The 55,744-nt window shown below is 63.4% G+C and carries 41 protein-coding genes (1 of these 41 only partly in view); 29 read left to right on the top strand and 12 right to left on the bottom strand.

What is annotated here, in order from left to right:
- From G3N59_RS05180 to G3N59_RS05165, 4 genes are all read left to right on the top strand, one after another.
- A partial coding sequence (locus G3N59_RS05180; protein ID WP_205981471.1) for a YadA-like family protein occupies positions 1–4,120 on the top strand: 4,120 nt, incomplete at its 5' end.
- 53 nt (positions 4,121–4,173) lie between these two features.
- Entirely contained in the window at positions 4,174–5,121 is a 948-nt protein-coding gene (locus G3N59_RS05175; RefSeq protein WP_241023183.1) for an OmpA family protein, read from the top strand.
- A gap of 313 nt (positions 5,122–5,434) precedes the next feature.
- Positions 5,435–6,214 (top strand): glycosyltransferase family 2 protein, encoded by a 780-nt coding sequence (locus G3N59_RS05170; protein WP_205981470.1) that lies wholly within the window; start codon positions 5,435–5,437, stop codon positions 6,212–6,214.
- Positions 6,215–6,352: 138 nt separating this feature from the next.
- Positions 6,353–6,793: a nuclear transport factor 2 family protein gene (locus G3N59_RS05165; protein ID WP_205981469.1), complete on the top strand. Its 441-nt coding sequence runs from the start codon at positions 6,353–6,355 to the stop codon at positions 6,791–6,793.
- A 15-nt stretch (positions 6,794–6,808) separates the two neighbouring features.
- Here the strand turns inward: G3N59_RS05165 and G3N59_RS05160 are convergent, their stop codons facing one another.
- The 4 genes from G3N59_RS05160 to thiL are packed head-to-tail and all read right to left on the bottom strand — an operon-like array spanning position 6,809 to position 9,481.
- The gene (locus tag G3N59_RS05160) at positions 6,809–7,348 is read right to left on the bottom strand and encodes a cupin domain-containing protein (protein ID WP_205981468.1); all 540 of its coding nucleotides are present in this window, start codon (positions 7,346–7,348) and stop codon (positions 6,809–6,811) included.
- 39 nt (positions 7,349–7,387) lie between these two features.
- A complete protein-coding gene (locus tag G3N59_RS05155; RefSeq protein WP_205981467.1) occupies positions 7,388–7,888 on the bottom strand; it encodes a CinA family protein in 501 nt (166 codons plus the stop codon).
- A 44-nt stretch (positions 7,889–7,932) separates the two neighbouring features.
- The gene (locus tag G3N59_RS05150; RefSeq protein WP_205981466.1) at positions 7,933–8,502 is read right to left on the bottom strand and encodes a phosphatidylglycerophosphatase A; all 570 of its coding nucleotides are present in this window, start codon (positions 8,500–8,502) and stop codon (positions 7,933–7,935) included.
- Positions 8,492–9,481, bottom strand: coding sequence for a thiamine-phosphate kinase (gene thiL, locus G3N59_RS05145; RefSeq protein ID WP_205981465.1), 990 nt, complete (start codon positions 9,479–9,481; stop codon positions 8,492–8,494). The genes G3N59_RS05150 and thiL overlap by 11 nt, the downstream gene beginning before the upstream one ends.
- 181 nt (positions 9,482–9,662) lie before the next feature.
- Here thiL and G3N59_RS05140 point away from each other — a divergent pair, with 181 nt between their 5' ends.
- The 3 genes from G3N59_RS05140 to G3N59_RS05130 all read left to right on the top strand — a co-directional run bounded on the left by G3N59_RS05140 (position 9,663) and on the right by G3N59_RS05130 (position 13,295).
- Positions 9,663–11,957 carry an NADP-dependent malic enzyme gene (locus G3N59_RS05140; protein WP_205981464.1) on the top strand — a complete coding sequence of 765 codons (2,295 nt, stop codon included), beginning with the start codon at positions 9,663–9,665 and terminating at the stop codon, positions 11,955–11,957.
- A gap of 401 nt (positions 11,958–12,358) precedes the next feature.
- Entirely contained in the window at positions 12,359–12,721 is a 363-nt protein-coding gene (locus G3N59_RS05135; protein ID WP_346777852.1) for a ribonuclease, read from the top strand.
- Positions 12,722–12,737: 16 nt separating this feature from the next.
- A complete protein-coding gene (locus G3N59_RS05130; RefSeq protein ID WP_205981462.1) occupies positions 12,738–13,295 on the top strand; it encodes a barstar family protein in 558 nt (185 codons plus the stop codon).
- 178 nt (positions 13,296–13,473) lie between these two features.
- Here the strand turns inward: G3N59_RS05130 and G3N59_RS05125 are convergent, their stop codons facing one another.
- The 3 genes from G3N59_RS05125 to speE all read right to left on the bottom strand — a co-directional run bounded on the left by G3N59_RS05125 (position 13,474) and on the right by speE (position 15,633).
- Complete coding sequence (locus G3N59_RS05125) at positions 13,474–14,214, bottom strand: 16S rRNA (uracil(1498)-N(3))-methyltransferase (RefSeq protein WP_205981461.1); 741 nt, start codon at positions 14,212–14,214, stop codon at positions 13,474–13,476.
- A gap of 19 nt (positions 14,215–14,233) precedes the next feature.
- On the bottom strand, positions 14,234–14,647 hold the full coding sequence (locus G3N59_RS05120) for a VOC family protein (protein WP_205981460.1): 414 nt from the start codon (positions 14,645–14,647) through the stop codon (positions 14,234–14,236).
- A 107-nt stretch (positions 14,648–14,754) separates the two neighbouring features.
- Entirely contained in the window at positions 14,755–15,633 is an 879-nt protein-coding gene (gene speE / locus G3N59_RS05115) for a polyamine aminopropyltransferase (RefSeq protein WP_205981459.1), read from the bottom strand.
- 433 nt (positions 15,634–16,066) lie between these two features.
- Between speE and tkt the strand changes: the two genes are divergently transcribed.
- The gene (gene tkt / locus G3N59_RS05110) at positions 16,067–18,109 is read left to right on the top strand and encodes a transketolase (RefSeq protein ID WP_205981458.1); all 2,043 of its coding nucleotides are present in this window, start codon (positions 16,067–16,069) and stop codon (positions 18,107–18,109) included.
- 131 nt (positions 18,110–18,240) lie between these two features.
- Positions 18,241–19,251, top strand: a complete 1,011-nt coding sequence (gap, locus tag G3N59_RS05105; RefSeq protein WP_205981457.1) for a type I glyceraldehyde-3-phosphate dehydrogenase — start codon at positions 18,241–18,243, stop codon at positions 19,249–19,251.
- Positions 19,252–19,355: 104 nt separating this feature from the next.
- Here gap and fur read toward each other — a convergent pair whose 3' ends face one another.
- Positions 19,356–19,784 (bottom strand): ferric iron uptake transcriptional regulator, encoded by a 429-nt coding sequence (fur, locus tag G3N59_RS05100; RefSeq protein ID WP_205981456.1) that lies wholly within the window; start codon positions 19,782–19,784, stop codon positions 19,356–19,358.
- 154 nt (positions 19,785–19,938) lie between these two features.
- Here fur and G3N59_RS05095 point away from each other — a divergent pair, with 154 nt between their 5' ends.
- The 9 genes from G3N59_RS05095 to G3N59_RS05055 all read left to right on the top strand — a co-directional run bounded on the left by G3N59_RS05095 (position 19,939) and on the right by G3N59_RS05055 (position 30,040).
- Positions 19,939–20,841 carry an outer membrane protein assembly factor BamE gene (locus G3N59_RS05095; RefSeq protein WP_241023182.1) on the top strand — a complete coding sequence of 301 codons (903 nt, stop codon included), beginning with the start codon at positions 19,939–19,941 and terminating at the stop codon, positions 20,839–20,841.
- 309 nt (positions 20,842–21,150) lie between these two features.
- Entirely contained in the window at positions 21,151–21,948 is a 798-nt protein-coding gene (dapB, locus tag G3N59_RS05090) for a 4-hydroxy-tetrahydrodipicolinate reductase (RefSeq protein WP_205981454.1), read from the top strand.
- 129 nt (positions 21,949–22,077) lie between these two features.
- Positions 22,078–22,800 carry a MotA/TolQ/ExbB proton channel family protein gene (locus G3N59_RS05085; protein ID WP_205981453.1) on the top strand — a complete coding sequence of 241 codons (723 nt, stop codon included), beginning with the start codon at positions 22,078–22,080 and terminating at the stop codon, positions 22,798–22,800.
- A 28-nt stretch (positions 22,801–22,828) separates the two neighbouring features.
- Positions 22,829–23,266, top strand: coding sequence for a biopolymer transporter ExbD (locus G3N59_RS05080; RefSeq protein ID WP_205981452.1), 438 nt, complete (start codon positions 22,829–22,831; stop codon positions 23,264–23,266).
- A 267-nt stretch (positions 23,267–23,533) separates the two neighbouring features.
- The gene (gene leuS, locus G3N59_RS05075; protein WP_205981451.1) at positions 23,534–26,128 is read left to right on the top strand and encodes a leucine--tRNA ligase; all 2,595 of its coding nucleotides are present in this window, start codon (positions 23,534–23,536) and stop codon (positions 26,126–26,128) included.
- 91 nt (positions 26,129–26,219) lie between these two features.
- Entirely contained in the window at positions 26,220–26,771 is a 552-nt protein-coding gene (gene lptE / locus G3N59_RS05070) for an LPS assembly lipoprotein LptE (RefSeq protein ID WP_205981450.1), read from the top strand.
- Between the two features lie 33 nt (positions 26,772–26,804).
- Complete coding sequence (gene holA, locus G3N59_RS05065) at positions 26,805–28,037, top strand: DNA polymerase III subunit delta (RefSeq protein WP_205981449.1); 1,233 nt, start codon at positions 26,805–26,807, stop codon at positions 28,035–28,037.
- 232 nt (positions 28,038–28,269) lie between these two features.
- Complete coding sequence (locus G3N59_RS05060; RefSeq protein ID WP_205981448.1) at positions 28,270–29,541, top strand: glutamate-5-semialdehyde dehydrogenase; 1,272 nt, start codon at positions 28,270–28,272, stop codon at positions 29,539–29,541.
- Positions 29,542–29,617: 76 nt separating this feature from the next.
- The gene (locus G3N59_RS05055; protein ID WP_205981447.1) at positions 29,618–30,040 is read left to right on the top strand and encodes a CopD family protein; all 423 of its coding nucleotides are present in this window, start codon (positions 29,618–29,620) and stop codon (positions 30,038–30,040) included.
- Between the two features lie 68 nt (positions 30,041–30,108).
- On the opposite strand, the gene G3N59_RS05050 is transcribed toward G3N59_RS05055, so the two are convergent.
- Positions 30,109–30,561, bottom strand: coding sequence for a nuclear transport factor 2 family protein (locus G3N59_RS05050; RefSeq protein WP_205981446.1), 453 nt, complete (start codon positions 30,559–30,561; stop codon positions 30,109–30,111).
- 1,448 nt (positions 30,562–32,009) lie between these two features.
- Between G3N59_RS05050 and G3N59_RS05045 the strand changes: the two genes are divergently transcribed.
- The gene (locus G3N59_RS05045; protein WP_346777849.1) at positions 32,010–41,042 is read left to right on the top strand and encodes a YadA-like family protein; all 9,033 of its coding nucleotides are present in this window, start codon (positions 32,010–32,012) and stop codon (positions 41,040–41,042) included.
- Positions 41,043–41,207: 165 nt separating this feature from the next.
- On the opposite strand, the gene G3N59_RS05040 is transcribed toward G3N59_RS05045, so the two are convergent.
- The gene (locus tag G3N59_RS05040; protein ID WP_205981444.1) at positions 41,208–42,065 is read right to left on the bottom strand and encodes a MurR/RpiR family transcriptional regulator; all 858 of its coding nucleotides are present in this window, start codon (positions 42,063–42,065) and stop codon (positions 41,208–41,210) included.
- Between the two features lie 277 nt (positions 42,066–42,342).
- Between G3N59_RS05040 and edd the strand changes: the two genes are divergently transcribed.
- The 4 genes from edd to G3N59_RS05020 all read left to right on the top strand — a co-directional run bounded on the left by edd (position 42,343) and on the right by G3N59_RS05020 (position 47,225).
- Positions 42,343–44,238: a phosphogluconate dehydratase gene (gene edd / locus G3N59_RS05035; RefSeq protein ID WP_205981443.1), complete on the top strand. Its 1,896-nt coding sequence runs from the start codon at positions 42,343–42,345 to the stop codon at positions 44,236–44,238.
- A gap of 23 nt (positions 44,239–44,261) precedes the next feature.
- Positions 44,262–44,903: a bifunctional 4-hydroxy-2-oxoglutarate aldolase/2-dehydro-3-deoxy-phosphogluconate aldolase gene (gene eda / locus G3N59_RS05030; protein ID WP_205981442.1), complete on the top strand. Its 642-nt coding sequence runs from the start codon at positions 44,262–44,264 to the stop codon at positions 44,901–44,903.
- A gap of 390 nt (positions 44,904–45,293) precedes the next feature.
- Positions 45,294–46,655 (top strand): GntP family permease, encoded by a 1,362-nt coding sequence (locus G3N59_RS05025; protein ID WP_205981441.1) that lies wholly within the window; start codon positions 45,294–45,296, stop codon positions 46,653–46,655.
- A gap of 66 nt (positions 46,656–46,721) precedes the next feature.
- A complete protein-coding gene (locus tag G3N59_RS05020; protein ID WP_205981440.1) occupies positions 46,722–47,225 on the top strand; it encodes a gluconokinase in 504 nt (167 codons plus the stop codon).
- 98 nt (positions 47,226–47,323) lie between these two features.
- On the opposite strand, the gene purB is transcribed toward G3N59_RS05020, so the two are convergent.
- On the bottom strand, positions 47,324–48,712 hold the full coding sequence (gene purB, locus G3N59_RS05015) for an adenylosuccinate lyase (protein ID WP_205981439.1): 1,389 nt from the start codon (positions 48,710–48,712) through the stop codon (positions 47,324–47,326).
- A 224-nt stretch (positions 48,713–48,936) separates the two neighbouring features.
- On the opposite strand from purB, the gene G3N59_RS05010 reads away from it, so the two are divergent.
- Together G3N59_RS05010 and G3N59_RS05005 are read left to right on the top strand one after the other, a co-directional pair.
- Positions 48,937–50,748, top strand: coding sequence for a tetratricopeptide repeat protein (locus G3N59_RS05010; protein ID WP_205981438.1), 1,812 nt, complete (start codon positions 48,937–48,939; stop codon positions 50,746–50,748).
- Positions 50,749–50,837: 89 nt separating this feature from the next.
- Complete coding sequence (locus G3N59_RS05005; protein WP_205981437.1) at positions 50,838–51,788, top strand: LysR family transcriptional regulator; 951 nt, start codon at positions 50,838–50,840, stop codon at positions 51,786–51,788.
- Positions 51,789–51,813: 25 nt separating this feature from the next.
- Here the strand turns inward: G3N59_RS05005 and G3N59_RS05000 are convergent, their stop codons facing one another.
- A complete protein-coding gene (locus tag G3N59_RS05000; protein ID WP_205981436.1) occupies positions 51,814–52,116 on the bottom strand; it encodes a hypothetical protein in 303 nt (100 codons plus the stop codon).
- On the opposite strand from G3N59_RS05000, the gene G3N59_RS04995 reads away from it, so the two are divergent.
- The 4 genes from G3N59_RS04995 to gltK all read left to right on the top strand — a co-directional run.
- Positions 52,115–53,413, top strand: a complete 1,299-nt coding sequence (locus G3N59_RS04995) for a Glu/Leu/Phe/Val dehydrogenase (RefSeq protein WP_205981435.1) — start codon at positions 52,115–52,117, stop codon at positions 53,411–53,413. The genes G3N59_RS05000 and G3N59_RS04995 overlap by 2 nt on opposite strands.
- Positions 53,414–53,701: 288 nt before the next feature.
- Positions 53,702–54,595: a glutamate/aspartate ABC transporter substrate-binding protein gene (locus G3N59_RS04990; protein ID WP_205981434.1), complete on the top strand. Its 894-nt coding sequence runs from the start codon at positions 53,702–53,704 to the stop codon at positions 54,593–54,595.
- A gap of 81 nt (positions 54,596–54,676) precedes the next feature.
- The gene (locus G3N59_RS04985; RefSeq protein ID WP_205981433.1) at positions 54,677–55,417 is read left to right on the top strand and encodes an amino acid ABC transporter permease; all 741 of its coding nucleotides are present in this window, start codon (positions 54,677–54,679) and stop codon (positions 55,415–55,417) included.
- Positions 55,417–55,744 carry the beginning of a glutamate/aspartate ABC transporter permease GltK gene (gene gltK / locus G3N59_RS04980; protein WP_205981432.1) on the top strand. 350 nt of this gene lie beyond the right edge of the window, so the window shows 328 of its 678 coding nt (coding positions 1–328); its start codon is at positions 55,417–55,419; its stop codon lies off the right edge, out of view. Before G3N59_RS04985 ends, gltK begins: the two co-directional genes overlap by 1 nt.

Here is a 55,744-nt window from a genome sequence, read left to right as displayed (position 1 = left end):
CGGTTCGCAGCTCAACGCGACCAACACGAACGTGTCGAACATCGCAGGTTCGGTAACGACCCTGGCAGGTGACGTCACGAACATCGCTGGCAACATCACGTCGATCAACGGTCAGATCACCAACATCAGCGGCAAGATCGCCGATGCGGTTCTGTACGACACGTCGGCACATAACTCGGTGACGCTGGGTGGTGTGGGTGCTTCGGTTGCTGTTGCGCTGCATAACGTGGCAAATGGCGTGCTGAGCGCCACGAGCCTCGACGCGGTGAACGGTTCGCAGCTGAACGCGACCAACGCGAACGTCTCGACGCTGTCGGGCACGGTGACGAACATCGCGGGCAACATCACGTCGATCAACGGTCAGATCACCAACATCAACGGCAAGATCGCTGATGCAGTTCTGTACGACACGTCGGCGCATAACTCGGTGACGCTGGGCGGTGTGGGTTCGTCGATTCCGGTCGCACTGCATAACGTGGCAAACGGCGTGCTGAGCGCCACGAGCCTCGACGCAGTGAACGGTTCGCAGCTCAACGCGACCAACGTGAACGTCTCGAACATCGCAGGTTCGGTAACGACCCTGGCAGGTGATGTTTCGAACATCGCTGGCAACATCACCAACATCAACGGCAAGATCGTTGACGCGGTTCTGTACGACACGTCGGCACATAACTCGGTGACGCTGGGTGGTGTGGGTTCGTCGATGCCGGTCGCACTGCATAACGTGGCAAACGGCGTGCTGAGCGCCACGAGCCTCGACGCAGTGAACGGTTCGCAGCTCAACGCGACCAACACGAACGTGTCGAACATCGCAGGTTCGGTAACGACCCTGGCAGGTGACGTCACGAACATCGCTGGCAACATCACGTCGATCAACGGTCAGATCACCAACATCGCCGGCAAGATCGCCGATGCGGTTGTGTACGACACGTCGGCACATAACTCGGTGACGCTGGGTGGTGTGGGTTCGTCGATGCCGGTCGCACTGCATAACGTGGCAAACGGCGCGCTGAGCGCAACTAGCCTCGACGCGGTGAACGGTTCGCAGCTCAACGCGACCAACGTGAACGTCTCGAACGTCGCAGGTTCGGTAACGACCCTGGCAGGTGATGTTTCGAACATCGCGGGCAACATCACGACGATCAACGGTCAGATCACCAACATCAGCGGCAAGATCGCCGATGCAGTTCTGTACGACACGTCGGCACATAACTCGGTGACGCTGGGTGGTGTGGGTTCGTCGATGCCGGTTGCCCTGCATAACGTGGCAAACGGCGTGCTGAGCGCCACGAGCCTCGACGCAGTGAATGGTTCGCAACTCAACGCGACCAATGCGAACGTCTCGACGCTCTCGGGCACGGTGACGAACATCGCTGGCGACATCACGTCGATCAACGGTCAGATCACCAACATCGCCGGCAAGGTCGCCGATGCGGTTGTGTACGACACGTCGGCACACAACTCGGTGACGCTGGGTGGTGTGGGTTCGTCGATGCCGGTCGCACTGCATAACGTGGCAAACGGCGTGCTGAGCGCAACGAGCCTCGATGCAGTGAACGGTTCGCAGCTCAACGCGACCAACGTGAACGTGTCGAACATCGCAGGTTCGGTAACGACCCTGGCAGGTGATGTTTCGAACATCGCTGGCAACATCACGAACATCAATGGCCAACTGGCCGATGCCGTGGCGTATGACACGTCGGCGCATGATTCGGTGACGCTGGGCGGTAAGGGTGCAACGGCTCCGGTCGCACTGCACAACGTGGCAAACGGTCTGGTCAACGCATCGAGCTTCGACGCGGTGAACGGTTCGCAGTTGTACAACACGGCAGGCTCGATGGCCGATGCGCTGGGCGGCGGTTCGACGGTGAACAGCAACGGTTCGATTTCGGCTCCGACGTATGTTGTGGGTGGCAAGACCTTCAACAACGTGGGCAGCGCGATCACGAACATCGATGGCTCGATCACCAACATCACCAACCAGATCAACAACGGTGAGATCGGCCTGGTGCAGCAAGACCAGACGACGCGCAACATCACCGTCGCGAAGGACACGGATGGCACGATCGTGGACTTCACGGGCACGGCAGGCACGCGTGTTCTGACGGGTGTGTCGAACGGTGCGGTCAACGCATCGAGCGTGGATGCAGTGAACGGTTCGCAGCTGTACAACACGGCAAGCTCGATCGCTAACGTGATCGGCGGCGGCTCGACGGTGAATGGCGACGGTTCGATCTCGAACCCGACCTACGTCATCAACGGCGGCAATACGACGGTCACCAGCATTGCCGGTGCGATCACCAACATCGATGGCCGTGTGACGCAGAACACGAGCGACATCACGAACCTGCAAGGCGATATCACCAATATCACCGGTCAGCTCGCGGATGCCGTGGTGTATGACACGTCGGCGCATGATTCGGTGACGCTGGGCGGTAAGGGTGCAACGGCTCCGGTCGCGCTGCATAACGTGGCAAACGGTCTGGTCAACGCATCGAGCTTCGACGCGGTGAACGGTTCGCAGCTGTACAACACGGCAAGCTCGATCGCTAACGTGATCGGCGGCGGCTCGACGGTGAGCGGCGACGGTTCGATCTCGAACCCGACCTACGTCATCAACGGCGGCAGCTCGACGGTCACCAGCATTGCCGGTGCGATCACCAACATCGATGGCCGCGTGACGCAGAACACGAACGACATCACGAACCTGCAAGGCGATATCACCAATATCACCGGTCAGCTCGCGGATTCGGTTGTGTACGACACGTCGGCGCATGATTCGGTGACGCTGGGTGGCACGGGTGCAACGGCTCCGGTCGCACTGCACAACGTGGCAAACGGTCTGGTCAACGCATCGAGCTTCGACGCGGTGAACGGTTCGCAGCTGTACGGCACGGCAAGCTCGATGGCCGATGCGCTGGGCGGTGGATCGACGGTGAACAGCAACGGTTCGATTTCGGCTCCGACGTATGTTGTGGGTGGCAAGACCTTCAACAACGTGGGTAGCGCGATCACGAACATCGATGGCTCGATCACCAACATCACCAACCAGATCAACAACGGTGAGATCGGCCTGGTGCAGCAAGCCACGCCGACGAGCACGGTGACGGTCGCAGCAGCTACGGGTGGTGCAACGGTGGACTTCACGGGCACGGCAGGCACGCGTGTTCTGACGGGTCTGTCGAACGGTGCACTCTCGGCCACGAGCACCGACGCAGTGAACGGCTCGCAGCTGTACAACCTGAGCCAGGATATCGCCACGCAGGTTGCTGGCCAGATCAACGCGGTGACGTATGACTCGTCGGCGCATGATTCGGTCACGCTGGGCGGTACGGGTTCGACCGGTGCGGTCGCGATCCACAACGTGGCAGCCGGTACGGCGGACTCGGATGCGGTGAACGTTGGCCAGATGAACGCGGCAATCGCGAACATCACCAACATCGCCGGCGGTAGCGATCCGATGTTCACCGCCAACGGCGATCGCAGCACCGAAGCGGCAAACGCATCGGGTACGCATGCGACCGCAGGCGGCGCGAACTCGGTGGCAAGCGGCGACAATTCGTCGGCGTTTGGCGCGGGTTCGAACGCAAGCGGCAGCAAGTCGACGGCGATCGGTTCGGGTGCTTCGGCAACCGCGGAAGGCGCAGTTGCGCTGGGCGCAGGTTCGGTGGCGGATCGTGACAACACGGTGTCGGTGGGCTCGGCGGGTAACGAACGCCAGGTCACCAACGTCAAGGCTGGCACGCAAGGCACCGACGCGGTCAACCTTGACCAGTTGAACGACGCGATCGCAATGCAGCAGTCCAACACTGCGACCCAGGTGCAGCAAGGCGTGCAGCAAGCCAACGCGTACACCAACCAGCAGATCAGCGTGGTTCGTCGTCAGATGAACTCGCTGGGTGCTGCGGCGATGGCAGCAACGTCGCTGATCCCGAACGCACGGGCGGAAGGCAACTTCCAGATGACCGTCGCGGCGGGTACGTACGGTGGCGAAAGCGCCCTGGCGCTGGGTGCGAACTGGTACGTGAGCGATCGCGTGCTGCTGAACGCCCACGTTGCCCGCGCAACGGGTAACGGTGCCGGTACCGGTGCATCGGTTGGCGCGACGATCGGCTTCTGATCGTCCGTGAACCAGGCCCGCCACGGGAAACCGTGGCGGGCACGGAGAATCCCATGAAAAAAACCTTGATATGCGGTGCATTGTTCGCCGCGCTGGCCAGCGCTCACGCGTTCGCCAGCGTGGGCGGCGATGCGCAGGCGCTGATGCCTGTCGCACAAAAAATTGCCAATCCGTATCAGCGCGGACTGGCCGAAGGCTGGCTCGAGATCGCCGATCGTCAGGACAGCCACGTACTCGTGTCGAAGGTGTACAACGACGCGGCGGCACGTGCGCTGAACAACGGTCGTCATTTCATCGACGGTAGCGTGCCCTTCCAGCCGATCTACGGCCAGAAGAACTGGCCGCCGGCCGAAACGCGTGACAAGTGGGTGAAGGCGCTGCAGGAAATCGAGCGCACCAACCAGCGCGCTTCGCAGTCGCCGTGCCGTGGTGAAGATGCGGGACGTCTGTCCGCACTCACCGACGAAGCCTGGAAGGAGCAGGACGAAACGCACGGCACGCATTGGGTGCACGGCTGGGAGTCGATCGAACGCGCACAGAAGCTCGCGCAGACGGTCAGCAAGCAGCTCGATCAGTGCGTGCCGCCGCCGCCCGTTCCGGTGCCGGCGCCTGTGGTGAAGGTCTCGCCGCTCGCGAAGCCGGTTTCGCTATCCGCCGATGCGCTGTTTGATTTCGACAGCGCCGTGCTCAAGCCGGAAGGCCAGCGCATGGTGGGCGCACTGGCCCAGCAGATCCGCGATTCCGGTGTGAAGCTGAAGGTGCTGCGCATCGACGGCTACACGGACCGCTTCGGCTCGGTCGCGCACAACAGCAAGCTGTCGCTGCAACGTGCGCAAGCGGTCGAGAAGGCGTTCCAGGAAGAGGGCATTGCGCCGGAACGTTTCGAAACCTACGGCCGCGGTGCGGTCGAGGCGGTGAAGGTCTGTCCGGGTGCGAAGGCCACGCCTGCCGTGGTGGCGTGTCTCGCGCCTAACCGGCGCGTCAAGATCTCTGCGCAATAAGTAGGGAAATAAGCATAGAAGCAGTAGAGAAAAACGGGCCAGCCTGTAGGGAGCGCGGGCCCGGATGCGATCTCCTGGCGTTGTTCAATGCCAACGGAGATCGCATGAAGTAGTAGGGCGTTTGATGGCGTGTCTTCGGACACGCCTTTTTTTTTAACGATGTTTGCGTCGATAGCGGTCACGCTCATCGACACATTCGAACTATGACGAATGAAGCGGACGTTTCTTCTCCTCATAATTGGCCGGGTGCTAGTCATCGTCCAATGAAGGGTCCGCCATGCGTTCACTGACATCAGCCGTTTCATCGGCCGCCGTGCTGCCGATGTCCGTCGTCATCCCGTGTTTCAATGCCGAGCACACACTCGCGCGCGCCCTCGACAGTTGCGTCAGGCAGCCCGAGGCCGCGCAGATCATCGTGGTGGATGACGGCTCGTGCGATGGTTCAGCCGAACTCGTGCGCCGTTATGCACACCAGTCCCCGCAGATCGAACTGTTGCCCATGCCGCTGAATGGCGGCGCCGCTCGCGCGCGGAATTGGGGTGCCATGCACGCGGCGCATCCCGTGCTGGCTTTCCTCGATGCCGACGATGAATATCTGCCTGGGGCGCTCGGCGCGGCGGCCGCCTATCTTGTCGAGCATCCGCGCCAGAAATCGATCCGGCTCGACATGGACTTCGATGGTTTTCCCGCCGAGATCGTTTCTCATCCGCAATTCCCGGAGCTGGCCGCGGCGCTGAGCAACACGGTGCCGAGCTGCCTTGTGATTCGCCGCGCCGTGTTCGCGGCGCTCGGCGGCTTTCCGCTCGATGACCTGTTCCGGCGCGTCGGCGGCGAGGACGGTGCGCTGGCGCTTGCCCTGTTGCGCCTGTTTGGCAATCCGCGACTAAGCGATTGCAAGCGCGTGCGCATGCACTATCACCGGTCGATTCACGCCGAACGATTTTTTCGCATATCGATGGGCATGCAGGCGGTGACCGACGAGGCCATTGCGGCGCCCCGCGATGCGTCGCTGCGCTTCCTCGAACGCGCCCGCGCGGCGATGCGCGAACTGCGCGAGTCCGGCTGGGACATGGAGGCGAGCGGCAGCCATTGAAAGCGCCGATCGAACTTCTTCGAAATTCAGGATGCCGATGTAATTTGCGATACGTGGGCCAGTATGATTCGTGACTCTTGCAGTGCGGGCCGCAGCAGGTTTGCCCGCAACGATACTTTGAATGTTTAAGGTAGAAAAATGAAACACCGGTTTTCAAAACTCATCGCCGCTTGCCTGTTCTGCGGCGCGGCGCTGGTATCGACCGCTCACGCGGATGTGGCGTCGGATCGGGCTCAGGTTGAACGCATCGAGCAAACCTGGCTGGCTTCGGGCATGTCGAACGACCCGCGTATAGTCGATGCAATCCTGCATCCCGATTTCCTGCTGGTGACGGACACGGGCAGCATCCAGGAAAAGAGCGACGTGGTCATGGGCCACAAGCCTGGGCAGAGCATGCAGCAACGATTCACGTCGATGGCGATCCGCATTTATGGCGATACGGCGATCGTCAATGGCGTGTGCGAGTATCAGCTCTCGCCCAAAGCGCCGCTTCAGCACTCGACCTTCACCGATGTATTCGTCCGTGGCGGCCCGATGGGCTGGCAAGCCGTTTCGTCGCAAGGCACGCCGCAGCGCTAGGCGGGTGCGCAGGCCTTAGTCTTTTTTCGCGGCAACCGTCGCGCGTTTGCCGAGCAGTTCGATCAGCGCGCGATGCAGCGGAAATTGCTCGATGAGCGCGTCCACGTCGGCGATCTCGAACTCGCTGAACTCGAAGCCGGGCGCGACGGTGCAGCCCACCAGCGCGTAAGTCGACGGATCGCAGCAGCGCGCCGCGAACCAGTGTCCCGCCGGCACGACCGCCTGAAACACCGTCCCCGGATGATCGAGCGCGTGGCCGAGCTTGCGCGTGGAGAGCACGCCGCGTTCGTCGATCGAATGAATCTCGATGGGCGAGCCCGCGTAGAAGTGCCAGAGTTCGTCGGAGCGGATGCGGTGCCACGCCGAATACGCGCCTTGCGCGAGCAGGAAGTAGATGGCCGTCGAGGCCGCGCGCGTGCCTTCGCCGGGCGTCGCGCCTTCGCGTTGCACGAAGGTGTCGGCGCGATAAGTTTCGCTGTAGTAGCCGCCTTCGGGGTGCGGTTCGAGCCCGAAGCGGCGGATCAGTTCTTCGACCTCGTTGTGTGCCACGGCCATAGCGCGCGTCTCCTCAATGAGCCCGGCCTGGCCGGGCGCTCAACGTTCCTGTTCGTCGATCAGCGCAAGCAGCCCGCGCAGTGCGTGCGCGGCAGCCTGCACGCGGATCTGTTCGCGGTCGCCCTTGAAGACCAGCGTTTCGACGCTCGTATGCAGCCGGTTGCTCCAGCCGAACGACACCATGCCGACCGGTTTTTCCGGCGTGCCGCCACCCGGACCGGCGATGCCGGTGATGGCGAGCGAAACTTGTGCCCGGCTGTTGCGCAGCGCGCCTTCGGCCATCGCGCGCGCGACCGGCTCGCTCACTGCGCCGTGTTTCTCGATCAGTTCGGCCGGCACGCCGATCATCTCGGTCTTGGCCTGATTCGAATAGGTGACGAAACCGCGCTCGAACCAGCCGCTGCTGCCCGAGATATCGGTGACGGCGGTGGCGACCATGCCGCCCGTGCAGGATTCGGCGGTCGCGAGCATGAGACGCCCGTCGCGCAGCTTGTTGCCGACGCGGATAGCGAGTTGATGAACGACGGAATCGGTAGGCATTGCGGGCAATCCGGTGGGTAGCGCGGTGAAGTGCGCAGATGGCGTTAAACCGACATGCGCCAGAGCGCGATGACGAGCAGCGTAAAGAAAGCGGCGACCATATCGTCGAGCATGATGCCGAGGCCGCTCTTGAAGCGCCGGTCGAAGTAGCGGATCGGCGGCGGCTTCACCATGTCGAAGAAGCGGAAGACGATGAAGGCCCACAATCTGCCTTCGATGCCCACGGGCGTGATCATCAGCAGCACGAGCCAGAACGCGACGATCTCGTCCCAGACGATGGCGGACGGGTCGCTCACGCCCATCTTCTTCGCCGTGAACCCCGTGATGCCGATGCCCGCAAAAAAACCCACGATGATCAGCAGACCCCAGTCGGTCACCGTGATGTAGCGGTTGAGCACTTCGAACGCGGCCCACGCGAACAGCGTGCCGGCCGTGCCGGGCGCAAGCCGCGAGAGCCCCGCGCCGAAGCCCAGCGAAATGATGTGAAACGGATGCGAAAGCATGAAGGACGCATCGGCGCGACGCGGGCCGCCCTGGCGCGGGCCGTTGCTCTGGGCCGGTGCGCCGGTCGTCGCGAGTTCGTTGGCGGGCGAGGGCGTGGGGTCAGTCTGCATGGAAGTGGTCGAAACCCTGCAACGTCAGGTTGAGTGCCGTGCCCGCTGCATCGCGCCAGGCGATCGTGGGTGCGGCGCGAGGCGAAGTCGGGGCACTCATTGTACCGATGCGTGTGACACGAATACCGGCCTGTTGCGCGGCCGCCTCGACGGCTGCGCGCTGCGCGGGCGCCGCCGTGAAACAGAGTTCGTAATCGTCGCCGCCCGCGAGCGCGCACTGCAACTGGGTGTCGCGCGGCAGACGCGCGAGCGCGGGCGAGACCGGCAGGCTGTCCACGTCGATGGTCGCGGCAAGCTTCGAGCGCTCCAGAATGTGGCGCAGATCGCCGGCCACGCCGTCCGAAATGTCGAGCGCCGCGCTCGCCACGCCACGCAGCGCAAGGCCCAGCTCGACGCGCGGCTGCGGGTATTCGAGCGCGCGGCGGAACACGGCGGCATCGGCGTCGCTGACCTGCCATTCGTTGCGCAACACGCCCAGACCCGCGCGTGCGTCGCCGGGCGTGCCGGAGACCCAGATGTCGTCGCCCGGCTGGGCGGTATCGCGCCGAAGCGCGACGTCCTGCCGGACCGAACCGAACACGGTGACGCACAGATTGAGCGGCCCGGCCGTGGTGTCGCCGCCGATCAGCTCGCAGTCGAAGCGGTCGGCCAGTTCGAACAGGCCTGCGCTGAAGGCGGCCAGCCAGTCTTCCTGCGGCCTGGGCAGCGCGAACGCCAGCGTGAAGCCAATCGGCCGCGCGCCCATCGCGGCCAGATCCGACAGGTTCACGGCCAGCGTCTTATGACCCAGCGCGTGCGGATCGACATCGGGGAAAAAGTGACGGCCTTCGACCAGCATGTCGGTCGAGACGGCCAGCATCTCGCCGGCGGCGGGCGCGATCAGCGCGCAGTCGTCGCCGATGCCGAGCGCCGCGCGCCGCGTGTTGGTGCGCGCGCGTTGCGCGAAGTAACGATCGATCAGGGAAAACTCGGAAAGCATGACGAAAGGTGACGATGGCAATGCGGTGGCGATGAATTCGTGTGCGGTGTTCCCCGCAATCCGGTCGCGGCTGTTGCACCCGAACTGAAAGGAATGCCTGTGAGTATTGGCGCTACAATCGGTTCGGTCCGCGTTCGAGTTGTCATTCTAATCCGCACTCACCTCCCATCTCCCGCCTCCCATGTCGAATTCCGCTACGAACAAGCTGCGCGAAGCCGCCCTCGATTACCACGAGTTCCCGACGCCCGGGAAGATCGCCATCGCGCCGACCAAGCAGATGATCAACCAGCGCGATCTGTCGCTGGCCTACTCGCCGGGCGTGGCGTTCGCGTGCGAGGCCATCGTCGAGAACCCGCTCAACGCCGCGCGCTTCACGGCGCGTAGCAACCTGGTGGGCGTCGTGACGAACGGCACGGCCGTGCTGGGTCTGGGCAATATCGGGCCGCTGGCCTCGAAGCCGGTGATGGAAGGCAAGGCGGTGCTGTTCAAGAAGTTCGCCGGCATCGACGTGTTCGATATCGAGCTGAACGAGTCGGACCCGCACAAGCTGGTCGACGTGATCGCCGCGCTCGAACCCACCTTCGGCGGTATCAATCTGGAAGACATCAAGGCGCCCGAGTGCTTTATCGTCGAACGCGAAGCGCGCAAGCGCATGAAGATTCCGGTCTTCCACGACGATCAGCACGGTACGGCCATCGTGGTGGCCGCGGCCTTCACCAACGGTTTGAAGGTGGTCGGCAAGGACATCAAGGAAGTGAAGCTGGTCGCATCGGGCGCGGGCGCGGCGGCGCTGGCCTGTCTGGATCTGCTGGTGGATCTGGGCCTGCCGCTCGAAAACATCTACGTGACCGACCTCGCGGGCGTGGTCTATAAGGGCCGCACCGAGCTGATGGACCCGGACAAGGAGCGTTTCGCCCGCGAAACCGAGGCGCGCACGCTCGCCGAAGTGATCGAAGGCGCCGATATTTTCCTCGGCCTCTCTGCCGGCGGCGTGCTCAAGCAGGACATGGTCAAGGTGATGGCGCCGAAGCCGCTGATTCTGGCGCTCGCGAATCCGACGCCGGAAATCCTGCCGGAACTCGCGCTGGAAGTGCGCCCGGACGCCGTGCTCGCCACCGGCCGCACGGACTATCCGAATCAGGTCAACAACGTTCTGTGCTTCCCGTTCATCTTCCGCGGCGCGCTCGACGCGGGTGCGACCACCATCACGCGCGAAATGGAAATCGCCGCGGTGAACGCGATTGCGGAACTGGCGCGCCAGGAGCAAAGCGATGTCGTGGCCACGGCCTACGGCATTCAGGATCTGCAGTTCGGGCCCGAGTATCTGATTCCGAAGCCCTTCGACCCGCGCCTGATCGTCAAGATCGCGCCGGCAGTGGCCAAGGCGGCAATGGACTCGGGCGTCGCGACCCGTCCGATCGAGGACATGGACGCCTACGAGCAGCATCTGCAGCAGTTCGTCTACCACAGCGGCACCACCATGAAGCCGATCTTCCAGCTCGCGCGCGCCGTGGAGCCGGAGAAGAAGCGCATCGTGTTCGCGGAGGGCGAAGAAGAGCGCATCCTGCGCGCGGTGCAGATCGTGGTCGACGAAAAGCTCGCCAAGCCTATTCTTATCGGCCGTCCGGCGGTGATCGAGCAGCGCATCGCGCGCTACGGCCTGCGTCTGGTCGCGGGCCAGGACTACTCGGTCGTCAACACCGACCATGACGAGCGCTATCGCGACTTCTGGCAGACCTACGCCAAGCTGATGGCGCGCAAGGGCATCACGCCGCAGATGGCCAAGCTCGAAATGCGCCGCCGCACCACGCTGATCGGCGCGATGCTGGTGGAAAAGGGCCTCGCTGACGGCATGATCTGCGGCACGGTCAGCACGACGCATCGCCATCTGCACTTTATCGATCAGGTGATCGGCAAGAAGGAAGGCTGCAATGTGTACGGCGCGATGAACGCGCTGGTGCTGCCGAATCGCCAGATTTTCGTGGTCGATACCCACGTGAACGTCGATCCGACGCCCGAGCAGCTCGCCGAAATCACCATCATGGCGGCCGAAGAAGTGCGCCGCTTCGGCATCGAGCCGAAGGTTGCGCTGTGCTCGCACTCGAACTTCGGTTCGAGCAACGCGCCTTCGGCGCAGAAGATGCGCGATCTGCTGGTGATCCTGCAGGAGCGCGCGCCGGACCTGCATGTGGACGGCGAAATGCACGGCGACGTCGCGCTCGACGCCAATCTGCGCCGCGAAATCCTGCCGGAATCGACGCTCGAAGGCGAAGCGAACCTGCTGGTGATGCCGAATATCGATGCCGCCAACATCTCGTACAACCTGCTGAAGACGGCGGCGGGCAATAACATCGCCATCGGGCCGATCCTGCTGGGCGCGGCTAAGCCGGTGCACGTGCTGACCGCTTCGGCAACGGTGCGCCGCATCGTCAACATGACGGCGCTGCTGGTCGCCGATGTGAACGCCACGCGTTAAGTACCTCGTTTCACCCAGACCGGCGGCCATCGCGCTGCCGCCGGTTTTCTCCCGCTTCTCTCCTGCTTCTCTCCTGCTTTTGTTCTGCTTTTGTGCTTTTCGTCGGTTGTAAAAATTACCCGATCGCGACTTGCGCATGCTCAAGCACACTGCGCCGCCGCCGGGCCGTGATTGCTTCCGGGGGCTATTAGCGATACCCTTACACCTTTCATGGTCGTCGAACGCGTGATCCGGGAACCGGGAATCCGTAGATGGTACAGATAGGACTGCCTGACGAAACGACTGGGGAGACAGCCGCGCAGACAGGGCACCCAACCTGCGGCGCGAGACGCGCAAGTCCTTGTTCCAGCAATCTTTTTGGCCATCGGGCGAAACGCCTGAAGCGTGTCGCGTCGGGTTTTATTCTTGCGGCGGCGTTAGCGGTTTCGCCGTTTTCCATGGCGCGCACGCAGGCGCCGGACGACGGCGGCGCATCGCTGGGTACGGTGAGCCGGGCGGAAATGCCGCGCGAAGCGGTCGATACGCTGGGCCTGATCAGTGTGGGCGGTCCTTACCCGTTCGAGAAAGATGGCGTGGTGTTCGGCAACTATGAACGTCAGTTGCCCAGACATCGGCGCGGCTACTATCACGAATACACGGTGCCGACGCCCGCGGCGCGCAATCGGGGCGCACGGCGCATTGTCTGCGGCGGTTCGCTCAGGCGTACCGACAATTGCTATTACACCGACGACCACTACGCCAGTTTCAGGCGAATTGTTGAATGACACCGGGAAGAGCGGCATGAGCGATAACACTTACGCGCACGACCCTCGGGTCGCGAGCGATCTGTTCGCGTCCGGCGAGGGCAACCTGTTCCAGCGCGTCATGCAGATGAAGCATGACGACCAGCAGCGCGACGCTGCGCATGGGGACGACGCGCATTCATCGAACGAGGAGGCCATGAGCCTTTTTTCGACCGTCAGGCCGAATATCGTCCAGTCGATCCGCGCGTTCCGCGTGCAGGATCTGGCCGACGAAGCGCAGCGTCTGCAGGAGCATTTCCTCTACGCGTTCTGCGCCAATGCGCAGACCAAGCAGGAAGTGCTGGAAACGATCGCCACATCATTTCTGTTTCCGAAGCATTTCGGCAAGAACTACGACGGTTTGTACGACTGCCTGACCGATCTCGTGCAGAAGGCCGGCGAACAGCCCGGTTTCGTGATCGTGCTCGAAGGTCTGCCGATCGCGCAGAAGTTCGACAAGGATGGCCGCGAGACGCTGCTCGACGTGTTCCGCGAAGCAACGGAATACTGGGCCGAGCGCAAGGTGCCGTTCCGCGTCTTTTATTCGTTCGCCTGAACGGTTGCGGCAAGCGCCTGAATCGCGCCGTAGTCGGCAAAGGTCGGAAAAATCCGTATAGCGTCGCATTCGTGCGACAAAAATGCACAGGCCCGCCGGTCGCGACGACCGGCGGGCCTTGTCATTTTTACCTGCGAGGCTCGCTGCGCGGTGTGTGCGCAGCAGCCCGACCAGCGACTTACCAGCCGCCCCAGCGCGCGGCCAGCGCCGCGAGCACGGCGATGCCGGCGGTTTCGGTACGCAGCACGCGCGGCCCGAGACCCACGGCGATAAAGCCGTGATCGAGCGCGGCCGCTTCTTCCGGCGACGAAAAACCGCCTTCCGGGCCGACCAGCACGGTGATTTCGCCAAGCGGCGGGTTGTTCGGCAACGTAGCGAACGACACATTCGCGCGCGGCGAGAGCAGCACGCGCAATTCGCCGTCGCCCGGCGTCTTGGGCAGCGAGCCCAGCCAGGTGCCGATTTCGCGCGTAGCCGCGACTTCGGGCATACGGTTGCGTCCGCACTGTTCGCACGACGCCTGCACGATGCGCTGCCAGTGCGCCTGGCGACGGATCGCCCGATCGCCCGACAGCCGCACGACGCTGCGCGACGTGGTGAGCGGCACGAAATTGGTCGCGCCAAGCTCGACAGCCTTTTCGATCAGCCAGTCCATCTTGTCGCTGCCGGCGATGCCTTGCGCGAGCGTGAGACGGTACGGCGGTTCGGTTTCGATGTCGCGGAACGGGCCGACGCGCACCTGCGTATCGCGGCGTTCCATCGAAATGATTTCGGCGCTGAATTCACCGCCCACGCCGTTGAACAGCACGACCGTGTCGCCGGGCTGCAGGCGCAGCACCTGAACGTGTCGCGAGACTTCGTCGGGGAGGGTGATGACGTCGCCGGACTGTAGGGAGTTGCCGACGAAAAAGCGGGGCATAAGACAGGTTCTCATTGCTTCATGACAGATGGCGAGCAAGCGCCCAGCGGTAACCGTCGAGGTCTTCGACCTGAGCGAAACGGTCACCCCAGAACTGGTCCTGCGGCTCGCTCAACGATTTTGCGCCGGCGTCAAGCGCCCGCGCATATACCGAGTCGACATTGTCGACGTAAAGATAAAAGGACTGGGGGGCGATCGCGTCCGAGCTCTTCGGCGTGCGGGCCGTCGAACCGAATGCGCCCTCCGGCGCGAACATTACGATCAGCTGATCGTGATAGGTCATCTCCACATGCATCACCGCGCCGTCGTCCTCCACGCAATCACGCACCGCAAAGCCAAAGGCTGCCTCGAAGAAGGCGATCGCGGCGCGCGCATCGCGCACCGTGAGATACGGCGTCAGCCACGGCACGCCTGCGGGGCGGGGTGGGGTCATCAGGCTCTCCAGATTCGGTTACGGGCAGGATGGCTGTTAGCCAGCTCTGAAGCGGCGGGTACGCAAACAAATGTAACGAACCCGACGATTTTGCAATGTTGCGCTTCCTAAAGCTGTAGGAATTGACCTAATTTATCGCGGAACATTCGCGGCGCAGCGAGGAGTGTCGCATGCAGCCGCGCGTCGTAAAAGCGCAGACCCTCCAGCTGGCGCTCGCCCATGCGGACCGTCAACATGAGTTCGGATTGCGCGGCGGGGTCGAGCTGGTCGCTCGCTACCGCCATCAGCCAGGGCGAACCGTAAAGCGGCACCCATGCCGCCATCGGCCGGACGATCGCAAATGTCGTGCGCAGGCCGTCGAGCAGCGTGCCGATGCGCGCCGTGTGGTGTTCGGGCGAGCCAAGATGCAGCGAGATCAGCGCGTCCTCGCTCATGATGTCTTTGAGCGCGCGGTAGAACTGCGGCGTGTAAAGGCCGGCGGCGGGCGAATCGGGCGGCGTGAGATCGAACACGACCAGATCGAAGGGCGGCGCATCGTTGTCCTGCGCCGCCCGGGCAACGAAATCCGCGGCATCGCCGATCACCACTTCCACGCGCGGATCGTCGAACGCGCCGCCGCGCACTTCGGGCAGATAGTCGCCGGTCAGGCGCACCACGTCGGGGTCCAGTTCGGCGACCACGATGCGCTCGATGCCGGGATGGCGCAGCAACTGGCGCGCTGCGCCGCCATCGCCGCCGCCCAGCACGAGCGCCGCGCGCGGCGCGGGATGCGACAGCGCGGCCACATGCGTCATGCACTCGTGATAGACGAATTCGTCGCCGGCCGAGGTCATCGGGCGGCCGTCCAGCGTGAACAGACAGCCGAGCTGCGGCGTGTCCCAGACTTCGATGCGCTGCCACGCCGAATCGACAGCGGCCAGCAGGCGTGCGCCAGGAAAGCCGTAGAGGGCGTCGGCGCAAGGCTGAAAGAGAAGCGGGGCGGTCACGGTAGTTCGATGGGTTGAGGGAGCGGGAGCGGCCGGCGCGGCCGCGTCATGGTGTTCGCGTTCCCATGCCTTGATGCAAAATGGAGGCAGATCGGCGCGAAAAACGGGGCAATAGCGGCATTATACGGACGGCTTTCCGTGCGCCGCCGCCGACGGCCCGTCAGCAGCCCGCCACGCGCCTTTTCCTGCGCGGGACCTGCCTCCAAGCCAGGGAAAAGCCGCACATTCTGTTAGAATGTCGCCCTTTGCAGCCCTGTCCGTTTGCTCTGGCCGTTTCGCGTCTTCCTTGGCGCCGCATCGCGCGCCGGAGCACGTGTTTGCCGAGCTTCCGGAACCGTTCGCTGCTGTGCGCGCGCCGTCTTGATCTGCGTTTCTGGTCAGATCAATGCCGCCCGCCCACGCCGCTTTTTGCACTCGTTCCTCCGGACTCGACATGACGACTTCGTCTTCCGCCTCCCCCGCAACCACCACGTTGATGGCCAACGCGATCCGCGCGCTGTCCATGGACGCCGTTCAGCAAGCCAATTCCGGTCACCCCGGCATGCCCATGGGCATGGCTGAAATTGCTGTTGCGCTGTGGGCGCGCCATCTGCGCCATAACCCGACGAACCCGCACTGGAGCGACCGCGATCGCTTCGTGCTGTCGAACGGCCACGGCTCGATGCTGCTGTACTCGCTGCTGCACCTGACCGGCTACGACCTACCGATCGGCGAGCTGAAGAACTTCCGCCAGATGCACTCGAAGACGCCGGGTCACCCGGAATTCGGCATCACGCCGGGCGTCGAGACCACCACGGGCCCGCTCGGCCAGGGTCTGGCGAACGCGGTCGGCATGGCGCTGGCTGAAGCGCTGCTCGCCGCCGAGTTCAACAAGGCCGACGCACAGATCGTCGATCACCACACCTACGTGTTCGTCGGCGACGGCTGCCTGATGGAAGGCATCTCGCACGAAGCCTGCTCGCTGGCCGGCACGCTCAAGCTGAACAAGCTGATCGCGCTGTACGACGACAACGGCATCTCGATCGACGGCGACGTCGTGAACTGGTTCCACGACGACACCCCGAAGCGTTTCGAAGCCTACGGCTGGAACGTGATCCCGGGCGTGAACGGCCATGACGTCGACGCTATCGACGCAGCCATCGCCAAGGCCAAGGCCTCGGACAAGCCCACGCTGATCTGCTGCAAGACGCAGATCGGTCACGGCTCGCCGACCAAGGCCGGCGGCCACGACGTCCACGGCTCGCCGCTGGGCGCGGAAGAAATCGCCAAGTGGCGCGAAGCAGCGGGCTGGAAGTGGGAGCCGTTCGTCGTGCCGCAGGAAGTCTACGCAGACTGGGATTCGAAGGCCGCGGGCGCGAAGCTCGAAGGCGAATGGAACGAAACGTTCGCAGCCTACAAATCGAAGTACCCGGCCGAAGCCGAGCAGTTCGAGCGCCGCATGGCCGGCAAGCTGCCCGCCGACTGGGCGCAGAAGGCCGCTGAAATCATCGCCGGCGCTGATTCGCGCAAGGAAACCGTCGCGACCCGCAAGGCATCGCAACTGGCCATCGAAGGTCTGGCGGCAGCGCTGCCGGAACTGCTGGGCGGCTCGGCCGACCTGACCGGCTCGAACCTGACCAACTGGAAGGCTTCTAAGCCCGTCCGTGCGGCCAAGGCTGGCGAGGCAGGCATCGAGTGGGGCAACCACATCAACTACGGCGTGCGCGAATTCGGCATGAGCGCGGCGCTCAACGGCATCGTGCTGCACGGCGGCTACAAGGCCTTCGGCGGCACCTTCCTGACGTTCTCGGACTACAGCCGCAACGCCCTGCGCGTGGCCGCGCTGATGAAGTGCCCGTCAATCTTCGTGTTCACGCACGACTCGATCGGTCTGGGCGAAGACGGTCCGACCCACCAGTCGATCGAACAGGTGCCGAGCCTGCGCCTGATCCCGAACATGACGCTCTGGCGTCCGGCCGACACGGTTGAAACGGCCGTGGCCTGGACCGAGTCGATCGCGCATCAAGGCCCGTCGTCGCTGATCTTCAGCCGTCAGAACCTCGCGTTCAACGAGCGTACCGACGCGCAGATCGCCAACATCGCCAAGGGCGGCTACGTTCTGAAGGACTGGAACGACGACATCCCGAGCCGCAAGATCATCCTGATCGCCACGGGTTCGGAAGTCGAACTGGCGATGAAGGCCGTCGAAGCGCTGCAGCGCGAAGGCATCGGCGCCCGCGTGGTGTCCATGCCGTCGACCAACGTGTACGACCGTCAGGACGCGGAATACAAGGAACGCGTGCTGCCCAAGGGCGTGCGCCGCGTGGCGATCGAAGCTGCGCAAGGCGACTTCTGGCGCAAGTACGTAGGCCTGGAAGGCGGCGTGGTCAGCATCGACACGTTCGGCGAATCGGCCCCGGCTGGCGTGCTGTTCAAGCACTTCGGCTTCACGGTCGAAAACGTCGTGGCGACGGCCAAGGCCGCGCTGGACAACTAAGCATCGCTTCAAACGGGCTCGCCTTCTGGCGGGCCCGTTTGCTGTGTGCTCCCGGCGCAGGCTGCCACGAGCCGCCAGAGAGCCCGGCACACGGCGCAGTAACAGAATTTTTTACCATCAGGAGATAAACCATGACGATTCGCGTCGCAATCAACGGCTACGGCCGCATCGGCCGCAACACGCTTCGCGCCTTCTACGAGAACGGCAAGAAGCACGACATCCAGATCGTCGCGATCAACGACCTGGGTGACGCGAAGACCAACGCGCACCTGACGCAGTACGACACGGCACACGGCAAGTTCCCGGGCGAAGTGTCGGTGGACGGCGATTACCTCGTCGTCAACGGCGACCGTATCCGCGTGCTGGCCAACCGCAACCCGGCAGAACTGCCGTGGGGCGAGCTGGGCGTCGACATCGTGTTCGAATGCACGGGCTTCTTCACGACCAAGGAAAAGGCCAGCGCCCACCTGAAGGGCGGCGCGAAGAAGGTCATCATCTCGGCGCCGGGCGGTAAGGACGTCGACGCGACGATCGTCTACGGCGTGAACCACGAAGTGCTGAAGGCGACGGACACGGTCATCTCGAACGCATCGTGCACGACCAACTGCCTGGCACCGCTCGTCAAGCCGCTGAACGACAAGATCGGTCTGGAAACGGGTCTGATGACCACGATCCACGCTTACACGAACGACCAGGTTCTGACGGACGTGTACCACGAAGACCTGCGCCGCGCGCGCTCGGCCACGCACAGCCAGATCCCGGCGAAGACGGGTGCGGCATCGGCGGTCGGCCTCGTGCTGCCGGAACTGAACGGCAAGCTGGACGGTTACGCGATCCGCGTCCCGACGATCAACGTGTCGATCGTCGACCTGTCGTTCATCGCCAAGCGCGACACGACGGTCGAAGAAGTCAACGCGATCATGAAGGAAGCTTCGGAAGGCGCGCTCAAGGGCATCTTGGGCTACAACACCGCACCGCTGGTTTCGATCGACTTCAACCACAACCCGGCATCGTCGACGTTCGACGCCACGCTGACCAAGGTCTCGGGCCGTCTGGTCAAGGTGTCGAGCTGGTACGACAACGAGTGGGGTTTCTCGAACCGCATGCTGGACACGGCTGTGGCACTCGCAAACGCGAAGTAAGCCGGTATCGCCTGGCTCGAAGTACAAAAAAACCGCCCCGAGGGGCGGTTTTTTCTTGCTGCAACTTACAGGAAAGGCATTTTCCCGCTGCCGCCGTGCATGCTTCAATGCTTGCGGTGCGGGCAGTTTTCCTTGGTGCACGCACCGTACAGCGCGAGCGCGTGCTCCTGAAGCTTGAAGCCGCGCTCGTTGGCGATTATCTGCTGGCGCTTTTCGATTTCGGGGTCGAAGAATTCTTCGACCAGTCCGCAATCGAGGCATACCAGGTGATCGTGGTGGCTGCCTTCGTTGAGTTCGAAGACGGCTTTGCCCGATTCGAAGTTGCTGCGGGTGAGCAGGCCAGCCTGCTCGAACTGCGTGAGAACCCGGTAAACCGTGGCGAGGCCGATGTCCAGCTCCTCGTTCAGCAGGTTCCGATAGACGTCTTCGGCGGTGAGGTGACGCACCGGGCTGTGCTGAAAAATCTCCAGGATCTTGAGGCGCGGTAAGGTCGCCTTGAGGCCGATGTTCTTGAGATCGGTTGGATTGGTCATGACGATAAGTCCCTGGAGTACAATGCTGGGTTCTTATGTTAATGCGTTTTTGCCGTTACGGGCATCTTCGGCAGAACTTCGAACGAACTTCTACAGAACACGCGCGGCTTCGCGAAAAGCCCGCACGGTGAGGGAAATGATTCCAGAATTCACTATGATCGGCCGACGTCTGAATGGCGGCCGCCTGGCGTGCACCCTGCTGGCTGCGGCCGCGTTCGCGGCGCTCGCCGGTTGTTCCACTTATGACAGCCTGACGCAACGCGTCGCCCAGAGCATCACGCCGTACCGCATCACGATCGTTCAGGGTAACTTCGTTTCGGCGGAAGCCGCGGCGCAGATGAAGGTGGGCATGTCGCGCGCGGACGTCAAGCAACTGCTTGGCACGCCGCTCCTGACCGACATGTTCCACTCGAATCGTTGGGACTACGTCTTCTACTTCAAGCGCGGCTCGACCGCCGTGGTCCAGCAGCGCGACTTCGTCGTGATGTTCGACGGCGATCGCGTGTCGAGCTGGTCGGGCGGCGAAGATCTGCCGTCCAACCTCGAGCTGCTCGCCGAAATCGACGGCGACAAGATGGGCAAGAAGTACAAGGCGGCGTTGGCTGCGGGTGCTTCCGGCGCGTCGGCGGCTTCGGCGGCTCAGGCCAGCGGCGCAAGCGCCGGCGGCCCGACCGTGCCGGATACGGCGCGCACGCCTTCGTCGGAACTGGGCACGGCGACCTCGCAACTGCCGCAGGACGCGAACGCTCAGGCCGCCGCCGCCGCGAACCGCGCAACGGATGCCGTGCAGACGCCGTCGGGTCTGACGCCTTCGGTGCGCGCAGGGACGCCTACCTCGTCGGCGCTGCCGCCGAACGTGGGCACCATGCCCGCGCAGGTCCAGCTGCACCGCTCGCCGCCGCCGCAGATCCAGGGCGTGCCGCAGCCGAATCCGGTGGGCCCGACCACGGGTGCGCAGGGTACCGGCGACTCCAACGCCGCCGTGCTGCCGCCGTCGCACAACTCGCCGTTGACCGCGCCGCCGCAGGTGCCGGCTTCGGGCACGACGGGCAACTGATCGGCGCCCGGCCGGCTTGATCCGCGATGAAGCGTCAGTTGGGCTTCGGGCGGATCGAACCGGATCGGCGAAATGGGTGAGCTTTACTCGCTTCAGGCCTGGCGCTGCCCGCCGGGCCCGTTCCATCGGCGGCTCTCGGGCCGCCGTTTCGCTTTTAGCCGTCCAGAGCGGCTATCCTTGGCAGCAACTATCTCGAAAAATGTCCGGCGAACCGTCAGCGGGGCGCGGTCATTGAGCACGAATCGGGCACGAAACCGCCACGAATCGGGCACGAGCCGGGCTGCCGGTCACACCATCGCAGGAACAGTCATGAAAATCGCAATCGCCGGAGCGTCGGGCCGCATGGGCCGGATGCTGATCGAAACCGTTCTGAATACGCCTGACGCCACGCTTTCGGGCGCGCTCGTGCGCAAGGGTTCGGCCGCTGTGGGCCAGGACGCGGGCGCGTTCCTCGGCAAAGACACCGGCGTGCGCATCACCGACGACATCGAGCAGGTTTTCGCGCAAAGCGACTGCCTGATCGACTTTACGCGTCCGGAAGGCACGCTCGTGCATCTCGAAGCCGCCCAGCGCCATGGCGTGAAGATGGTGATCGGCACGACCGGCTTCGACGCGCAGCAGAAGGCGCAGCTTGGCGCCGCCGCGCAGAAGGTGGGCGTCGTGTTTGCGGCCAATATGAGCGTGGGCGTGAACGTCACGCTCAAGCTGCTGGAATACGCCGCGCAGTTTTTCGACAAGGGTTACGACATCGAGATCATCGAAGCGCACCATCGCCACAAGGTCGACGCGCCTTCGGGCACGGCGCTGGCGATGGGCGAAGCGGTGGCGAAGGCGCTCGGCCGCAACCTCGACGAATGCGCTGTCTATGGCCGCGAAGGCGTGACGGGCGAGCGCGATCCGTCGACGATCGGTTTTGCGGCGATCCGTGGCGGCGATATCGTGGGCGACCATACGGTGCTGTTCGCGGGTATCGGCGAGCGTATCGAGATCACGCACAAGTCGTCGAGCCGTCTGTCCTATGCGCAAGGTAGCGTGCGTGCGGCGCTGTTCCTGCAGGACAAGGCGAGCGGCCTGTACGATATGCAGGACGTGCTCAGCCTGCGCTAAAAGCGTCAGGCGGCGCTTCGGCAAGCGTATTTGCAAGCGCTTCAGTAGCCGCTTTAGTCGTATTCGGGCCCGGCCAGTCGCGCCGGGCCAGCCGTGCGGCGCAGGCCGCGACATCACACGCGAGGTCCGATGGCAGCGAGCAACGGAGTCATCCACTATCTGCAGACCAGCGACGCCGTCACGCATGCCGTGGCGTGGGTGCTGCTGGCGATGTCGATCGCGAGCTGGTGCTTCCTGATCGTGAAAAGCTGGGTGCTCGTGCGCACGAAGCGTCAGGGGCCGCGCGCCGTGGCGCAGTTCTGGCAGGCGCATTCGCTCACGGACGGCGTGAGCGCGATGCGCGCGCTCGATCGCGAGCGTGTTTTTCTGCCGCTCGCGCAGGCCGCGCTGGCCGTGACGGAAACCGATCCGGCGGGCGCCTTGCTGGCCCGCGTCGATCGCAGCGAGCGCGTGCTGCGCGCCTTGCGCGGCGCGCTCCAGGCTTCGCAGCGGCGGCTCGAATTCGGCCAGGTGCTGCTGGCTTCGGTGGGCAGCACGGCGCCGTTCGTCGGCCTGCTCGGCACGGTCTGGGGGATCTATCACGCGCTCGGCAGTATCGCCGCGAGCGGCCAGGCGATGATCGAAAACGTCGCCGGGCCGGTGGGCGAGGCGCTCATCATGACCGCGTTCGGTCTGGTCGTCGCGATTCCGGCGGTGCTGGCCTATAACATCCTCGGCCGTCTTGCGCGCCAGATCGGCGACGATCTCGACGGCTTCGCACACGATCTGCACGCCTACGCCTGCGCACCCGACAGCGGCACGCCGCGGCGCGAGGCTGCACCGCGCGATCCTGCGCGCGCCGGTTCGTACTGAACGCGCAAAAGCCGCGAGGAGCGACGCAATGGCATTCGGCGGACTCGAAAAGAAGCGCGATTCGGCACCGATGGCCGAGATCAACATGACGCCGCTGATCGACGTCATGCTCGTGCTGCTCGTCATCTTCATCATTACCGCGCCGCTTTTCACGCATGCGATCCGGCTCGATCTGCCGAAGGTCGCCGCCGAAGCCGTGCAGCAGACGCCGCAAACCGTCACGCTGTCGATCGACGCCGCCGGCAAGGTGTTCTGGAATGCCCAGCCGGTGTCCCTCGACGAGATGCGCCAGCGCTTTACCGAGGCCGGCAAGCAGCCCGAGGCGCAGCAGCCCGAACTACAACTGCGCGCCGCGCGCGACACGCGCTACGACGTCATCGCCCAGGTGATGGGCGCGGCGCAGCAGGCCGGTCTTGCGCGCATCGGCTTCGTGACCGAACCGCCGCCGCCCGCCGCTCAGCATTGAGTGGGCACCGAGCGGGCACTGATCGTCGCCTGCGCCTTTCCAGCCGCCGCATTTCCCCAATTCGCGCCATTCGAAAAGCCAGCGGAGAGCGCGGCCAAGTCAACGGTATAATCAGCGTTTCCCTGTAAAAACGGGGCCCTGCCCACGTCGCGCCCGACCATCGTCAGACGATCGCGCCGGCCGGTGCGGTGCGCCAGACGCCTTCAGGCGCATTCGCATGCCGCCGCAGGCCCGTTTCAGCCGAATCTGCGTTTTCCCATCCACACCATGCTCGAAAAATACGTTCCCTCCGACGTCGAATCCGCCGCGCAAGGCGAATGGCGTGCCAGCGACGCTTACCGGACGGCCGAAAAGGCCGACAAGCCCAAGTTCTATTGCGTCTCGATGCTGCCGTACCCGTCGGGCAAGCTGCACATGGGCCACGTGCGGAACTACACGATCAATGACGTGATGTACCGCTATCTGCGCATGAACGGCTACAACACGCTCATGCCGATGGGCTGGGACGCGTTCGGCATGCCCGCCGAAAACGCGGCGATGGCCAACGGCGTGCCGCCGGCGCAGTGGACGTACGACAACATCGAGTACATGAAGGGCCAGATGAAGGCGATGGGTCTCGCCATCGACTGGTCGCGCGAAATCGCCACCTGCAAGCCCGATTACTACAAGTGGAACCAGTGGTTCTTCCTGAAGATGCTCGAAAAGGGCATCGCCTACAAGAAGACCGGCACGGTGAACTGGGACCCGGTCGACCAGACCGTGCTCGCCAACGAGCAGGTGATCGACGGGCGCGGCTGGCGCTCGGGCGCGCTGGTGGAAAAGCGCGAAATCCCGATGTACTACCTGCGCATCACCCAGTACGCCGATGAACTGCTGAACGACCTCGACGGCCTCGGCTGGCCCGAGCGCGTCAAGATCATGCAGCAGAACTGGATCGGCAAGAGCTTCGGCGTGAACTTCGGTTTCCCGTACGAACTCGACGGCGAGAAGAAGCTGCTGCGCGTGTTCACCACGCGCGCCGACACCATCATGGGCGTGACCTTCTGCGCGGTCGCCGCCGAGCACCCGCTCGCTACGCGCATCGCTCAGGACAAGCCGGAACTGCAGGCGTTCATCGAAGAATGCAAGAGCGGCAGCGTCGCCGAAGCCGACGTCGCGACGATGGAAAAGAAGGGCATGCCCACGGGCTTCACCGTCACGCATCCGGTCACGGGCGAGCAGGTGCCGGTGTGGATCGGCAACTACGTGCTGATGAGCTATGGCGAAGGCGCCGTGATGGGCGTGCCGGGCCATGACGAGCGCGATTTCGCGTTCGCGAAGAAATACGATCTGCCGATCAAGCAGGTGATCGCGGTCGAAGGCGAAACCTACTCGCTCGACGGCTGGCAGGAGTGGTACGGCGACAAGGAACGCGCCGTCACCGTGAACAGCGGCAAGTACGACGGTCTGGGCTACATGGCGGCGGTCGACGCCGTCGCGGCCGACCTCAAGGCGCAAGGCTTCGGCGACAAGCAGGTCACGTGGCGTCTGCGCGACTGGGGTATCTCGCGCCAGCGCTACTGGGGCACGCCGATCCCGATCATCCACTGCCCGAGCTGCGGCGACGTGCCGGTGCCGGAGAAAGACCTGCCGGTCGTGCTGCCGGAAGACCTCGTGCCGGACGGCACGGGCAACCCGCTGGCGAAGTCGGAAGCGTTCCTGAACTGCAAGTGCCCGACCTGCGGCGCCGATGCAAAGCGCGAAACCGACACGATGGACACCTTCGTGGACTCGTCGTGGTACTTCTACCGCTACGCCGCGCCGGACGCACAGGCGATGGTCGACGAGCGCACCGACTACTGGATGCCGATGGACCAGTACATCGGCGGTATCGAACACGCGATTCTTCACCTGCTGTATTCGCGTTTCTGGGCGAAGGTCTCGCGCGACCTCGGCATCGTGAAGTTCGGCGAACCGGCCAAGAACCTGCTCACGCAGGGCATGGTGCTCAACGAAACCTTCTACCGCGAAGATCCGTCGGGCAAGAAGAGCTGGTACAACCCGGCCGACGTGACCGTGACGCACGACGACAAGGGCCGCCCGGTCGGCGCGACGCTCAATAGCGACGGCCAGCCGGTGGTGCTCGGCGGCGTCGAAAAGATGTCGAAGTCGAAGAACAACGGCGTCGATCCGCAGGTGCTGATCGACCAGTACGGCGCCGATACCGCGCGTCTGTTCACGATGTTCGCCGCGCCGCCCGAGCAGCAGCTCGAATGGTCGGGCGCGGGCGTGGAAGGCGCGAGCCGCTTCCTGCGCCGCGTCTGGTCGTTCGGCGTGACGAACGCCGAAGCGATCAAGTCGCGCGCAACGTTCGACGCCGCCACGGTCACGGAAGCCGAAAAGACCCTGCGCCGCGAAGTCTATAACGTGCTCAAGCAGGCCGATTTCGACTATCAGCGTCTGCAGTACAACACGGTTGTGTCGGCGGCGATGAAGATGCTCAACGCCATCGACAGCGCGAAGGAAGCGGGCGCAGGCGTGCAGCGCGAAACCTTCGGCGTGCTGCTGCGCGTGCTGTATCCGGTCGTGCCGCATTTGACGTTCGAACTGTGGAAGGAACTCGGTTACGCCGACGAATACGGCACGCTGCTCGACGCACCGTGGCCGAAGGTCGACGAAAAGGCGCTCGAACAGGCCGAGATCGAACTCGTGCTGCAGGTGAACGGCAAGGTGCGTGGCGCCGTGACGGTCGCGAAGGACGCCGCGAAGGACGTGATCGAAGCCGCGGCAATGGCGCACGAAATGACCGTCAAGTTCGCGGAAGGCCGCGCGCCGAAGAAGATCATCGTCGTGCCGGGCCGCCTCGTGAACGTGGTGGTCTGAGCTTGAAGATGTGATGTATGGGCGGTGCTGCGAGGTCTGAAAGATCGCGCAGCACCGTCGTTCCGAATCTGTCGCGAACCAGGGAGTCCATGTGATTCGCAGATCGTTTCTGTTACTGGCCAGCAGCGCGCTGATGCTTTCGGCGTGCGGCTTCCAGCTGCGTGGGGAGCAGAACTACGCGTTCAAACGGCTCGCCATCGTCGGTGCGCCGCCGCCCGTGAACGCACGCCTTACGCGCATGATCGAAGGCGGCAGCGATTCGGTGGTGGTCGAATCCGCCGCCAATGCCGACGCCGTCCTGCACGTGAGCGAGTCGCGCAGCTTCAGCACGCTCACGCTGAGTTCGCTCGGCGTGGTCGAGGAATATCAGGTCAACTATTCGCTGAACTACGCGCTCACCGCGAAGGATGGATCGCCGCTGATCCAGCCGAGCACGATCGCGCTGAACCGCGCGATGACTTATAGCGACCAGTACTCGACCGCGAAGGTGAGCGAATCCGCCCTGTTGTTCGCAGATATGCAGAACGATGCGGTGGACCAGCTCACGCGCCGTCTGGCCGTGCTCAAGACGCTGAATCCCACGCCGGATCAGGTGGTGCCGGGCGTCTCGCCGGGCGCGCCGCTGCCGCCGCCGCCGCTGTAATGCGCGGCTCGACTTTTATCTGAAGCACACGCCATGCAATTGCGACTGGACGGACTCGAGCAGCATCTCGCCAGAGGGATGGCCGGCCTGTACGTCGTCTACGGCGACGAGCATCTGCTCGCCCAGGAAGCGTGCGACCGCATTCGCGCGAGCGCGCGGGCGGCCGGCTTCACCGACCGTTCGGTGTTCACCGTCGAGCGCGGTTTCGACTGGAGCGCGCTGTTGGGCGCGAGCCAGTCGATGTCGCTGTTCGGCGACCGCCAACTGGTGGAGTTGCGCATTCCGTCGGGCAAGCCAGGCAAGGAAGGCGCGGATGCGTTGAAGACGCTCGCTGCGTCGGCTAAGGCATCGGCGAATCCTGATGTGCTGACGCTCGTTACGCTGCCGCGCCTCGACGCCGCCACGCAAAAATCCGCGTGGTTCACGGCACTCGCCGATGGCGGCGTGGCGATCAAGATCGATCCGGTCGAGCGCACCGCGCTGCCGAACTGGATCGGCCAGCGGCTTGGTCAGCAAGGCCAGCGCGTGGCGCCGGGCGAAGATGGCCGGCGCGCGCTGCAGTTCGTCGCCGAACGCGTGGAGGGCAATCTGCTCGCCGCGCATCAGGAAATCCAGAAGCTCGGTCTGTTGTATCCGCAAGGGGTGCTGAGCTTCGAACAGATTCACGACGCCGTGCTCAACGTGGCGCGCTATGACGTTTTCAAGCTCAACGAAGCCATGCTGACCGGCGATGTCGGCCGTCTCACGCGCATGCTCGACGGGCTGGAGGGCGAGGGCGAGGCCGCGGTGCTGGTGTTGTGGGCGGTCGTCGAAGAAGTCCGCACGCTGCTGCGCATCAAGCGCGGCGTGGCGGCGGGCAAGCCGCTGGCCGTGCTGCTGCGCGAAAACCGGGTCTGGGGGCCGCGCGAGCGCCTGATCGGACCGGCGCTTTCGCGTCTGAGCGAGGCGACGCTGGAACGTGGGCTTGCGCTGGCGGCGCGTCTGGATCGGCAGGTCAAGGGCCTGTCGGGGCAAGCGCGCGGCGATTGGCGCAATGCGCTGCCGCCCGATGCCTGGGACGGCCTGTTCGAACTGGCGATGACCGTGGCTTCGCCGCGCGATGCCGGTGCGGCTGTGCGTCCCGCTGCGGGCGCTCGCGCTGGTGCTGCATCGGCTCCAGGGCGTGCCCAGCCGGGCGGGCCGGGGGCAAGCCCGGCTGCCGCCGCCGCGGCTGCCGCTGCTGCGGCACGACCGCGCACCGCAGGGCCGGGGCGCAGGCCAGGCTGACCGTCCAGGTTGGCCGGAGCCACTTCCCGGCACCTGCTTCCGCTTGCGTGCGCGGTGCCTTTTACGGCATGTGCCACGCCCGATCTGTCAGAGCGCGCCCAGCAAAGCCGCGCCGCTGGCCTTAAAATCGACCTAATCTGAACCGAGCCGCCTCGCCGGGCTGGCAGCAGGATCGCCAGCCGCGCGTCGGGCACGCCGCATCGCATCACCGCATCGCATCACGATAGAGACCATGGATATCGACCAGTACATGACCGACCTCGGCCGCCGCGCCCGCAAGGCTTCGCGCGCGATGGCCCGGGCCTCGACGGCCGCGAAGAACGCTGCGCTCGAAGCGGTGGCGCAAGCCATCGAGCGCGAGACGCAGCAGCTCAAGGACGCCAACGCCCGCGACCTCGCGCGCGCGAAGGAGAAGGGCCACGACGCCGCGTTCATCGACCGTCTCACGCTTTCGGACAAGGCGCTTAAGACCATGGTGGAAGGTCTGCGCCAGGTCGCGGGGCTGGCCGATCCGATCGGTGAAATCAGCAACCTGAAGTTCCGCCCGAGCGGTATTCAGGTGGGCCAGATGCGCGTGCCGCTCGGCGTGATCGGCATCATCTACGAATCGCGCCCGAACGTGACGATCGACGCCGCGGCGCTGTGCCTGAAGTCGGGCAACGCCACGATTCTGCGCGGCGGCTCCGAGGCGCTCGAATGCAACACGGCGCTGGCGAAGCTGATCGGCGAAGGGCTGGCGGCGGCGGGTCTGCCGCAGGATGCGGTGCAGGTGGTCGAAACGGCCGACCGCGCAGCGGTGGGCAAGCTCATCACCATGACGGAATTCGTCGACGTGATCGTGCCGCGCGGCGGCAAGAGCCTGATCGAGCGTCTGATGGCCGAAGCGCGCGTGCCGATGATCAAGCACCTCGACGGCATCTGCCACGTCTACGTGGACGATCGCGCCGATATCGCCAAGGCGCTGACGGTGTGCGACAACGCCAAGACGCACCGCTACGGCACCTGCAACACGATGGAAACGCTGCTGGTTGCGCGCGGCATTGCGCACGAAGTGCTGCCGCCGCTTGGCCGCCTCTATCGCGATAAAGACGTGGAACTGCGCGTGGACCCCGCCGCACGTTCGATTCTCGCCGACGCCGGCGTGAGCCCGCTCGTCGACGCCACCGAAGAAGACTGGCGCACCGAATACCTCGCGCCCGTGCTGGCGGTGAAGATCGTCGACAGCCTCGACGCTGCGGTCGAGCACATCAACACCTACGGCTCGCACCACACGGATGCGATCGTGACCGAAGACCACGACCGCGCGATGCGCTTCCTGCGCGAAGTGGATTCGGCGAGCGTGATGGTGAACGCCTCGACGCGTTTCGCCGATGGCTTCGAGTTCGGTCTGGGCGCGGAAATCGGCATCTCGAACGACAAGCTGCACGCACGCGGCCCGGTTGGTCTGGAAGGACTGACCTCGCTGAAGTACGTGGTGCTCGGTCACGGCGAAGGCCGCGAATAAGCGTTCGCGGCTAACCTGGCCACAGCGGCGGCGAATCGCTCGCTGCCGCTGCGCTTAATCTTCCAAGAAGAAAAATATGTCGATGCTCTGGGTCAAGACGTTTCACATCGTACTGATCGCTTCGTGGTTCGCGGGCCTGTTCTACCTGCCGCGGATCTTCGTGAATCTGGCGATGGAAACCGAGCCTGCGGCAGTCAAGCGCCTGCTCATCATGGCGCGCAAGCTCTATCGCTTCATGACCATGATCGCCGTGCCCGCGCTGCTGTGCGGGCTGTGGTTGTGGCTCGTGGTGGGGATCGGGCGCGGACAGGGCTGGATTCACGCGAAAGTCGGCGTGGTGGTGCTGCTGATCGGTTATCACGCGTACTGCGGCCGCCTGCTGAAGACCTTCGAACGCGGCGAAAACCGCCGCTCGGACAAGTGGTATCGCATGTTCAACGAACTGCCGGTTCTGGGCATGCTGGCCGCCGTGGCGCTGGCGGTGATCAAGCCCTTTTAAGTTCTTTTAAGCCCTTCCAAGCTTTTCTGGCGGTTCGTTCCCGCCGCTTCCCGTTCTCTGCGGGCCGCTCAGATGCTGCCCGTTTCCTTCCTGCGCATGCGCGATGCCGCGACGCGCCAGCCATCCTCACGCTTCACGAACACATCGGTGAAGCGATATTCGATTGCCTTGTAGCCCAAAGCGGGCGTGTAGTGATTGATGCCGGTCGCGACCGCGACGTTGTCGAGCACCTGCACGCGCACGTCTTCCAGTTGCTGCGTGCCGCCCGACGGCATGGCCGTGGCCGCAAGCATGTCACGTTTGTCGCGGCGGATTTCGCCGGGAAATACTTCGAAGAACTTATCGTCAAGCAGATCGTTGAGCATTGAACGATCGCCTGCGGACGCGGCCTGCGTCCATTGATGCTCGAGCCATTCGACTTGCAGGGCATCGGAAATGGGGCCGTTGTCGACGGGTCTTGGCGTAGCGACGGCAAGTGAAGCCAGTGCGCCGATAGCGGCGAGGACGATGAAGCGTTTCATTGCGTTTCCTGGTTGATGAGAGCGGGTGAAAGTTCGCTCAGCCTGGGAAACGGATGGGGCGCGTACGGCGTGAAGCCGATTGTCCGGCAGTCAGTGCTTGGTGAAGTGGTTGCGACGCGGTGATGGCCCACACGGGCGGAGGCCCGATATCAGTGTTTCCCGACGTAAGAAGTCTATTTTCCTGACGCGAGATAAGGAATAAGACAAGTCTCAAATCTGCTGGCCCAACCGGGCGTTGCGGCCGCACAACAATTCACCACAGTACCGCAGCTGTGTTTGCCCGCCGGGCAGTCACGTCGCCCTCTGCTCTGTCGACGCCACTCATTGATGGAAATTAGGTATCCGATATTTATTGTCTAAATATTGCATTCGTCTTTCGTAGCGATTTATTTTGTAGGAATTTTTCTAATCACGTATAGGTGAATCGGATTTTTTATGTAGTTGAAAATAGTTTTCTACTCGGAAAATTCCTCGGTGGTGGTAATTAAATGGAAATAGATTAAATGATTCTTGGTTTTTATAATCAAATTAAGAATTTTGAGATTAATTTCTAGGGCGATATCCTTTTGCCGTGATTTCAACGCTCATCGGTTGATTTTTAAGCTCCATGCCATGCATTTTCCTTTAAGACTTCTCTTATGTTGTTTGGAAAACCACGCCCATAAAGTCGCGGGTGTCATCGCATATTGGCGGATTTAATTCTGTCGGAACTATCTGAGTTAATGGCAATTTAATTGATTTTTATAAATCGATCTTGATCGCCGAATTTGAAAGATAAATGGATTTTCTTTTTTAAGAGAATCTCCGCCAGATTGCCATGCGCTTGGTTGCGACAGTCGTGTGTTTCATGTCGGCGTCGCTCGGTTGGTTTTCCCAAATTAGTCTAGTCAGGGCAAGGTATGAACAAGACATACAAATCAGTCTGGAACGAATCCACGGGGACGTGGGTTGCTGCATCAGAGAACACCACGGGGCGCCGGAAGGGCGGGACTAAAACGGCAGTTATTGCGCTTGCTGCACTGGGCGCAGCGTCGCAAGCCCATGCCTATGTCGCAGGGTCTGGGGCATCGGCTGGATATGCCTCCCTGGATACAGCTGTTGGCGATGGCGCTGTCACAAATGGCGGCATCGTTACGGACTCCCACGGCACCAACTGGGGGGCGTCGGCGTTTGGGAATTCCGCACGGGCCACGGGAGCAGGCGCTACGGGAGTTGGCTATAAGGCGAATGCGGCCAACTGGGTTGACACCGCGCTTGGCGCCTACGCGTCGGCATATGGTACGAGTTCGACCGCGTTGGGCGCTGCGGCAACTGCAACCAGGGTTGGCAGTGTTGCGGTTGGCGTCTCGGCGCTTGCGAACAGTAGTTACGGCGTCGCAATCGGCAACTCGGCGAATGCCAGCGGTACTAGCGCCATTGCGCTTGGCGTTGGCTCGAAAGCAGTGCAGGTGAATTCGGTCGCGCTTGGCGGTAACGCGAATGCCTCCGTAACCAATTCGGTGGCCCTGGGCAACAACACGACCACGACGGCAGCAGTTGCTACGGCAAGCGGCGTGATCGGCGGCACGACGTACAACTACGCAGGCACGAACCCGACGGGTGTGGTGAGCGTAGGTTCGGCAGGCGTGACGCGCCAGATCCAGAACGTTGCGGCAGGCCAGGTTGCGGCCACCAGCACGGACGCGATCAACGGTTCGCAGCTTTTCGCGACGAACACGGCCGTGACGACCGTTGCGAACAACGTGACGAACGTTTCGAATACCGTGAACAACATCACGAACGGTTCGACGGGGATCAAGTACTTCCACGTGAACTCGACGCAGGCCGATTCGGTTGCATCGGGTTCTGGCGCGATGGCAATCGGCCAGATTTCGTCCGCGAGCGGCAACTACGCGACCGCAATGGGGTACCAGGCTCAGGCAGCGGGGCTCGAGGCCACGGCTATCGGCGTGCTGTCGGCAGCGGGCTCCTCGGCAGCGCAAGGCCTGGCACTGGGCGCACGCGCCACGGTGACGGGCGCGCAGGCGGTGGCGCTGGGTAGCTCATCGACGGCGACGGGTAGCCAGGCCGTGGCTCTGGGCAGCACGTCCAAATCGACGGGCTCAGGCTCGGTTGCGATTGGCAATAGCGCATTCGCGGGTGCGGATTACACGACGGCCATCGGCAATTTCGCATCGGCTAGCGGCGACCGTGGTGTGGCGATGGGCGCGAGCGCGAATGCGAGCGGCAGCTATTCGACGGCGCTGGGCACGTCTGCCGCGGCTTCGGGCGTGAACTCGACGGCAATCGGTACGTCGGCGAACGCGTCCGTGGCGAACTCGGTTGCGCTGGGCAACAACACGACCACGACGGCAGCGGTTGCTACGGCAAGCGGTGTGATCGGCGGCACGACGTACAACTACGCCGGCACGAACCCGACGGGCGTGGTGAGCGTGGGTTCGGCAGGCGTGACGCGCCAGATCCAGAACGTTGCGGCAGGCCAGGTCTCGGCTGCAAGCACGGACGCGATCAACGGTTCGCAGCTGTACGCGACGAACACGGCCGTGACGACCGTTGCGAACAACGTGACGAACGTTTCGAACAACGTGACGAACCTCTCGAACACCGTGAACAACATCACGAACAACGGTGCCGGGATCAAGTACTTCCACGTGAACTCGACGCAGGCGGATTCGGCTGCAGTTGGCCAGAACAGCGTGGCGATCGGTGGTGCAGCGACTTCGTTTGGCGGCAGCGGCATTGCGCTGGGTTCGGCAGCGACTTCGGTCGGTGTGGCAGCAGTGGCAATGGGCGTGAACGCGAAGGCTGTGGGTGCTTCTGCGGTCTCGATCGGCAATAGCTCTTACGCTGGCACGGACTACACGACGGCCATCGGCAATGCAGCATCGGCAGTGGGCGACCGCAGCGTTGCAATGGGCGCGAGTGCGAACGCAGGCGGCAGCTACTCGACGGCACTGGGTACGCTGGCCAACGCAGCGGGCGACCGCAGCGTTGCGCTGGGTACGGGTGCGAACGCATCGGTGGCGAACTCGGTTGCGCTGGGTAACGGCTCGACCACGACGGCAGCGGTTGCTACGGCAAGCGGTGTGATCGGCGGCACGACGTACAACTACGCCGGCACGAACCCGACGGGCGTCGTGAGCGTGGGTTCGGCAGGCGCAACGCGTCAGATCCAGAACGTCGCGGCAGGCCAGGTCTCGGCTGCAAGCACGGACGCGGTGAACGGTTCGCAGCTTTTCGCGACGAACCAGAAGGTTACGCAGAACACCGGCGATATCTCGAACATCTACAGCCAGATGTCGACGATCGGCGGCTCGGTCAATTCGGTGGCATATGACTCGTCGGCACACAACTCGGTAACGCTGGGTGGTGTGGGCACGTCGCACGCGCCGGTCTCGCTCACGAACGTGGCAAACGGCGCCGTAAACGCAGCAAGCGTCGATGCAGTTAACGGCGCGCAGTTGTATGCAGCGGGCTATCGCACCGATCCGTCCGGCAATGCAGTCAATGCTTTTGTCACGTACGACGACACGTCGATGAACAAGGTGACCTTGGGTGGCGCGTCGCATACGCCGGTCGTGGTCTCGAACGTCGCTAACGGCGTGGCACCGACCGATGCGGTCAACGTACAGCAGATGACCAACGCCGTGGCGACGGGAAATCCGTATATCGGTGGCGTTGGCGCAAACGCCGCAAGTACGCCCGCGCAGGCGACTGGGGTGAATTCAATTGCACTGGGTCTGGGCTCGGTTGCGGACCAAAGCCGTACCGTTTCGGTGGGTAACAGCGCAACCAATCTGCAACGCCGCATTACTAACGTGGCAAGCGGCCGGGACGCGACCGATGCGGTGAACCTTGGTCAGGTAAACGATCTGATGGGTAACGTAACGTCGGATACGCAGGCCGCGCTCAAGCAGTCCAACAGTCAGATGCTGGCGGCTATCCAGCAGGTCAATAATCAACTCCAGTCGGTCAGCCAGACTGTCGGTTCAACGACCGGCAATAGTTTGTACTTCCAGGCCGACGGCAGTGGTGACCCTGACGGTACTGATGGCGCATATGTTCGATCCGGCACGTACAGCGTGGCAGTTGGTGCGCGAGCTACGGCGACCGGCGATACCGCTGTCGCGCTTGGTGCGCAGACGCTCGCAACTGTGTCTGGTACTACTGCCCTCGGCAACGGCGCCACGGCGACTGGACAAAGTGCGATCGCGATCGGCGATGCGTTTTCATCGGGTCCCAATGCGATTGCGCTGGGAGCTGGCACGGTTGCAACGGGCAACCAGAGCATTGCGTTGGGCAACAACACGAAGGCGCAAGGCCTGAACGCGATGGCCTTCGGCTATACCGCGATGGCAAACGCTCCGGAATCGATCTCCTTTGGCACGCTCTCGCAGGTAAGTGCTGCGTCGCCCAACTCGATCGCGATTGGCCGCTCGTCCAAGGTGACCGCCAATGCCAAGGACTCGGTTGCACTGGGTTCGAGTTCGGTTGCTGACCGTATGAACTCGATCTCGGTAGGTTCGACCGTCCAGCAGCGTCAGATTACTTATCTAGCAGCAGGTACGGCCTCGACCGACGCGGTGAATGTCAGTCAATTGACGGACGCAGTGTCGGCGTTTGGCGCGAGTGCATCGGTCGGTGCGGACGGTTCAATCGTGAAGCCGAGCTACGTCGTTGGTGACACGACGTATAACAACGTGGGTGATGCGCTCGTTGCAATCCAGAAAGCCGGCGATTCTGATGCTGTGAGCTACGACAGTTCGGCGAAGGCCAGTGTGACGCTGGGTGGTGTGGGTTCGAGCAAGCCGGTCGCCCTGCACAACGTGGCAAACGGCGCAAAGTCGAATGACGCGGTGAACGTGGCGCAGCTCCAGGCGATGGGCGGCTCGTTCGACAGCTCGGGCAACGTGACGAATGCGTTTGTTGTGTACGACGATACGTCGAAGGGCTCGGTGACGCTGGGTGGTGTGGGTTCGAGCGTAGCGGTCGCACTGCATAACGTGGCGAACGGCGCAACGTCGAATGACGCGGTGAACGTGGCGCAGCTCCAGGCAATGGGCGGCTCGTTCGACAGTTCGGGCAACGTGACGAATGCGTTTGTTGCGTACGACGACACGTCGAAGGGTTCGGTGACGCTGGGTGGTGTGGGTTCTAGCGTAGCGGTCGCACTGCATAACGTGGCAAACGGCGCAACGTCGAATGACGCGGTGAATGTGGCGCAGCTCCAGGCAATGGGCGGCTCGTTCGACAGCTCGGGCAACGTGACGAATGCGTTTGTTGCGTACGACGATACGTCGAAGGGTTCGGTGACGCTGGGTGGTGTGGGTTCGAGCGTCGCAGTTGCACTGCATAACGTGGCAAACGGCGCGACGTCGAGTGACGCGGTGAACGTGGCGCAGCTCCAGGCAATGGGTGGCTCGTTCGACAGCTCGGGTAACGTGACGAATGCGTTTGTTGCGTACGACGATACGTCGAAGGGCTCGGTGACGCTGGGTGGTGTGGGTTCGAGCGTCGCAGTTGCACTGCATAACGTGGCAAACGGCGCGACGTCGAATGACGCGGTGAACGTGGCGCAGCTCCAGGCAATGGGCGGCTCGTTCGACAGCTCGGGCAACGTGACGAATGCTTTTGTTGCGTACGACGACACGTCGAAGGGTTCGGTGACGCTGGGCGGTGCGGGTTCGAGCGTCGCAGTTGCACTGCATAACGTGGCAAACGGCGCAACGTCGAATGACGCGGTGAATGTGGCACAGCTCCAGGCAATGGGCGGCTCGTTTGACAGCTCGGGTAACGTGACGAATGCGTTTGTTGCGTACGACGACACGTCGAAGGGCTCGGTGACGCTGGGTGGCGTGGATTCGAGCGTAGCGGTTGCACTGCATAACGTGGCAAACGGCGCGACGTCGAATGACGCGGTGAACGTGGCGCAGCTCCAGGCGATGGGTGGCTCGTTCGACAGCTCGGGTAACGTGACGAATGCGTTTGTTGCGTACGACGATACGTCGAAGGGCTCGGTGACGCTGGGTGGTGTGGGTTCGAGCGTCGCAGTTGCACTGCATAACGTGGCAAACGGCGCGACGTCGAATGACGCGGTGAACGTGGCGCAGCTCCAGGCAATGGGCGGCTCGTTCGACAGCTCGGGCAACGTGACGAATGCTTTTGTTGCGTACGACGACACGTCGAAGGGTTCGGTGACGCTGGGCGGTGCGGGTTCGAGCGTCGCAGTTGCACTGCATAACGTGGCAAACGGCGCAACGTCGAATGACGCGGTGAATGTGGCACAGCTCCAGGCAATGGGCGGCTCGTTTGACAGCTCGGGTAACGTGACGAATGCGTTTGTTGCGTACGACGACACGTCGAAGGGCTCGGTGACGCTGGGTGGCGTGGATTCGAGCGTAGCGGTTGCACTGCATAACGTGGCAAACGGCGCAACGTCGAATGACGCGGTGAATGTGGCGCAGCTCCAGGCAATGGGCGGCTCGTTCGACAGCTCGGGCAACGTGACGAACGCGTTTGTTGCGTACGACGACACGTCGAAGGGTTCGGTGACGCTGGGTGGTGTGGGTTCGAGCGTAGCGGTCGCACTGCATAACGTCGCGAGCGGCGCGGTGAATGCATCGAGCGCTGATGCAATTAACGGCGCGCAGCTTTATGCAGCAGGGTTCAGAACGGATTCGTCGGGCAATGCGGCTAACGCATTTGTCGCGTATGACGACACGTCGATGAACAAGGTGACGCTGGGTGGCGTGGGTGCATCGCATACGCCGGTCGTGTTGTCGAACGTCGCAAATGGTGTGGCATCGACCGATGCGGTCAACGTGCAGCAGATGACCAACGCCGTGGTGACCGGAAATCCGTACATTGGTGGTGTTGGCGCTGGTCCTTCGAGTACGCCCGCGCAGGCAACGGGTCTGAACTCGATTGCGCTGGGTCTGGGTTCGGTTGCGGATCAAAGTCGTACAGTCTCGGTGGGTAACAGTGCAGAAGGTTTGCAGCGTCGGATTACCAACGTGGCGAACGCCAAGGACGATGGCGACGCAGTGAACCTCGGTCAGGTGAACGATCTGCTGGGGGTGGTCACCACTGACACGCAGGCTGCGCTCAAGCAGTCAAACAGTCAGATGCTGGCAGCTATCCAGAAGGTCGACAGCCAGCTCCAGGCGGTGGGGGCAACGGCCGACAATAGTCTGTATTTCCAGGCCGATGGTAGTGGTGACCCGGATGGTACGGATGGTGCGTATGTTCGAACGGGCACGTACAGCGTGGCCGTCGGCGCACGGGCAACGGCATCCGGCGATACGGCTGTTGCTATTGGCGCGCAGTCCCTCGCAACGGTGTCGGGTACTACGGCAATCGGCAATGGTGCGACGGCAACGGGCCAAGGCTCGCTCGCGCTTGGCGATGCGTTCGCATCGAGTACTAATGGCGTCGCACTGGGTAACGGCACTGTTGCAACGGGCAACCAGGGCGTCGCAGTGGGTAGCAACACAAAGGCGTACGGCCTGAACTCGATCGCCTTCGGCAACACCGCAATTGCAAATGGGCCGGATTCGATGGCCTTTGGCACGCTTGCGCAGGTGAGTGCTGCGTCGCCCAACTCGATCGCGATCGGTCGCGCGTCCAACGTGCTGGCCAATGCCAAGGACTCTGTTGCGCTGGGTTCGAGTTCGATTGCTGATCGCATGAATTCGATCTCGGTAGGTTCGACAGTCCAGCAGCGTCAGATCATTTACGTCGCGGCAGGTACGGCCTCGACCGATGCGGTGAACGTCAGCCAACTGGCGAGCGCAGTGTCGGCGTTTGGTGGCAGCGCGTCGGTTGGTGCGGACGGCTCGATTGTGAGCCCGACGTATAAGGTCGGCAGCAAGACCTTTAGCAACGTGGGCGAAGCAATTGCCGCACTGAATGACAACGGCGGTGGCGGCGGCACGGGCACTGATCCGCTGGCGGTCCACTACACCGATAACTCGAAGTCGACGGTGTCGCTCGGTGAGGGCTCGGCTACGCCGGTGTTGTTGACGAATCTCGCAGCAGGCAGCGTAAATGCAGCGAGCGTCGACGCAGTGAATGGTGCACAGCTCTACAACCTGGCAAACTCGGCGGCTAACGCGATTGGTGGCGGCTCGACGGTCAACGGCGACGGTTCGATCTCTGCACCGACGTACAACATCGGCGGCAAGACGTATAGCAACGCTGGCGACACGTTCACGGCGCTCTATGGCGACATCACCAATATCAGCGGTCTGGCTGACGCGGTGCAGTACGACTCGTCGGCGCATGACTCGGTGACGCTGGGCGGTGCAGATTCCACCACGCCGGTGGCGCTGCATAACGTGGCCAACGGTGCGCTGAGTGAAGCGAGTTCCGATGCGGTGAATGGCGCGCAACTCTATGCGGCGGGTCTGCGAACCGATACCGATGGCAATGTGACGAACGCGTTCGTGACCTACGACGATACGTCGATGGCCTCGGTGACGCTGGGCGGCACGGGCCACGATCCGGTCAAGCTGACGAACGTTGCGGCGGGCGATGTGAACCCGTCGAGCGTCGACGCGGTGAACGGTGCGCAGCTCTACAACCTCGCGAGCTCGGCGGCTGGCGCGATTGGCGGCGGCTCGACGGTCAACGGCGACGGTTCGATCTCTGCACCGACGTACAACATCGGCGGCAAGACGTATAGCAACGCTGGCGACACGTTCACGGCGCTCTATGGCGACATCACCAACATCAGCGGTCTGGCTGACGCAGTGCAGTACGACTCGTCGGCGCATGACAAGATCTCGCTGGGTGGTGTCGGTACCAGCAAGCTTGTGACGCTGACCAATGTTGCTCCGGGTAAGGTCGGTGCCAGCAGCGTTGATGCAGTGAACGGCGGTCAGCTCTTTGGCCTGGCGGATAGCACGGCCAAGGCGCTGGGCGGTAGCACGTCGGTCACCAGCAATGGCGCAATTTCGGCGCCGAGCTATGTGCTGGGCGGTGGAACCTACTCGAACGTTGGCGCTGCGCTCGACGCAGTCATGGATGCGGCGAAGACTGGCAGTGTAGACGGCGTGTCGTACGACTCGTCGGCGCATGATTCGGTGACGCTGGGTGGTTATGGCAAGTCCCACGCGCCAGTCACGCTCACCAACGTGGCAGCCGGCGCGCAGGATCTGGACGCAGTCAACGTTGCGCAGTTGAAGGCGGCTGGCTTGAACATCGGCACGTCGGGCAATGTGCTGAACGCATTCGTTTCGTACGACGACGCGTCGAAGACGTCGATCACGCTCGGTGGCGTGGGCTCGAAGACGCCGGTGGCGCTGCATAACGTCGCCAACGGCGTTACGCAGAACGATGCGGTCAACGTCGCACAGCTCCAGGCGATGGGTGCGCTCATCGGCTCATCGGGCAACGTGACCAACGCGTTCGTGGCATACGATGACTCGACTAAGAGTTCGGTGACGTTCGGTGGCGTGGGTCATGCTCCGGTCAAGCTGCAGAACGTTGCTGCTGGCATCCTCTCGTCGAGCAGCACTGACGCAGTCAATGGCACGCAGCTGTATAACGTGGCTTCGTCGACGATCAGCGCACTTGGCGGTGGTTCGACGGTTGGCGCAGATGGCAAGATCTCGGCACCGACGTACAAAATCGGTGCCAGCACCTTCAACAACGTGGGTGGTGCGATCTCCAACATCGACGCTCGCGTAACGAGCATCACGACCCAGATCTCGGGTGCAGTGGCCAATGCAGTCCAGTACGACTCGTCAGCCCATGACAAGCTCACGCTGGGCGGCACGACCGCCACGACGGCGGTAGCGTTGACCAACGTGGCAAACGGCGTCCTCAGCGCTTCGAGCCTCGATGCCGTCAACGGCTCGCAGTTGTACGCGACCAACGTGACTGTCGAGAACCTGAACCAGGCGATCCAGAACATTAGCACCACCGGTTCGCAGTACATCGCAACCAACACCTCGAATGGCGCAGCTTCGGCCACGGGTGCGAACTCGGTTGCGGTGGGCGGTGGCGCGGTTGCCTCGGGTACGAGTTCGACGGCTATGGGCGATGCGGCGAAGGCCACGGGCAACAACTCGGTCGCGCTGGGTGCCAACTCGGTTGCTGACCAGGACAACACCGTGTCCGTTGGCTCGGAAGGCAACGAGCGTCGTATCACCAACGTCGCCAACGGTGTCAATGCAACCGACGCGGCGAACGTGGGTCAGCTCCAGAGCGGCTTGAATGCGGTTCAGAGCAGCGTGAACTCGGTGGCGCGCAACGCCTACGGCGGCATTGCGGCAGCAACCGCGTTGACGATGATCCCGGACGTCGATCAGGGCAAGAACATCGCGGTGGGCGTGGGTACGGCCAACTTCCAGGGCTACCAGGCAGTCGCACTCGGCGCATCGGCTCGCATCACCCAGAACATCAAGGTGAAGGTGGGCGGTGGTTACGCGTCGGGTGGCGGTGCTACGGTCGGCGGCGGTATGTCGTACCAGTGGTAAGCGTCTGATGGCAACCGGTAGCGGCGCAGGGCGGCCGCTTCCGGTGAGCCATGCCTCAACTCGATAGTCGGCCACGTAGTTCAGGCCGAAATGCAAAGCGGACTCCTCAGGGAGTCCGCTTTTTTTTATTTGCGTGCGCACCAAGCGTCAGTCTGCGCCGCCATCTCAACCATGCGGATCAAGCCGACGCTTCGCGATGATCTCTTTGGCATCGGCGAGCTTTTCGGCCAGTTCGGGGCCGCGCTGCAGCGCCACACCGACCGCAAGAATGTCGCCGATCGCCAGATGCGAGGTGCGCGATGTCATCGGCGAGAAGACGTCGGTGTCTTCGTCGACGTTCGCGTGCAGGCCCACGCTCGCGAGGCGCGCAAGCGGCGAGGTGCCGTGCGTGATGGCGATCACCTTGGCGCCGCGATCGAGCGCCGTGCGCGCCGCGTCCACCACGTCGCGCGTGCGCCCCGTATTCGAGATCGCGACGACGACGTCGCCGGGCCCGAGTAGTGCTGCAGACATCAGGAAGGTGTGCGGATCGGCATACGCCACGCTCGGCATGCCCAGCCGGAAGAACTTGTGCTGCATGTCCTGCGCGGCGATGCCGGAGCCGCCCGCACCGTAGAACTCGATACGCGAAGCGTTCGCGAGCAGCGCGATCGCTGCGCCGAGCGCATCGGTGGACAGGTTGTTACGCACCTGCACGAGCGCGCCGATGGTGCGGTCGAGCACCTTGGCGGCAACGCCGGGCACGGGTTCGTCGGGGCGCACGTCGCGGTAGACGGCGGGCAGTTCGGTCGGCAGATCGCCCGCCACGGCTTGCGCGAGCCGGATCTTGAATTCGCGGAAGCCCGAGAACCCGAGCGCATGGCAGAAGCGCGCAATCGTCGGCTGGCTTACGCCGGCACGGTGCGCGACTTCGGTCATCGAAAGGTCGAGCAGTTCGCGCGGCGCTTCGACGATGTAATCGGCGAGTTTGCGCTCGGATGGGCGCAATTGCTCGCGAATGGCTTTCACCTGGGACAGCAGCATCAGGAAACTCGCACTATGCTGAAAGATCCGTGGACTATAGCGGATCGTTGACGATGTACAAAAACTACAAGAATGGATTGCGCAATGCAATGCTCGTTTTCGCCGAATCGTTGATAGACAACGTTTATAGGAAATTTTTCAGCGTTTGCAGGATTCGAATCCAGGGCAAAACCGGGATTGCGAGCATGTAGTTTTTCTACTAACATCGCGCCATCGCTGACCGGACCGCGTGATGTGTCCCCGAGCGTCCCCGCGAGATAAAAAGGAAGGAGATTCGATGGTTTCCCCGCATTCTCAGTTGATGAAGGTCACGCGGCGCGTGATCGAGCGCAGCAAGCCGACGCGTGAGGCCTATCTCGCGCGTATCGTCGCGGCGCAGGACCGTTTCCCGGCACGCGGCGCGCTCTCGTGCGCGAACCTCGCTCACGGTTTCGCCGGTCTCGAAGGGCGCGACAAGATCGCTATCAAGTCGATCCGCGAACCGAACATCGGCATCGTCTCGTCCTATAACGAGATGCTCTCGGCGCACGCGCCGTACAAGGATTTCCCCGAAATCATCAAGAAGGCGGCCCGCGAAGGCGGCGGCGTCGCGCAATTCGCGGGCGGCGTGCCGGCGATGTGCGACGGCGTCACGCAGGGTAATGCCGGCATGGAACTGTCGCTGTTCTCGCGCGAAGTGATCGCGATGAGCACGGCCGTTGCGCTCACGCACAATATGTTCGACGCGGCGCTGTGTCTCGGCGTGTGCGACAAGATCGTGCCGGGCCTGTTGATCGGCGCGCTTCAGTTCGGCCATCTGCCGACCATCTTCGTGCCCGCGGGCCCGATGACCACGGGCATCTCGAACGACGACAAGGCCAAGGTGCGCCAGCAGTTCGCGACCGGCCAGTGCGGCCGCGAGGCGCTGCTCGAATCCGAAGCCGCGGCTTATCACGGTCACGGCACCTGCACGTTCTACGGCACGGCCAACAGCAACCAGATGCTGATGGAAGTGATGGGCCTGCATCTGCCGGGTTCGGCGTTCATCCACCCGCACACGCCGCTGCGCGACGAACTCACGGCAGCCGCCGCGCGCCGCGTGCTCGAATTGACCGTCGAGCGCGGCAATTACACGCCGATCGGCCATGTGGTCGACGAAAAGGCGGTGATCAACGGCATCGTCGCGCTGATGGCGACGGGCGGCTCGACCAATCACACGCTGCATCTCGTGGCGATGGCCCGCGCGGCCGGCATCCTGATCGACTGGAACGACTTCGACGAGCTGTCGGCGGCGGTGCCGCTGCTTGCGCGTGTCTATCCGAACGGCAAGGCCGACGTGAACCATTTCCACGCGGCAGGCGGCATCGCTTTCCTCGTGCGCGAACTGCTCGACGGCGGTCTGCTGCACGAAGACGTCAAGACGGTGGCGGGCGAGGGGCTGCGTCATTACGCGCAGGAGCCGAAGCTGCTCGACGGCAAACTCACGTGGGTGCCGGCGGTGGAAAAGAGCGCCGATCCGGCCGTATTGCGTCCGCTGCCCGAGCCGTTCCAGCCGGACGGCGGGCTGCGTTTGATGCAAGGCCGTCTGGGCCGTGGCGTCATCAAGATTTCGGCGGTCGCGCCTGACCATCGCACGGTGCGTGCGCCGGCAATCGTGTTCGATTCGCAGGAAGCCGTGCAGGAAGCTTTCGATCGCGGCGAGCTCGAGCGTGATTTCGTGGCCGTCGTGCGCTTCCAGGGCGCGCGCGCCAACGGCATGCCGGAGCTGCACCGCCTCACGCCGCTGCTCGGCGTGTTGCAGGACAAGGGCTTCCACGTGGCGCTCGTGACCGATGGCCGGATGTCGGGCGCGTCGGGCAAGGTGCCCGCTGTGATCCACGTGTCGCCGGAAACGCTGCTGCGCGGCCCGATCGGCAAGGTGCGCGATGGCGATACGATCGTGATCGATGCCGTGGCAGGCGTGCTCGATGTCGATATGGACGACGCCGAATGGGACGCGCGCCCGGTCGCGCTGCCCACGCATCAGGAAAGCAATGAAGTGGGCTTCGGCCGCGAGCTGTTCGGCGTGTTCCGCGCTGCGGCCGCGCCGGCGGAACTGGGCGCGACGGTGTTCGGCCCGCTCGTTGGCGAGACGCCCGAGCATGCGGCTTCGCTTGCTTCCTCGACGTCCGCAGCTTCCCACGCGACGAACTGAATTCATCATCAAGGAGCCTGAACATGGCAACAAACACGGTAGCCGACATCGTCCGACTCGGTCCGGTGATCCCGGTGCTGGCATTCGACACGGCCGAGCAGGGCGAGCACGTCTCGCGCGCGCTGCACGCGGGCGGCGTCAAGGTGCTGGAAATCACGCTGCGCACCAAGGCGGGTCTGGAAGCGATCGAGCGCGCCGCGCAGATCGCGCCGGATATCGCCGTTGGCGTGGGCACGATCACGAAGCCCGAGCATTGCGCACTGGCGAAGAAGGCCGGCGCGACCTTTGGCGTGTCGCCGGGCTTGACGCGTGAAATCCATCAGGCTTCGCTCGACGCCGGTTTGCCGCTGCTGCCGGGCGTGATGACGCCGACCGACATCATCGTCGCGATGGAACTGGGCTACGAGATCGTCAAGTTCTTCCCGGCGGTGCCGGCGGGCGGCCTGAACATGCTGCAGGCGTTCCACGGTCCGTTCCCGACGCTCAAGTTCTGCCCGACGGGCGGCATCAGCGCCGAAACCGCGCCGAACTTCCTCGCGCTGCCCAATGTGGTGTGCGTCGGCGGTTCGTGGCTCACGCCGAAGGCTGCGCTCGCCAATCAGGATTGGGCCGAAGTGACGCGCCTCGCGCGCGCCGCGAGCGAACTGGCGCGCCCGGTGAATTGAGTGTTGCAAACAGCATCGGATAAATAGGGTGTTAGTACCCCTAATTTTGATGCTGGGCGTATTCGTCTCGATATCGATCGAACACGATGCTAAAGGCAACTAACGGACCGGCAATTCCGGGTGCGATGGGGCGAGCAGTACCCCGCGCACCGCGGGCCGTCAGAGCGTTTTTGCCGCAGGCATCCACGAGCCGCGCAGGCCGCGCCCACTGGGCGTGAGGCCTGCGCGGCTCGCTCGTCTTTCGAGCAAACAACGCCGAAAGCCGTTATAACCACTACAATCTCGGCCCGGCGACGGCCGACCCCCTGCCAGCAGACCCGATTCACGCACCGTCAGTGCATCGTTTCGTGGTCACGGAAGGGAATGAACAACTACCTGGAGAGGAGCCTCATGGGAGTGGCCCACGGCAGTTCGCTGCTGATTTACGCGCTCGTCGCGATTGCTGCGCTGATCTTCATGATCACGCGTTTGAAGGTTTTTCCGTTTCTCGTTCTGATCATTGTTTCGCTGCTGCTCGGCCTCGCCGTCGGCATGCCGATGGATCAGATCGTCAAGTCTTTCGAGACCGGTAACGGCAACACGCTCGGCCACATCGCGATCGTGGTGGGTCTGGGCACGATGCTCGGCAAGATGATGGCCGAGTCGGGCGGCGCCGAGCGCATCGCCACCACGCTGATCCGCTGGTTCGGCGAGAAGAACATTCACTGGGCGATGATGTGCGTCGCCGTGATCGTCGGCTTGCCGGTGTTCTTCGAAGTGGGCTTCGTGCTGCTGATTCCGATCGCGTTCAACGTCGCCAAGCGTACCGGCAAGTCGCTGCTGCTGATCGGCCTGCCGATGGTCGCGGGTCTGTCGGTCGTGCACGGCCTGATTCCGCCGCACCCGGCCGCGCTGCTGGCCGTGCAGGCGTATCACGCCGATATCGGCAAGACCATTGCCTATGGTCTGATCGTTGGCATTCCGACGGCGATCGTCGCCGGTCCGCTGTTCGCGCTCTTTATTCACCGCCACATCAAGCTGCCGGAGAACAATCCGCTTTCCGCGCAGTTCGTGAGCAAGGCCGATCCGAAGCCGGATAGCGAACTGCCGAGCTTCGGCATCACGCTGTTCACGATCCTGCTGCCGGTGATCCTGATGCTGGTGGGCTCGTGGGCCGATCTGGTCTTCACGCCCAAGACGCTGCCGAACAATCTGTTGCACTTCATCGGCACGTCCGATGTCGCGCTGCTGATCGCCGTGCTGGTAAGCTTCTGGACCTTCGGCGCATCGCGCGGCTTCAACCGCGAGCAGATCCAGAAGTTCTGCGGCGACTGTCTGGCGCCGATCGCAGGCATCACGCTGATCGTGGGTGCGGGCGGCGGTTTCGGCCGCGTGCTGATGGATAGCGGCGTGTCGAAGCAGATCGTCGAACTCGCGCAGTCGGCGCATATGTCGCCGCTGCTGCTGGGCTGGCTGGTGGCCGCACTGATCCGTCTCGCGACGGGTTCGGCCACGGTGGCCATGACCACGGCCTGCGGCATCGTTGCGCCGATCGCCCAGGCGGCGGGCGTGACTGTGCAGCCGGAACTGCTCGTGCTGGCCACGGGTGCGGGCTCGCTGATCTTCTCGCACGTCAACGACGGCGGCTTCTGGCTGATCAAGGAATATTTCGGCATGACCGTGGGTCAGACGTTCAAGACCTGGTCGCTGCTGGAAACCATTATTTCGCTGCTGGGCCTCGGACTCACGTTCGCGCTTTCGGCAGTGGTGTAACGGGCAATTTATGGATGGGGCGGGAGTCGGTGCTACAGCGCTAACTTCTGCCGACAAGGAGCAGTAATGATTCTGATTGCAATGGGCGTGTCGGGCGCCGGCAAGTCGCGCATCGGCGAAATGCTGGCCGAGCGCCTCAAGTGCACCTTCACCGACGGCGACGCGTTCCACAGCGAAGCCAACAAGAAGAAGATGCACGACGGCGTTCCGCTGACCGATGACGACCGCTGGCCCTGGCTGCGCACGATTCGCGTCGCCATCGAGGAAAAGCAGCAGGCGCATGAAACGGCCGTGTTCACGTGCTCGTCGCTCAAGCGTTCGTACCGCGACATCCTGCGCGGCGGCGACCACGACGTCTGCTTCGTCTACCTGAAGGGTTCGTTCGAAGTGCTGCACGAGCGTCTGGCGACGCGCACGGGTCACTTCTTCGATCCGTCGCTGCTGCAAAGCCAGCTCGACACGCTCGAAGAGCCGGGCAGCGACGAAGCCATCGTCGTGAGCATCGAGCTCTCGCCCGAGCAGATCGTCGACGACGTGCTCAAGCAGCTGGAAACGCGCCGCGCGGGTTGATCCGCGTTCGTCATCGTTTCCCTGCTTCGCTGTTCGCAGACGAAAAAAAGCCCCGGTTCGATACCGGGGCTTTTTGTTTTCCGCTGCGGTGAACAGGCTTACGCGATGCGCTTCGCCAGTTCCGCTGCCTTGCCGATGTAGGAGGCGGGCGTCATCTCCATCAGACGCTGCTTCGCATCTTCCGGAATCGCCAGGCCCGCCACGAAGGTCTGCAGCGCTTCGCGCGTGATGCCCTTGCCGCGCGTGAGTTCCTTGAGCTGCTCGTACGGGTTCTCGATGCCATAACGGCGCATGACGGTCTGCACCGGCTCGGCCAGCACTTCCCACGTTGCGTCGAGGTCTTCGTCCAGGCGCTGCGGGTTGATTTCGAGCTTGTCCAGACCGCGGATCAGCGCGTCATAGGCGAGCAGCGAGTAACCGAGCGCGACGCCGATATTGCGCAGCACCGTCGAGTCGGTCAGGTCGCGCTGCCAGCGCGAAACCGGCAGCTTGTCGGCGAGGTGGCGCAGCGTCGCGTTGGCGAGGCCGAGGTTGCCTTCCGAGTTTTCGAAGTCGATCGGGTTGACCTTGTGCGGCATGGTCGACGAACCGATTTCGCCGGCCTTCAGCTTCTGCTTGAAGTAGCCGAGCGAGATGTAGCCCCAGACGTCGCGGTCGAGGTCGAGCAGGATCGTGTTCGCGCGCGCGATGGCGTCGAACAGTTCGGCCATGTAGTCGTGCGGTTCGATCTGGATCGTGTACGGGTTGAACACGAGCTTCAGACGCTGTTCGACGACGTCCTTCGAGAACGCTTCCCAGTCGAATTCCGGGTACGCCGACAGGTGCGCATTGAAGTTGCCGACCGCGCCGTTCATCTTGCCGAGCAGTTCGACCTTCTCGATACGCTGGATCGCACGCGCGAGACGCGCCGCGACGTTGGCGATTTCCTTGCCCAGCGTGGTCGGGCTGGCGGGCTGACCGTGCGTGCGCGAGAGCATCGGCTGATCGGCGTGCGTGTGCGCGAGCTTGACGAGACGCTCGTACACCGAGCGCAGCGCCGGCAGGATCACGTGTTCGCGCGCGCCGGCGATCATCAGGCCGTGCGAGGTGTTGTTGATGTCTTCCGAGGTGCAGGCGAAGTGGATGAATTCGCTTGCGCGCTCCAGTTCCGGCTGACCCTTCACCGATTCCTTGAGCCAGTATTCGACGGCCTTGACGTCGTGGTTCGTCACGCGCTCGATGTCCTTGATGCGCGCGGCGTCGTGCGCCGTGAAGTTCTCGGCGAGCTTGAGCAGGAACTGCTCCGACGCTTCCGAGAAGCGCGGCACTTCCGCGAAGCCGGCTTGCGACAGGGCGATCAGCCAGTGGATTTCCACGGTCACGCGGTTGCGCATGAAGGCGGCTTCCGAGAGCCATTCGCGCAGGGCTTCGGTTTTCGAGGCGTAACGGCCGTCGAGCGGGGAGAGCGCGTTGAGCGCGAAGAGGGTATCGGGACGAGTGTCGGACATGATGGGGACGTAACGGCTGACGTTACGATCAGAAAGGAACCGGGGGGAGCCGCATATTTTATCACCACGCTGACAGGGGCCGGGCGGCAATGCGGACCTGGGCAAAGCCGGGTGTCGGCGCGGCGTCCGGCACGGTTTTCGGACTCATCTGACAGACTTCGGGAAGCGCGGGCGATACCTTTGAAGGGTCGGCAGCACTGGCTGCTTCAAGCTCCCCGATCCGCATGAACCACGACCTTGCTTCTTCCGCGCTTTCCCCCGCCGCCGAATCCGCTCAATTCGTCGCAGCCGGTCTTGCCGAACATCGGGCGGGCCGGCTTCCCGCCGCGCAAGCGCTCTACGAATGCGCCCTCGCGCGCGATGCCGGTTGTGCCGGCGCGCTGCACTATCTGGGCGTGCTCGCCATGGGGCGCAACGAACTGGCTGGCGCCGTCACGCTGATGGACCAGGCGCTCGCCCTGGCGCCGCACGACAGCGAATGCCTGAGCAACCGCGGCGTGGCGGCCGCGCGCATGAACGATCACGCCGGCGCGGTGGCGTTCCAGCGCAAGGCCATCGAACACGCGCCCGCGTTCGCCAACGCGCACAACAACCTGGGCAACGCGCTGATGGAACTGGGCGACGCTGCCGCGGCCGAGCAACACTATCGCTGCGCGCGTGCGCTCGACCCGCAATCGGCGCATTTCGCCTTCAATCTGGGGCGCGCGCTGGACAAGGCGGATCGCAAGGACGAAGCCATCGCCGAACTGCGCGCGGCGCGCGCATTGGGCGCGAACGACACGGCCACGCTGATGCACCTCGGCAAGCTGCTGAATGCGTCCGAAGAGCATGCCGAGGCGCTGGACTGCTTCGAAGCGATCGTTGCGCGCGAGCCTGACAATGCCACCGCGTACTTCGAACTCGGGCTGGCCTGCGATTCCCTGCACCGTTACGACGACGCGATCCCGCTGTATGAGCGTGCGGCGCTGCTCAGGCCCGATGCCGTGGGCCCGGTGAACAATCTCGCTTTCGCCTACACCGCGCTTGCGCGCTACGACGAGGCCGAAGCCGGATACCGGCGAGCGCTGCAACTGGACCCCGGCTTGCCGGAGTCGCTGTTCCAGCTCGGCATGCTGCTGCTGCGTCGCGACGACTACACCGAAGGCTGGCCGCTGTTCGAATGCCGCAAGACCACGCGCATCGGCAAACCCAACTACCGCAAGCTGTCCTGTGCCGAATGGCAGGGCGAACCGGTCGCGGGCAAGCGCTTTTTGATCTCGCGCGAACAGGGCGTGGGCGACCAGATCCAGTTCGTGCGCTACGCCAGCGTGCTGGCCGCGCGCGGTGCGCAGGTCAATGTATGGGTGGCGCCGGAACTGGCTTCGCTCGTGGCGTCCGTGCCGGGCGTTTCCCGCGTCCTGAGCGACAAACCGGACGACGAAACCGTCGCGCGCGATTACGACTACTGGTGCGACGTGATGAGCCTGCCGGGGCGTCTGCCCGGCGAGCCGATCTACGCCCAGGTGCCTTACTTGCACGCGCAACCGGCGCAGGCGGCGGCGTGGCGCGAGCGCGTGCAGAGGCTCGCGCCGCATGCGCAGCGCCGCATCGGTCTGGTCTGGGCCGGAAATCCGCGTCATCACTTCGATGCGTTCCGCTCCGTGCCGCTCACGACCTTGCTGCCGCTCGCGCAACGCGAAGGCAACGCCTGGTTCGCCATCCAGAAGGGACCGGGCGCGACCCAGCTCGCCGATGTGGCAGGGCGCTGGCCGCTGCACGCAATCGGCGACGAACTGTCGGACTTCGCCGCCACGGCCGCGCTGATCGAGAATCTGGACCTGGTCATTACCGTCGATACTTCGGTCGCGCATCTGGCGGGCGCGCTCGGCAAGCCGGTCTGGGTGCTGCTGGCGGCGCAGCCCGACTGGCGCTGGGGCAAGAATCGCGACGATTCCATCTGGTATCCGTCGGCGCGCGTGTTCCGGCAGAGCAAGCTGGGCGACTGGAGCGATGTGCTGGCGGCATTGCAGGGCGCGTTGAGCGAAACCGCGCCGTAAGGCGGCGCCTTGGGAATTCCCCGATGGCCGCCCCAGAGCGGCGCGCGCGGGCCTAGAATGCGGACTTCTCATTCGCTCCCCGGTCCCGCATGGAACTCAAATGGCTCGAAGACTTCGTTTCGCTCGCGGAAACGCATAGTTTCAGCCGCTCCGCCGAGCTGCGCCACGTCACGCAGCCGGCGTTCTCGCGCCGGATTCAGGCACTCGAAGCGTGGCTGGGCACCGAACTGATCGATCGTTCGGTTTATCCGACGCGTCTGACTTCCGCGGGCCAGGTGTTCTACGAGCAGGCGCTCGCCATGCTGTCGCAGTTTCACGAGGCGCGCACGGTGCTGCGCGGTCACACGGCCACGCCTGCCGCGACGATCGAATTTGCGGTGCCGCACACGCTCTCGCTCACGTATTTTCCGCGCTGGCTCGAGCGTATCGAGGCGAAACTCGGCCGCATTCACACGCGTCTGCGCGCACTCAACGTGCACGACGCGGTGCTCTCGCTGGTCGAAGGCGGTTGCGATCTGGTGATGGGTTATCACCATCCGAGCCATCCCGTGACGCTCGATCCGGCGCGCTACGACACGCTCACGCTCGGTATCGAATCGATCAGCCCGTACTCGGCGCCGCAACGCGCGGGCCGCGCGCGCTACACGCTGCCGGGCACGCCCGACGCGCCCACGCCGTATCTCTCCTACACGCCGAACGCCTACCTTGGCCGCATGACCGAGGTGATCGTCGCCAATGCGCCGACGCGGCTTTATCTCGACCGCGTCTACGAAACCGATATGGCCGAAGGCCTCAAGGCGATGACGCAGGCCGGTCACGGCATCGCTTTTCTGCCGCACAGCGCGGTGGAGGAAGCGGTCGCGCAGGGCAAGCTGATTCGTCTCGATCGCGGCACGCGTGGCGCGCCTGAGGGCCAGTTCACGCTCGATATGGAAATCCGCCTCTATCGCGACAAGCTCGCCGCTCAAGGCGACGACGCCCGCGAAGCGCTCGTGCGGGCGCTGTGGGATGCGGTCAGCCAGGAAATCGCGCGCGGGTAGTAGCGCCTGGTCGCGGGCAGCGCAGTCAGCGACTGCCGGCAAATTTCACCAAAGAATCAAGGTCGATGCGAAAGCGGGCACGGTAGCGCAAGCCACCGTGCCCGCTTTCGCATTGCTGTTTTGCGCGCTCCGAAACAATCGTTGCGTCATGTTGACGCGCCAACGCGATTCCCGCAAACGCCCGCCGTTGCGGGACATCGGCGACACGTTCTTTCGACTTTTTCAACGTTATGCACGAAAAGCATAACGTGATGAGCAAACGGCATTGGCGCTGGCGAAGGGCTTTTCTGACAATGGCAGCACTTGTTCGATCGCTTGGAGCGTTCATGTCTTCCCAATCGCAGTCTGCTGTGTCTTCGGTTCCTTCCTACCTTAACGCCGAGTCGCTCGGTCCGTGGGGCAACTATCTCCGTCAGGTGGATCGCGTCGCGCCGTACCTCGGTTCGCTGTCGCGCTGGCTCGAAACGCTCAAGCGTCCGAAGCGCATTCTGATCGTCGATTGCCCGATCGAACTCGATAACGGTACCGTCGCGCACTTCGAAGGCTACCGTGTCCAGCACAACGTTTCGCGCGGTCCCGGCAAGGGCGGCGTGCGTTATCACCAGGACGTTACGTTGTCCGAAGTGATGGCGCTGTCGGCGTGGATGTCGGTGAAGAACGCGGCTGTGAACGTTCCTTACGGCGGCGCGAAGGGCGGTATCCGCGTCGATCCGCGTACGCTGTCGCGTGGTGAGCTCGAGCGCCTGACGCGCCGCTACACCAGCGAAATCGGCATCATCATCGGACCGAACACCGACATTCCTGCGCCGGACGTCAACACGAACGAGCAGATCATGGCGTGGATGATGGACACGTACTCCATGAACCAGGGCCAGACGTCCACGGGCGTCGTGACCGGCAAGCCGATCTCGCTGGGCGGCTCGCTCGGCCGTCGCGAAGCGACCGGCCGTGGCGTGTTCGTGGTCGGTTGCGAAGCGGCTCGCCGCAAGGGTCTGTCGATCGAAGGCGCACGTATTGCCGTGCAGGGTTTTGGTAACGTCGGCGGTATCGCTGCGCGTCTGTTCCAGGAAGCGGGCTCGAAGCTCGTCACGGTGCAGGACCACACGGGTTCGATCTACAAGTCGACCGGTATCGACGCCGACGCGCTGCTCGAGCACGTGGCGAAGACGGGCGGCGTGGCAGGTTTCGCCGGCGCCGACATGCTCGGCAACGACGAATTCTGGACCATCGAAACCGACATCCTGATTCCGGCCGCGCTGGAAAACCAGATCACGGAAGCGAACGCCGGCAAGATCCGCACGAAGATCATCGTCGAAGGCGCAAACGGCCCGACCACGACGGCAGCCGACGACATCCTGCACGACAAGGGCATCCTCGTGATCCCGGACGTCGTTGCGAACGCGGGTGGCGTGACCGTTTCGTACTTCGAGTGGGTGCAGGACTTCTCGAGCTTCTTCTGGACCGAAGGCGAGATCAACGAGCGTCTGGAACGCGTGATGCGCGAAGCGTTCACGGCGGTCTGGCAAGTGTCGAGCGAGCAGGGCGTGTCGATGCGTACGGCAGCGTTTATCGTGGCCTGCAAGCGCATCCTGATGGCGCGCGAAATGCGCGGCCTGTATCCCTGATCGATAACGGTTTGCCGCTTCGGAAGGCTTTCGGATCGAAGCGGTAAAAATTGCGTTGCCGGCTATCTCCGGCAACTGGCGGGCGGTCCCCACAAGGGGCCGCCCGTTTTTGCATTTGTACTGTGAAAAACATGTGAAAAAAGCCGGCGCGGGGGCGCTGTTGATGCAGCGCGCAAGCGCGATTCGACGGCGGTTGTGCGTGCTTGCAACGCCAGGGATCGCCTTTATTCTTTCAATAAAATTACTTTGCTACACTGCCCCCGATCCATGCCAAGAAGGAGATCACAGATGAAATTCAAAAAGGCCGCGCTCGTTCTCGCCACCCTCGGACTGGTCGCCGTCGGTGCTCACGCGCAGGACTCGGGGACGCTCAAAAAAATCAAGGACACCGGCGTGATCTCGCTGGGTCACCGCGAATCGTCGATTCCGTTTTCGTACTATGACGACAAGCAGAATGTGATCGGCTACTCGCAGGACTTCGCGCTCAAGATCGTCGAGGCGGTGAAGCAGAAGCTGAACATGCCGAACCTCAAGGTCAAGATGGTGCCGATCACCTCGCAGAACCGCATTCCGCTCGTGCAGAACGGCACGATCGACATCGAATGCGGCTCGACGACCAACAACGCCGAACGTCAGCAACAGGCCGCCTTCACGAACACGATTTTCGTGATCGGTACGCGCCTGATGACGAAGAAGGATTCGGGCATCAAGGATTTCGCCGACCTCAAGGGCAGGACCGTCGTGACGACGGCTGGCACGACGTCGGAGCGTCTGCTGCGCAAGATGAACCAGGACAAGAACCTGGGCATGAACATCATCAGCGCGAAGGACCACGGCGAATCGTTCATGACGCTCTCCACCGGCCGCGCCGTGGCGTTCATGATGGACGACGCACTGCTCGCAGGCGAGCGCGCGAAGTCGAACAATCCGGGCGATTTCGTGATCGTCGGCACGGCGCAATCGCGTGAAGCGTACGGCTGCATGCTGCGCAAGAACGACCCCGAATTCAAGAAGGTCGCCGACGACGCCATCGCCAAGGTCGAAACCTCGGGCGACGCCAACGCGATCTACAAGAAGTGGTTCGAATCGCCGATTCCGCCGAAGGGTCTCAACCTGAACTTCCCGGAAAGCGACGACATGAAGGCGCTCTACAAGAGCCCGAACGACAAGGCTATCGACTGATTCCGGTTAAAAACCTGATCAGCGTATAAAACAGAACGGAAGAAGCCACGCTTCTTCCGTTCTTTTTGTTGGAGTCTCTTCATGTCCTATCACTGGAACTGGGGCATTCTGCTCAGCCCGGTCTCGACGGGCGAACCCACCACCTACCTCGGCTGGCTCATTTCGGGCCTCTGGGTGACGGTATCGGTGTCGCTGTGCGCGTGGGTCATCGCGCTCATCGTCGGTTCGTTCTTCGGCGTGCTGCGCACGGTGCCGAATCGTTTTCTCGCGGCTGTCGGCACGGTCTACGTGGCGATCTTCCGCAATATCCCGCTGATCGCGCAGTTTTTCATCTGGTATTTCGTGCTGCCGGAACTCGTGCCGCCGTCGCTCGGCAACGCGTTCAAGCAGTTGCCGCCGGGTGTGCAGTTCTTCACCGCGTCGGTGATCTGTCTGGGCCTCTTCACGGCTGCGCGCGTGTGCGAGCAGGTGCGCTCGGGCATCAACGCCTTGCCGCGCGGCCAGCGCGCTGCCGGTCTGGCGATGGGTTTTACGCAATGGCAGACGTATCGCTACGTACTCCTGCCGGTTGCGTACCGCATCATCGTGCCGCCGCTCACCTCCGAATTCCTGAACATCTTCAAGAACTCGGCGGTCGCGTCGACTATCGGTCTGCTCGATCTGTCCGCGCAGGCGCGCCAGCTCGTCGATTACACGGCGCAAACCTATGAGTCGTTCATCTCGGTCACGCTCGCCTATGTGCTGATCAACCTGGTCGTCATGACGCTGATGCGCTGGGTCGAAGCGAAGAGCCGGCTGCCCGGCTATATCGGAGGCAAGTGATGCATCATTTCGACTGGAGCGGTATTCCGGGCGCGCTGCCGACGTTGTGGACCGGCGCCATCGTTACCTTCAAGATCACGGTTTGCGCGATCGTCGTCGGGATTCTGTGGGGCACGCTGCTCGCGCTGATGCGCCTGTCGGGCGTGAAGCCGCTCGAATGGTTCTCCAAGGGCTACGTGACGGTGTTCCGTTCGATCCCGCTGGTGATGGTGCTGCTGTGGTTCTTTCTGATCGTGCCGCAGGTGCTGCAGAATCTGCTGGGTCTGTCGCCGGATATCGACATTCGCCTTGCGTCCGCGATGATCGCGTTCTCGCTGTTCGAGGCCG

This window comes from Paraburkholderia sp. Ac-20340, assembly GCF_017104965.1.
In the GTDB taxonomy this organism is placed as follows: domain Bacteria; phylum Pseudomonadota; class Gammaproteobacteria; order Burkholderiales; family Burkholderiaceae; genus Paraburkholderia.
Note: the sequence above shows the minus strand (reverse complement) of the source record. Positions and strands in the feature narration are given on the sequence as shown.

What these genes read in the sequence shown, in the direction of transcription:
- G3N59_RS05120 (WP_205981460.1), bottom strand. Translation starts at nt 14,647, where the DNA reads ATGACCCCACCCCGCCCCGCAGGCGTGCCGTGGCTGACGCCGTATCTC.
- G3N59_RS05005 (WP_205981437.1), top strand. Translation starts at nt 50,838, where the DNA reads ATGGAACTCAAATGGCTCGAAGACTTCGTTTCGCTCGCGGAAACGCAT.
- G3N59_RS05130 (WP_205981462.1), top strand. Translation starts at nt 12,738, where the DNA reads ATGAGCGATAACACTTACGCGCACGACCCTCGGGTCGCGAGCGATCTG.
- G3N59_RS05160 (WP_205981468.1), bottom strand. Translation starts at nt 7,348, where the DNA reads ATGGCCGTGGCACACAACGAGGTCGAAGAACTGATCCGCCGCTTCGGG.
- gap (WP_205981457.1), top strand. Translation starts at nt 18,241, where the DNA reads ATGACGATTCGCGTCGCAATCAACGGCTACGGCCGCATCGGCCGCAAC.
- G3N59_RS05080 (WP_205981452.1), top strand. Translation starts at nt 22,829, where the DNA reads ATGGCATTCGGCGGACTCGAAAAGAAGCGCGATTCGGCACCGATGGCC.
- G3N59_RS05040 (WP_205981444.1), bottom strand. Translation starts at nt 42,065, where the DNA reads ATGCTGCTGTCCCAGGTGAAAGCCATTCGCGAGCAATTGCGCCCATCC.
- G3N59_RS05085 (WP_205981453.1), top strand. Translation starts at nt 22,078, where the DNA reads ATGGCAGCGAGCAACGGAGTCATCCACTATCTGCAGACCAGCGACGCC.
- leuS (WP_205981451.1), top strand. Translation starts at nt 23,534, where the DNA reads ATGCTCGAAAAATACGTTCCCTCCGACGTCGAATCCGCCGCGCAAGGC.
- purB (WP_205981439.1), bottom strand. Translation starts at nt 48,712, where the DNA reads ATGTCCGACACTCGTCCCGATACCCTCTTCGCGCTCAACGCGCTCTCC.
- G3N59_RS05175 (WP_241023183.1), top strand. Translation starts at nt 4,174, where the DNA reads ATGAAAAAAACCTTGATATGCGGTGCATTGTTCGCCGCGCTGGCCAGC.
- holA (WP_205981449.1), top strand. Translation starts at nt 26,805, where the DNA reads ATGCAATTGCGACTGGACGGACTCGAGCAGCATCTCGCCAGAGGGATG.
- G3N59_RS05155 (WP_205981467.1), bottom strand. Translation starts at nt 7,888, where the DNA reads ATGCCTACCGATTCCGTCGTTCATCAACTCGCTATCCGCGTCGGCAAC.
- G3N59_RS05020 (WP_205981440.1), top strand. Translation starts at nt 46,722, where the DNA reads ATGATTCTGATTGCAATGGGCGTGTCGGGCGCCGGCAAGTCGCGCATC.
- edd (WP_205981443.1), top strand. Translation starts at nt 42,343, where the DNA reads ATGGTTTCCCCGCATTCTCAGTTGATGAAGGTCACGCGGCGCGTGATC.
- G3N59_RS05055 (WP_205981447.1), top strand. Translation starts at nt 29,618, where the DNA reads ATGTCGATGCTCTGGGTCAAGACGTTTCACATCGTACTGATCGCTTCG.
- G3N59_RS04990 (WP_205981434.1), top strand. Translation starts at nt 53,702, where the DNA reads ATGAAATTCAAAAAGGCCGCGCTCGTTCTCGCCACCCTCGGACTGGTC.
- thiL (WP_205981465.1), bottom strand. Translation starts at nt 9,481, where the DNA reads ATGCTTTCCGAGTTTTCCCTGATCGATCGTTACTTCGCGCAACGCGCG.
- G3N59_RS05125 (WP_205981461.1), bottom strand. Translation starts at nt 14,214, where the DNA reads ATGCCCCGCTTTTTCGTCGGCAACTCCCTACAGTCCGGCGACGTCATC.
- G3N59_RS04995 (WP_205981435.1), top strand. Translation starts at nt 52,115, where the DNA reads ATGTCTTCCCAATCGCAGTCTGCTGTGTCTTCGGTTCCTTCCTACCTT.
- G3N59_RS05000 (WP_205981436.1), bottom strand. Translation starts at nt 52,116, where the DNA reads ATGAACGCTCCAAGCGATCGAACAAGTGCTGCCATTGTCAGAAAAGCC.
- G3N59_RS05095 (WP_241023182.1), top strand. Translation starts at nt 19,939, where the DNA reads ATGATCGGCCGACGTCTGAATGGCGGCCGCCTGGCGTGCACCCTGCTG.
- fur (WP_205981456.1), bottom strand. Translation starts at nt 19,784, where the DNA reads ATGACCAATCCAACCGATCTCAAGAACATCGGCCTCAAGGCGACCTTA.
- eda (WP_205981442.1), top strand. Translation starts at nt 44,262, where the DNA reads ATGGCAACAAACACGGTAGCCGACATCGTCCGACTCGGTCCGGTGATC.
- G3N59_RS05060 (WP_205981448.1), top strand. Translation starts at nt 28,270, where the DNA reads ATGGATATCGACCAGTACATGACCGACCTCGGCCGCCGCGCCCGCAAG.
- G3N59_RS05010 (WP_205981438.1), top strand. Translation starts at nt 48,937, where the DNA reads ATGAACCACGACCTTGCTTCTTCCGCGCTTTCCCCCGCCGCCGAATCC.
- G3N59_RS05165 (WP_205981469.1), top strand. Translation starts at nt 6,353, where the DNA reads ATGAAACACCGGTTTTCAAAACTCATCGCCGCTTGCCTGTTCTGCGGC.
- G3N59_RS05140 (WP_205981464.1), top strand. Translation starts at nt 9,663, where the DNA reads ATGTCGAATTCCGCTACGAACAAGCTGCGCGAAGCCGCCCTCGATTAC.
- G3N59_RS05025 (WP_205981441.1), top strand. Translation starts at nt 45,294, where the DNA reads ATGGGAGTGGCCCACGGCAGTTCGCTGCTGATTTACGCGCTCGTCGCG.
- G3N59_RS04985 (WP_205981433.1), top strand. Translation starts at nt 54,677, where the DNA reads ATGTCCTATCACTGGAACTGGGGCATTCTGCTCAGCCCGGTCTCGACG.
- G3N59_RS05150 (WP_205981466.1), bottom strand. Translation starts at nt 8,502, where the DNA reads ATGCAGACTGACCCCACGCCCTCGCCCGCCAACGAACTCGCGACGACC.
- G3N59_RS05050 (WP_205981446.1), bottom strand. Translation starts at nt 30,561, where the DNA reads ATGAAACGCTTCATCGTCCTCGCCGCTATCGGCGCACTGGCTTCACTT.
- dapB (WP_205981454.1), top strand. Translation starts at nt 21,151, where the DNA reads ATGAAAATCGCAATCGCCGGAGCGTCGGGCCGCATGGGCCGGATGCTG.
- tkt (WP_205981458.1), top strand. Translation starts at nt 16,067, where the DNA reads ATGACGACTTCGTCTTCCGCCTCCCCCGCAACCACCACGTTGATGGCC.